We start from the raw sequence: 52,980 nt of genomic DNA on the forward strand, positions 1-52,980 counted from the left end.
CGATGATTCTGTGATGAAATCAGTATATTTAGCCGTTAGAGAGGCCACAAAGAAGTGGTCAATGCCTATCAGGGACTGGGGCATAATTTTAAATCAGCTCCTAATTATTTACAAAGAAAGGGTCAGGCTATAACAATAACCCAACCCAAGCTTAATTTACTTACACACTTCCTGAGACAGTGTCAAATTAATTTTTATCCGATATAGCACATGATAATGTGTTGTATTGGTTTTTTTATTAATTTAATCCCCCACAAAGAAAAAATACGGATCCCTCATTTGATATTCATTCAAGCTGTTGTATGCATTATTTAGCTTAAAGGACTCTTTGTAAATCTGTACTGTGAGATGTGATGAAATTTTCATTGGTTCGGCAGATTGATAGATTCCCATTTTGGGACGAGAAAAGAAACCCGCTTCTATAAACATGGGTACAACACTATAAAGAGCATTCTCAGTAGCTCTATTGCCACCATACACGTCAGATATGGGTTTCTTTATTGTTTGAGTATTCACCATATCTTGTACTGCAAAGAACTTCCCGAAAGTTCTCAATACTTCAAATGAGAACGAAAATGCACTATTTAGTAATGCAATTAAAATTACATCCCTATCCGCTTTCTTTTTGATGATGTTCTTAATCTCTTCTTTATTTGCTAGCAACAGCTCGTTTAATGGGCTTTGAGGTATAATTTTGTTTACAATGCGCAAAGCTTTCTTAAGTCTGTTCTCTCCACTAAAATCAAGTCTCAGTTGCTCTATTATATAATCATTGCTATAACTATCGTTGAGATAACTCTCCAATGCTGCAGCCAAAGTCTCAATAGGGATTCGTTGATTTATATCTATTGATTTATTATTCATGCTTTATTTCTATAAATGGAATTAGTACTTCCAATATGTGTGCTCCTCCATGTGTAACTAATTTATCGTTGGTCGAAAAACTCAAATCACTATTAAAATAAATCGCACCTTCTTGCTCAGTTATCGAATCTTTCAAATCGGGATTATTATCTATAAATTCATCTTTTAACCACCTATCTGAATACTCAAGGTGTCTTTGACTTCTACTTCCCGATTTATTTGTTCCAAGTTTTTCACGACCTTTCAATCCTCTCCATCCTTTTGCTTGAATATTGCCATGATCTGTGGTTAAGAAAATTGTAAACCCAGCTTCTTGAAGCTTCTCTACTTTCTCTACAATACCGCTCTCCTCAATCCATCTTTGTGTGAAGTGCAATAAATCTTTATAATCTGTAGAGTTATGCATTCTTTCATCCAAGTCAGTCAACACAATGGCAAACTTGGTGATATCTCTTAAGTTATCAAAATCTACAGTATTATGGCAATATCTTATCTTGTGACTGCTAACATTTTTACTTTTCCAATACTCTTTCCAGAGTTTATTTTCACTCACCGGACCTTGTCTGTAATCCTTTTCTGGAGCTCCACCTCTAAATATTGCTTGTCGCGAAAGTTGCGTAATAGAAGGAAGCCACGATGATATCACATTTTCTTTTCTATTTGGAGGTAATATTTTGTTCAGTAGTTCGTATTGCCAATAAGCCAAACCATCAATAACTATGAGGGCTATCTTTTCGTGGAGATAATTAAAACTCAAATGGTCTAATATCTTTGAAACAATTTGAGGTTTTTTTACTGCACTCGAGTTTTTGGTTTGTTGAAAAGAGTGTTGTATATAATCTTGAAACATTACATTGACCTTGTTCACAGTAGCAATAAATGGGTCAAACTCGGGGGTATCTATTGTTTCAACTAATCCCTTAGATATAGTTCTGCAAACAACAGCCCAATTTACCGTCTCTTCATTAGTCAGTTTAAGTATCGTTTCATCGAAAAGGTCGAGATCAAATATAGGTTTACTCGGGAAAGATATTTCTTGGCTCTCTGTTTTCTCAATCAATTTTAATGTCTCGGCTCTATTCAACCTCACAAATTGCTTTTGAGCAAATAGTTTGTCCAATAGCTCCAGTTCGAGGTTTACAATAGAAGGAATGTGGTAACCATTGAAATAGTTGTTTAAGCTAAACTCATTTACACGTGCTCTCTTTTCAATATCTTCTAAATAAGCACTATTATCTTTACACAATAATACTAATATTGCACCCTCATCTTTCAACTCAAACTGAATGCGTTGATTAATTTTGCTGCCATTCACAACATCTATTCCTGCAACATGCAATGCGTTTTGCACATCTTCTCTATACAAAAAACCATCATTGTTTTCTGTAAGAAAAACATCACAGTTTTGATGTCTCAAATCATTGGCAATATGTTCTATTAATCCCTTAACCATTTATTCTTATAGTTAATAAGTGCTTTGTTCCAGGAACTATCTTCTGCATAGATTGAAACTCTTTCAACCATTTTTCATGAGATTCTTCTAGTTTACGAAGTTTAGATTTTCTAATATTTTCTATCCCTATTTTATTTATTCTTGATTTCTGAAAAAGATAAGAGTTTACTTTATTCTCTTTTTTCACCTTCATGCTCGCCATTAACTCTGCCTCTAAATTTTGGAACATAATGTATAGTGAATCCTCTAATTGAAACTCAACATTTGTCAGATTATTAGGATACTGTCTGCCATTTATCTTAAAGTTCGATGTCCCACTTATCAATCTATTCCATATATCATTGGCATACACAGCATACTGTTTGCCATTGTCCGCTATAAAAAAACAGTGATACTGCACCTTTCTTTCCAAACTATTCTTTGCACTCACCTCCCACAAACTCCAATAACCGGGAGTCTCCGCTCCATTTTCAGAAATTACTATTGGAGTACCATCTTCACTATTAAATTGTCCGTAGTTATTCAAGATCTCACGAATCCAATCGTGCTGCAATGTGATGTGTTCTAAACCAGGATGGTTTAAAGATACTTCTGAGTCGAAAGTAATACGTTTGGTCTCATTGTTAATTTTCACGTCTGATATGCCTGATAAATCTTTGCTAATAGAACCCCCATTTATTATTGTATATTGCTGTATCAACGACTCTAACCAATATGGTAGTGGACTATGTTTTATATCAGAAGCTTTTTTGTATTCTATTTCCTCCTCTGCAACTAAGGGCATTATCCCTTCAGTACTTTTGTATTTGTTCAGCTTGCTCTTTATTTCGTAAAGCCAACTTTCGCCTGCTCGCTCAAACCGTTCTGGGTCTAAAAGACTTTGCAAGTAAAGGTTGTTCACTTTTTTCATATCTATGGTTGAGTCTAACACATCAGAAGTTTTATCGATACCCAACTGATCGATAATGTTGTTTAGTTTCTCTTCAATCACTTCATACACCCGCAAGTCAACACTATTGTTGGTGAGCATATTGTAAGCATGTACTTCGTGCTTCTGACCAATTCTATCTACCCTACCAATTCGTTGTTCTATCACCATTGGATTCCAGGGCAAGTCGTAGTTTACAACAATATGGCAAAACTGCATATTCAACGATTCGCCAGCTGCATCTGTACCTATCAGTATTTGAGCTTCGTTTTTGAAAAATGTTAAGGCTCTTTTGCGAGTGTCCAAATCTTGACCACCATTTATTTGAGATACTTTATATCCATTCCTCTTAAAGAATTGAAAAAGCATTCTTTGTGTAGTTCTAAATTCAGTGAAGATGAGCACTTTCAAGTTATTGTTGCTGTGCAGTTGTTGCAACTCTTGCATCTTATATAGCAAGGCATCTGCTTTTGCATCTGTTTCAGTATTCATGCAATCTTTGGCTTGGTCTATCAAGTCCGACAAAAGCTCTTCTTCATCCTCTGCCAATCCAATAGGATAACTTTGATGCACATCATCAAAACTAATGTTCCCATTATTTACTTCCTCCACACTGTCCACTTCATCAGCATAAGAAGCTAAGTCTACGTCTTCACCCAACCGCAACCTTTCCAATCTTCCCTCCATAGCCGACAATATTGCAGCAGTGGAGCTACTTACCAACCGTTGAAAAAGCACCATAATCAACCCAGTTGCTTTATTGTTTCCCTTTTTGGCTGTGTTAAATCCTTTGCGAACATATTCTGTTATATCATCATACAGTGCTATTTGCTTCTGATGTTTGTCTTCATCTAAAAACACATCAAAACGATGTGTATGTCTTTTATTAAAAAGTTTATCGCCATTATAATCTACAGCAAATCTTTTTTCTGTACGGATTACATAAGGCTCCAACTCCTCTATATCAGGCAATCCTTCTCCTGCAAATGCATCAGGATCTAACAATTGCAATATTCTTCTGAAATGATCTGCTTTGCCTCGGTGAGGTGTGGCAGTAAGCAACAATACATTGGGAACAGTGTTGCACAACTGTTGTGCCAAAATATAGCGCGACACTGTGGAGGTAGCACCCCCCATTTTATGCGCTTCATCAATTATAACTAAATCAAAATCGGCATCCAACACTGCTTGCATTCTATACTTATTGTATTCATCCACTCGTTCATCCGACCATCCATGGCGCTTTTCTAAAGGTTTCAGCGCATCTGTCGATACAATAATCTGATTGTGTTGTGTCCAAAAATTATACTCCTCATCTGCATTTATGTTAGAGAAAGTGCGGGCCATAGAGGTAATCATTTCAGAGTCGTAGAGATGAAACACCTCGTTGAAGTGATCTTTCAATTCACTTTGCCATTGCATCATTGACGATTTTGGCACAATAGCCAAAGTTCGCTTTATATCGCCTCTTATTTTCAACTCTTTCAGAATCAAACCTGCTTCAATGGTTTTACCCATACCCACTTCATCCGCCAATAGAAAACGATTTTGTGTTGACTGCATCACCTTCTCCAATACCAATATCTGATGGGGCAGCGGAATTAAACTACTCTCATAAGGAGCTAAGATATTTTTACGCGCCACTTCATCCTTTATCTTGGCTGCAATGGAGATAAAGCGCAAGTAAGGAAGAGAGAACTCTGAATTCGATTTCTCTAATTCATCGTAAGGTATTTCATGAAAACTATTATTTTCAACCACACGTATCCACACAACACGTTGTCCGAATAGTTCTTTTTCACCTACAATTTCGCATGCTTTCCCTTTATATTTTAGCATAATATCTTCATTCTTTTAAGAGCTTGTTTTCTTTACTCTCTTTATCTTATACTCTCGAGCTTGCAATATCATAAAACTGCAACAACACCTCATCCTCCATCAACAAATTGTTAGGAATACGATCTCCAACAGTTACAATTGTTTTAAAATCTTTATCTTGATAGCATTGCTTAAACCCTTCACGCAATGCTTCTACTCGCACCTCTTTTATCTTTGTACGTGGATTCTCTATTTCTTTTTTGTAACCCTCAAATAGACGTAACAAACGTCCTTTTCTAAGTTTCTCCAAATCAGCTTCGTTTTCAGGATCGGGTGCATACCATTTACCTGATGCGTCTTTTAGGAAGTTTTCTTCCAAAATAGTAGACAACTCTGGTATCATATCTCCTTTGCGCACTCCTGCCAAAGCTTGCATCCATTGGGGTTGAATGTCTTGATAGGTCAGAGATTTATCTGCCAAAAAACTCTTTAACCACATCACTCCATCTTGTTCTGATGATACAAAAAGAGACATCTGTACAAATTGAGGATTCTCTTTCTTTTTTTTATCATACTCTTGCACTTGCTCATTGGTGAAGAACATGCCATCTCGCTCTATAAATCGTTCACGCAAACCTTGTTGGAACTCACCTGCATCTATAGGAACTGGCAACGTTCTTTGTACATAAAATGCAATGAGTCTATCGAATAGTATTTTGGGACTACGTTCTATAATAGCTGTGGTTGAATTTTCGACCATTAAATGAATAGGTAAGTGGTTTAAATGTTCTTCTATAAAATCCCAGATTGCTACATTTGAGTGAGGGTTTCGCTGGAATTTGTTATCAAATTCTGAAGAAGGTTTATAACATGAGATAATTAAATCTTGCTTAACAGATGTAGAATAACGCATCGATTTTATACCACCATGTATTTTATCTAAAGCAGAAATATTTGCAATTATAAAACCTGAGCTAGTGAGTGATATTTGAATACAATTCCATATTGCAGCACTTGTATTACTAAACTCTACAGTCATCCACTTTCCAGGTTTTAAAATACGGAAAAACTCTTTAAATGCTTTTAGCATCAAGCCTTGGTATTCTAATTTACTTTTATTTTGTGTTTTATTCTCAATTGCCTCTTGGGTATTGTTTGTTTTAACTTTAAGCCATGCTTCAGTAATAAAATTTAATTCTGAATACATTATATTCGCTCCAAAAGGTGGGTCAACAAAAATGTAATCGATTGTTTTTGATTCAATAGATGATATTTGAGTTGTTGATTGACATGAAATTGACTGTGATGATAGTTTTTCATGAGAGTCAAAGAGTTTGTAACTAATTATATCAAAAGGATTTTGCTCTACAACTTCACTTGGAACGTATAAAGTTCCACTTAAAGGACCATTAATTCTTCCATTTGGGTTATGCTTATTAACGATAAACCTATTTAATTTTGTTAGATTTCTTGATATAGAATTAGTTATGTAGAATTTCTCCTCAAGTGATGACTCAGCCCATAAATCAGACAAAACAAGTAAAGTTCTATAGTTATAAAGTTGATAAACCTTAGTTATGTATTTGTTAACTGGATCATTCATTTTATCACCTTTGGGTAAAGAGTCAAGTGGTACAAAATTTTCAACTTCTTGTCTATTAATCTTTTTAATTAAATCAATATCCTCTTGATCAGGTTTTTTAAAATGTCTTTTTCCCTTATATGTATAACAAATTCTATATGGAACTGTCTGTAGCTCTCTAATAACATCCCCTGAAACAGAATCTAATTTTGTGTGAGACTTACGTATTACTTTTCTTCGTTCTATAGCCCCATTACAATTTTGACATCGAGCCTCATTTAAAATCACCCCATCATCAAAATTTACAAACATATCTATAAATTCATGTTCATGATCACAATGTTGACAAAGAATAATTTCATTCCATACTGTGTAAATTATTTCTCCATATTCATTTCCATTATGTTTTGTTCTGAACATCCATGAATGTTTATTCTTTAATAGTTCAAGTTTTTTTTTGAATTTAGATGATTCTTGAAAGACATTATTTAAACTATAAGATATAAAACTGGCAATCGGACTTAAATCTATGCAAATTGCATTTCTTTTACCCCAAGCTGCCTCTTGTTTCTCTTTTTTAATAAGATTAATAAAATCATTATCTGGACTTTCACAAAAGGAAGCAGCAACGCCCGTCATTCCTGTTCCTGCAAATCCATCAAATAGAATATCTCCAGGTTGTGTATAATGCATTATGTAGCGCATAATTGCTGGATGAGGAACTTTTGTATGGTATGAATGTGCCATATAAATAGGATTATTCTTCCCTTCACTAATATCAGCTGCATAAGGTTCTGTAACTTCAAAATCGGGATTTCGCTTCCCTTGCTCTACCAACTCCATTTTCTCTTCCTCCCACTCCTCAATAAAATCATTCAGCCAAGGATTAGGGCAAGCAGTATAGTAAGGTGGGTCAGAGAGCTTTAAAATATCTTCATCTTCTCCAATGGGGAAACCCTCCATCTGTTTCAGCTCAGGTAGTTTTTTGCGGAGTTCTTCTCGAAAATAATTTCTGCGCTCCTCTTCCGTGTTGAAAGTTATACCTAATACAGTGATTTTCTCTTCTTTTATATCTTCGTTTCTAAACATTGTATTCTTATTTCAATATTATTCTAATCTTGTCTCTCTCTTTTCCTCTGGAAATTTGGTTGATATACTCGCGGAAAGCTTCGATAGCTTCGTCGGGAGTTAAGGGTTTGTTGAAAGTAGTTTTCATTCCTTCCATATCCAACTCTAATTTCTCTAATCCCTTGTGCAAATCCATAATAGCATTGCGTATTTGCAAAGCATTTTGTTTGGTGAGTTCTACTTTGCCTGATTTAAAATCTGATAAGAGTGTTTGAGAAGTTTTACTCAACAGATTCATTTTCTGTTGCACCATGGGGTCGTCTAATGTATCTTTCAAGCTATCGGTCCAAAGATGCAACAGGTCATTTATTTCACCCCTTAGTTCTTTGATAGACAAAGTTTTTTTTCCCTCAAATTCTGCAGGATTGAAGTCATGATAAGGAGCAGTTAAAATTAAATCTTTGTTTATCTTTTCATCAGCAGGTTGCAGTTTGTTTATTTTTTCTACCAATTGTGCATACTGACCTGTAGAAAGAAAATCAGCCTGTTGAAGAATATCACATATTTGTTTCTCTTCAGAATCTAAGAGGGCAACTTTTAAAGTATTGTCCGATTCGCTTATTCTGTATTTCAAATACAAACTTAAATACCAATCTGCATATTGCTCTTTAAGTTTGCTGAGCTCTGCTTTGTAGGTATTCATTTTTGCTGTGCTGTTTGTACTAACTACACCAGGCAGTTGATTGATTGCATTGGTAACTTTCGTTTTAAATTCTGTATTGGTAATGTATTGGTTGCATTGTTGCAGATAGCTGATATCCTCATTAAGAGAATTGAGTTGAGCTAATTGCTGCTCAACCTTTGATACTTCATCCTTTATAGGTAGTATTTTGTTTAACTCCTCTTTGCTATATGGGAAGTTTTTAATTCGAGCTTCAGATGTATAATTAGCAATTTTGTCACAAAAACCAGAGAACGCTGAGAAGTCTCTTCTATATTTTAAAGCATCTTCTTGCGATATTATTTCAACACTTCTAAAAGTATACCCATTCCCTACTTTACTTTGTAGGGTAACAGTGCGTTCTGCCCATTTTTTTGCGGCAGATACCAAATGCGTGTAAGTGGATGGATCATTGAGATGATTGCTTAAATCACGACCAAGCAAATAGATAAATAATTGCTTAAGTGCCGCTAAATTCAACCCCTTAGGCTGTTTGATATGTGTAAAAGTAAAGAAGTCTTGATTGACAACATTTCTTAGTTCATTCAGATTAGTTGAATTGATAGATGTACCAGAGTTGAGCGTTATCTCTATTTCACCCAAAGCAGCCAACACAGCCATTACCACAAACTCTAACTCTGCTTCAATTTTATAATCTTTAGAGAGCCATAAGTCTTCACTTCTATCAACAAACTCAATAATTTCGTCGCGATTCAACACCTTGCCTTCCCCTTTCTCTTTAAGCATTTCCATTAGGCTTCTTGCATAAGGAGAGTGACTATAATCGAGAGACCCCGGAACCCACAATCCTAAACCCGAAAGTACACCTTCACCATCTTGGTTGCGTTGCTCAGGATTTGAAACTTTCGATAGGGCTTGTTTAATTAAACGATCGAAGTTGTTTTTTGCAATAGGTGTATTCAATTGAGTAAACTGAGGATAATTGGGTCGTTCGTTTCCGAACCACTCTTCTAATACCATGGATGCCACATTCGAAAATACTTGTTCTATTGACGAACCTGCTCCCAATAACTGATAACCGCTTAATGGAAGTTCTTTTCCTTGGTAATCCACTTTAGTTGTTCTCACATATTGTTGATCGAAAAATGTGCGTGCTTTTTTATTCAACTCGTCAATTTTTTGACGATAATTGGCTTTCTGTGAACTGTCAGATCGTGCTTCCAATGATAGAGCTGCACCATAAAGAGTTACTGCCTCTTTAAACTCATTAGATAAATCATCAAAAATAAAGTAAACTTCATCCTCCTCATGATTCCTTTTTTTGTTATTGGCATCAAAAATGGGCATGAAGTACATATAGAAGTTTTGTAGTGGATGCGTTGTGGATTTCTGGTTTGGATTTCCAAAGAAGATATATCCACTGCGGTAAGTCTTATGAGATTTCCAATCGATGGTATGTTCCCAAATTTTAAATCCTGTGCGATAAGTATCTCCCTCTAATGGTAAATTAACTTCTAGGAACTTAAAGAAATACTCATCTTTTTGATTATCTGTCATTGTTGCAGCATAATCTCTAATTTTCTGATCAAAATTAACCCCTCCTTCAATGCGCAAGTGAAATTCGGCGTTGTCTTTATTTTGATCGAAATATTGGCCCGATGTGGCAGTAATTATTTGCTGAGCTGTTGAATTTACTATATCAATTAAAAAATCTCTGTCGATTGCCAAACTATCTGTAAGGCATAAATCATCTACTAAGTGCTCTGTATTAGTTCCGTTTTGCTTTTGCAAGTCGGCTTGCAACAACTTAATGGCACATCCATTTACTATACGTTGAGCCACATTTTTTTTAGCTGCTCTTCCTCCAGTGAAGTGCGAATTTATTTTATCATCAATAGTTTCTGTTATCTCTTTCACCCTTCTTATGTCAGGATTGGCCATTAAATCTTGACTTCTTTGCATATCTTCCCAATATCTATCATAGGTCAATAAACCAGGATTGTCTGTTGGCACATCCTTCTCTAATATATCAGAGAACTGACTCGATAAGGTTTTTAATATCTCGCGCTGACTCTTTCCAATTCTAATTTTTTCGAAATTTTCGAAGTAGCTGGGATGCACTGGATAAAGCTCTATATAATCTTGTGTGCGAGCGTGCATATCGGTAAAGAAGTGAAGGAAAGGATCTAGGTGTTCTTTTATTAGTTGTTTCTGATGTTCGTTTTTGCTCAAAAGACGATTCTTCACAATAAAAGCAACATCCTCTTTTGTAATCATAATATCCTTGTATCTATCATTTACCTTTTGCAGCATTTCGGCAGCAAACTGAAACTCTGGTGAATGATATATCATCTCTTGCACACCAAACATGAATTTGAATTTGGAGTTATCACAAGCTTGTCCTAATGCTTGTAAAACAGCTAAATCTTGATTAAGCAAATTAGCGTCGCTACGCCCTTTAAGATAAGCCAACATCTCATCGATAACAATAAGGAATCCTTTATCTGGAAACTTCTCTTCAAACTCAGCCATCATCAGCATTATCTTATCGTAATAAGGAAGTGCACCATAGTTTTCAAAAGAAAAGTTGACACTTAATTCACTCAAGTATTTTTCGACACGGAAAGTAATAATCTCCCAAAGACTTTCAGTATTCCCAAGCTCAAATCGCAATACTTTAAACTGTCCTGCAATTTTTCTCAGCTCCTCTTTTGGTTTAGAATCGTTTACCAATTCAACAAGCTCTTCATCTTCTGCAATAAGAGAAACCAACGACATTAAGTGAGACTTACCTGTACCATAATTACCGACAATTTGTAGCCCGAAAGACTCATTGCTATTATTAAAGTCGATATTCCGAACCATCAATGGTATTAAGGTTTCTTTAAAGGCTTTAGAGAAAACGAATGTCTTTATCAGTTGTTTCTGATAATCTATTTCTTTATTTGCTCTGCTAAATTTTATTACCTCGGTAATAGGTTCAAAATTGAGTAATTCTTTGTATTTCATAGTGCTATATGGCTTAAGTTATTTATATTAATTTTTATTCCTCTCTCTTTCGACATAAAGAACAATACATCACTCTCTATCTCGCCCTCCCATTCGATAAGAAGCAGGTTGTTTGTAGAATGACTGTCTATAATTGTTTTAAAGTTTTGTTTTAAATCAGGCTCAAACAAAATACCAAGATTGGCAATTGCTAATGTCTTACCAAAGTTTGGATGGTCAAAAACTGCTTTGTCAAATATCCTATTTATCTCATCATAAGCTTTCATGGGCAACTGTTTTTCATTGTTGAAATTGAACAATGATTGCGATAGAAGCTTGCCCACGTCAATGGGTGTGATATCCAGAAGGCGCTCTTTATAGAAAACAATTTTATTGCGCGAGAATGACCCGATATAGGATAATACAGTCTTTAAAAGAGGTGAATTCATATTGTTTTCATCAGAATTTAGAAATTACATCAAAGTTAACATTTTATTCAATTGGAGATTGAAAAAAAAGGAGTAAATTATACCGCCCAATCATATGATACAGAAGTTCTTGCTTGCACAACTCCTGTTTGAGATTGGTTTTTGGTCTTGCCATTGATTTCTTCCAGCTCCTTTTCTTCAGGCAATGTTAACCTTAACCCATCAACAGCTAATAACCTAAATCCAGTCTATAATTTTTTACTCTAAAGAAAATGAGAGTAATAAATCGAGAAGCGTGTTTGTTTTTAGTCTCTTAAATTGATAATAAAGATTTTCACAAAGAAAAGAAAGAGACAACAGGCATTATTTGTGCCATGATGAGTGAAGTTTCCTCCTTTGATTTATCTGCAGATATTGGTTTAAGTGCATTTGATGCATTTTTCATAGCTGGAAAATAAGCTTATGGGTTAGAGGAAAAGTTTAATCCCTCACAGTTATACTTTTGGATTAACTGAACATTGTAGGAATTCGCAACTTTACAGGACAAGGTTGATACCTCTGACAATAAGGTTTCAACCTCCAGTAAACATCATAGAAATCAAAGTTCTATCAATCATGATATAGTGAGTTTTGATACAAAGATTGCAAATTGAGAATATAAAGTTGATACCTTTCGTAAATAAGGTTGACACCTCTGGAACAAAACATGCATCTAATCCTTATAACCCAGATATTGCTAATGCTCTTTTTAGGAGTGGATATATTGAATCATGGGGAAGAGGAATCAGTAAAATGACCAACTTGTGCTTGGAGGCTGGATTGCCTAAACCTGAATTTGAATATGATTCCACAGGATTGTGGGTGACACTTAGGAAGGATATATTTAATGAGGAGCATTTGCTGGAAAAAGGGCTTAATGAAAGACAGGTGAAAGCTACGATATTTGTAAACGAAAATGGCCGGATAACGAATATGCAGTATCGTGAAATAAATGATTGTTCTCGAACAACTGCAGCACGTGACTTAAAAGAATTGGTTGATAGAGATATTTTAAAAGCTTCTGGTCAAAGAGGTGCGGGATCATTTTATGAATTGATTACTTCTATAAAATAATTGTATAATTGGTATGTAACTGCACAATTGCATTGAACCATAATTGAACCAATTGAACCATAACCAGATAATAAATGAACACAAAAGGCGAAGGTTGAGCAAAAATAACGTAAGGATTGATGAGTAGTGAATACTTAACAGGTGTAAAATAGATTACCATAATCGATCCATACATTAGATTGCTTTACCAAATTCGCAACTTAGTGTATAGGAGAGCAAAGAATGATTGTAGGAATTGCAAGATAATCAGTCACTCATTGTAATTGAATTATATTTACAATCTGATGAAATGCTTCACGACAGATATATTCTTATTGATGACCGATGGAAAATAATTCCTAGTCATGGCTTAGGTATCTGGAACAAAGCTAATTGCAACTTCGATATTGCTGAAACTAATCAATTGTATAGGAGTTGTATGAGGTCTTCGATGACGGTGGTGAAGATGCTAGGGTAATTGTAAATTGTTTTTTTTACCTATTTACGATCAATAGATTTTACTTCGACATTCATTACTTTTACTTTATCGTATGATTCTGGGTCAGAAAACACAAATCGACCTTCCACTAACGGACTATATTTCACCTCTACCTCGTCAGATGTAAAGACATCTGGTGAAGTAGAGAGTTTGTTTGCAGCAGCTTTAAAATCAAACTCCTCAACAGGGAATCTCTCAGAGCTAAACTTCAATACAGCGGCATCGTTATCAATATGCTCTACTTTAGCTGCAGTTGTCTGCCATACTTCATCGTAATAAAAGAGTAAGAACAAGATGTCTTCAGCTTGAAGCGTATCCATTCTCTGCTCCAACAGGGCTTGTTCTTTCTGGCGAATGCTATTACTAGCTGTTCCATAAACAATTGTAAAACTAAAAAAAGCAACCAATAAGATTAAAAGCATCCAAAGCTTCCAAGATCCTTTGATTTCCGACTTACTTTGATCAGCCACTGTTCGCATGGATGGAGTCCAATCATTCTTGCGAATCTCCTCCCCCGAATTTTTCTCATTTTGTTTTAAGTTTATCCATTATACGATTCACGTCTTTGACTTTGTTCTGAACTAAGCCCAAACCCGAGACACCCTTATTGAGCTCCGTAGAAACAGCTAGGAGAGCTTTTTGGGTGAGCTCTACTGATTCTTCAAGAGTCAAGCCTTCAACAGCCAGGCAAGGCCCTATTTCGGGTTCAGCGGGCCTAAACAGATACGCTCCACCAAGGAGTAGTAAAACAGAAGCAGCTACAGCAACCCAAGACCGATATTTAGACAGCATAGACCTACTCTTAACTTGTATAGAAGATTCTTCTGATAGTTTTGAATCCATCCAGTTCTCAAGTTTCTCATTCAAAGAATCCGGAAGACTAGGCTCGTTTTCCATCTTAGACAAAGCTGCAAATAAGGTTTGCTCCTCTTTATATTGCTCAGGTACAACAGATGACTTGATAAAGTAATCCTTTAGCCATCGCTCATCCTCGAGGGTTGAGGTTCCACCATAATAGGCTCCCAATCGCTTATCCAATTCAGTTCTGTCCATAACGTGTAAAATCTTCTTTTAGTTGTTTACGCAATCTTGATAGAATAACTTTGACATTAGTCTGGGTTAATCCCATCTGTTCAGAAATTTGCTTAATACTTAAACCTTTACTGTGCCGACATTCGAATATTTGCTTTTGCACAACGGTCAAATTATTCACCCACTTCGATAAGTACTATAGCCTTTGCCTATCTTCAAACCTCGAACTGTTGAATCAAATTTCTTGAGTAATTCGGGGCTACACTCTTCAAGATTTAATATCACGATACTCTCGATAAATTGCTTGACAAGCTTATCAAAACTTTGCGCATAGATTAAAGGGGTACATAAGAGGAGTAAAAACACTAAGTTTAACTTTTTCATATTTTCTTATTTTAGTTTTTGTATCACAATATAAATTCTAAAGGCCTTCTATTTAAGTAGACGTCTAAACGATGAAAAGGTTACACTTATGCTGATAATAATTTTTCGGAATAACAAATAAGCCCCGATTTCAAAGCGAAATCGGAGCTTGTCTTATACCACCAAGTGGCGAATACTATTTTTATTGGATAGCGAAGATTAAAAGTTAATCATCTTCAATATCTTATCGGATGCTCCAGCATATTGAGAAACATATCCACCAGCCAACTGACTGGTCTCTTTATAGAAATCTCTATCCGCATCGAAACGATTTAGAAGCTGCTCTAGCTCTTCGTAGTTGTCAATGGAGTAAGCTCCTTTGTTATTTATAAGATCACGCGCCTCCATGAATTTTTGATACTTAGGACCAAAGATAACTGGGATTCCATATACAGCAGCCTCGAGTACATTGTGAATACCTACACCAAAACCTCCACCAATATAGGCAACATTGCCATAGCGATAGATTGAAGAGAGTAGCCCAAAGCAATCGATAATCAAGCATCTAGCCTCTAGGATATTCTTTTCGGTAGCCTTAGTATAACGAACGTAGGGCATCTCCAATTTACTAATAATCTCAACCAAGTGATTTTCATCAATCACATGAGGAGCGATAATAAGTTTCATATCGGGACGAGCATTAAAGTATTTGATAAACAAATCTTCATCAGGCGCCCATGAACTTCCTGCTACGAAAGTTGGAGTATCTCCTTTAAACAACTCAACAAGAGGTAAAGGTTTGGCTTGTTCTTTAATCTGAATAACACGATCAAAGCGAGTATCACCAACAACAGTGACACGAGTAATATCAATCTTAGCTAAGAACCGCTTTGAAGCTTCATTCTGAACAAACAGATGGTCAAAATTCTTCAATACCTTACGATACGTTCCACCATACCACTTAAAGAAAATCTGATTTCTTCTAAAGATAGACGAAACACTATATACAGGTATTCTACGGCGATGAAGTTCATCTAAGTAGTTTTTCCAAAATTCATACTTAATAAAGAATGCCATCTTAGGAGAAGCTAAATCTAAAAACTTAGCTACATTCCGAGGCTTGTCAAAGGGTAGATAACAAACAACATCAGCTCCTTTGTAGTTTTTACGGACTTCGTAGCCCGAAGGCGAAAAGAAGGTCAGTAAAATACGATACTCAGGATAAAGGGCTCTAATCTTCTCGATTAAAGGACGCCCCTGCTCAAACTCCCCCAAAGAGGCAGCATGAAACCAGACATAATCCTTATCCTTCTCGATCTGATGACGCAGAAGTTGATAAACCACATGATGACCTCTGACCATCTTCCTTGGCTTCTTACTAAACAAAGCAGCAAGATGAACCAGAAAGCCATATATGTATATTGCAATATTATAAATCATAGATTGTTTTAGCCTAGTACTTCAATGGCTTTATATAAGCGTTGTAGCGTCTCTTCTTTGCCCAAGAACTCAGTAATGTCGAACATATGAGGTCCTTTGCTTGCACCAACAACAGCCAAACGGAAAGCATTCATAACTACACCCACCTTTAGATCATGCTGAGTAATCCAGTCCATAACAACGGCTTCTTGATTAGCAGCAGAAAAGTCGGATAAACCTTCTAATAACGTAGCAAGCTCAGTCATCTCTTTGGCAGAATCTTCTTTCCAACGTTTCTTGGCTGTTTTCTCATCAAACGACTCGGGAGCAACAAAGAAAAAGCTTGCAGCTTCCCATAACTCATCAACAAAAGAGATACGCTCTTTCATCAGTTCAACCACGCGCTCTACTTTATCAAGTGGTGCATTAACACCCTGAGAAATAAGTTTAGGCTCAAATAGTTTTGCCAAATCAGCGTTTGATTTCTTTTGAATATATTGATGGTTAAACCAAATTCCTTTTTTGAAGTCGAACTTAGCACCCGACTTACTACACTTACTCAAATCAAACAACTGAATTAGTTCATCCATTGACAACAATTCTTGATCGTTACCAGGGTTCCATCCCAATAGAGCTAAGAAGTTGATTACCGCTTCGGGTAAATAGCCCGACTCTCTAAATCCCGATGAAACATCACCAGTTTTAGGATCTTTCCACTCAAGTGGAAACACAGGAAAACCCAAACGATCACCATCACGTTTGCTTAATTTTCCATTGCCTTCTGGTTTGAGCAGAAGTGGCAGGTGAGCAAAAGAAGGCATGGTGTCTTCCCAGTCAAAAGCTCTATATAGCAACACATGTAGAGGTGCAGATGGCAGCCACTCTTCACCACGAATCACATGTGTAATCTCCATCAAATGGTCATCCACAATATTGGCTAAGTGATAAGTTGGCAGTTGGTCAGCTGATTTATATAGTACCTTGTCGTCAAGAATAGAGGAGTTAATAATCACCTCACCACGAATCAAATCGTTAACACAAACATCTTCATGTGGCTCTATTTTGAAACGTACGACGTATTGTTCTCCCTTAGCGATAAGTTCTTCCACCTCCTGTTTAGAAAGTGTTAGTGAATTACGCATCTGCTCACGAGTAGAAGCATCGTATTGAAAATTAGCAATATCTGCTCTTTTTTTATCCAGCTCTTCGGGTGTATCAAAAGCGATATAAGCCTTCCCTCTCTCTAGCAGTACATCAACATATTTCTTATAAATATCTCGACGCTCGGACTGACGGTAAGGGCCATATTTTCCACCGAAGCTCACACCTTCATCAAACTCAATGTTTAACCATTTGAACGACTCAAGAATGTATTCTTCAGCACCTGGTACAAATCGGTTAGAATCTGTATCCTCGATACGGAAAACTAGGTCACCGCCATGTTGGCGAGCAAATAGATAATTGTATAAGGCAGTACGAACGCCTCCAATATGCAAAGCACCAGTTGGACTGGGTGCAAAACGAACTCTTACTTTTCTGTCTGACATAATCATTATGTAATATAAAAACGGAGCAAAATTAATCTTTTTTTTCCATACTAGCCTTTTATTTCGTACTTTTCGCAAAATACAAAAGGTGGATGATGGAAAAAGGTAAGAAGAAGATCTCTTGGAGAGATTTAATTTATAAGATATTGATTTTTTTAGGGGCGGTATCTCTAATTGTCTATTTCCTGCCTCGTGACGGGCAGTTCAACTATCAATTTGAACTAAATAAACCTTGGCGATATGGACAACTTATAGCCACATTCGACTTCCCTATTTACAAAGATAAAGCAGTTATCAAGTCGGAAAGGGATAGTGTGTTGGAATATCACTTTCACCCCTACTTTCAAAAAAGCAATACCGTAGCCACCGAAAACCTAGCACGCTTCAAAGAAGACTACGACAAGCATCTCAAAAAAAGACTCCCATCAGCACAATACTTTAACTATATCTATGCCAAGTTAGAGTCGATTTACGAACAAGGCATAATGGAAACCGATCAGATGAAGTCACTTCTAGACGATAGGGTTTCGGCAATCATGATTTCTAAAGATCGATTAGCTAGCGAAAAAGAGGTTACCTCTACTTATACTGTAAAGACAGCCTATGAAGCGCTATTCTTGGGCGACAGTATCAAATATAAAACAGACTTACTCAAAGCTTGCGACTTAAACAACTATCTCGAACCCAACTTAACTTACGAAAAAGAGCGTACGCAAACAGCCAGAGAGGAACTGCTCGACAACCTTTCACTCACAAGAGGAGCTGTGTTGAGTGGGCAAAAGATAATTGATCGAGGTGAGCTTGTGGATCAGAAAGCCTATAATATTCTAGAGTCCTTAAAATTTGAAACTCAGAAAAGAAGTGATTCGGTGAGTCAGAAGCATCAAATCTTAGTGGGGCATATCTTATTAATAGCCATACTGATCGGATGCTTTATGATCTATTTAGAGCTCTTCAAAAAGGATTATTATCAACATAAGCGAAGCCTTTCGCTACTGTTCTTGATCGTTATATTTTATTGTGTAATTACCTCGCTAGTTGAAAACAACTTCTTCAGCGTCTATGCCATACCTTATGCAATGACTCCACTGATTATCACGGTATTTCTAGACTCAAGGACAGCCATCGTCGCACACACCATTACAATACTGATTTGTTCTATTTCAGTCAGCTATCCTCACGAATTCATCCTTTTACAACTTATAGCAGGGATGGTGGGTGTTTATAGCTTACGAGAGCTATCGCAACGCTCTCAGCTAATAAAGAGTGCGGTCATTATCACACTCTCCTATATCTTTGTGTTTATGAGCTTAGAGTTGATTTCAGAAAGCGATGTCACTTCATTCAATCTGAGCATGTACAGCTATTTTGCCGTGAATGGTATATTTTTACTGTTTACTTATCCATTGCTATTTGTGTTGGAAAAGACCTTTGGATTTACCTCTAATGTAACGTTGGTCGAGCTTTCAAATATCAATAACAGTTTACTAAGACGACTATCAGAAGTAGCCCCTGGAACTTTTCAGCACTCTATGCAAATGGCCAATCTAGCATCAGAAGCTGCACTTCATATTGGTGCTAATAGCCAGCTCGTACGTACTGGAGCACTATATCATGATATCGGCAAATCACAAAACCCAGCATTCTTTACAGAAAATCAATCGGGAGGAATCAATCCTCACGATAAGCTATCCTATGAACAAAGTGCAGAGGTTGTAATTAACCACATCCACGATGGGGTGAAGCTGGCCGACAAATACAACCTACCTAAGGCTGTTAAAGACTTTATCGTAACACATCATGGTCTAGGTAAAACGAAGTATTTCCTTATCTCGTGGATGAATGAACATCCAGGTGAGACACCAGATGAAGCTAAGTTTACCTATCCTGGGCCAAACCCATTTTCTAAGGAGACTGCAATTCTAATGATGGCAGATGCCGTGGAGGCAGCTTCACGCAGCTTACCTGAGTATACCGAAGAGAGCATTAGCAATCTAGTAGATAAGTTAATAGATACACAAATGGAAGAGGGCTATTTTAGGGAGTGTCCGATTACTTTTCAGGACATAGAAACCGTTAAAACGGTCTTCAAAGAGAAGCTTAAGATTATCTATCACACAAGAATCAGTTATCCTGAGCTACAGAAATAGATTAAATGCTAGTCAATAGCAATAATAAAGGAGCAATTCAACACGTTGAATCGCTCCTTTATTATTGCTATTTTAAACTTATCTCTACTCTTTCTCTTGAGCTACATGAGCAATTAATCCCTCACAAGCATCTTCGAGCAGATCCATAACCAACTCAAAGCCATCGGCTCCTCCGTAATAAGGATCTGGGATATAAGTTGCCTCTTTCTTCACTAAAAAGTCTACCATCTTATGAATCTTCTTGGTCTCCTCAGTCGACGGAGAAAGCTCTTGTAGTTTAGATATATTACCATCGTCCATGCCAATAATCATATCAAAATCGTAGAAGTCTTCTGTTTTTACCTGACGCGAGCGATGGACTAAATCGAAGCCTCGCATTGCTGCATGTTTGCGCATACGCGGATCGGGCAAATCGCCATTATGATATCCATTTGTGCCTGCCGAATCAATAATAAATTGATCAGTCAGTCCTTTCTTCTGGAGTAAGTCGAGCATAATACCTTCGGCAGAAGGTGAGCGACAAATATTTCCTAAACACACGAATAATATTTTCTTCTTATCTTCTTTCTTCATCTTATTAAGTTATTAGAGTGTATAATAGCTTCAATCAACACAAACATAACTCTTTTTATTGGAGATTAAGAACCGTACTATTAATTCGCAGAACTGAAACCCTTCTTACTTACATTGACTTTGCCAGGCTTGCCAGCATACACAACGTCACCACTGCCAATAACTTTACCACTAATGCTCTTCTTAGCGTAACAACGAATATCACCTGAGCCAGTAATACTTGCATTGACATTGTCCACCTTTAAGCTTTGGGCTTTAATATCGCCACTACCAATAATATTATACTCTGCTTGAAGCACTTCGCCTCCATCAATTTCAAGATCACCGCTGCCTTTAATTTGTGCTTTTAAAGAAGTGGAGACTATGTTTTTTAATTCAATATCGCCACTGCCATTAATGGCTAGATTTAGCTTTTGAGTATTGACTTGACCGACCTTAAGATCACCACTACCATTAACAATCATAGAAACTGAAGATCCCCATTCCATTTTGTTTTGAAGGATGATGTCACCACTTCCACTAACTGCTAATTGGTCTAGACTAGGAACTTCAACAAAAAACTGAACGTAATAATCTCTTCTGGTCTTAAAGCTTGCGCCCTTCTTAGTTCTAATCACTAGATTCGATCCATCAACATAGACTTCTAGCTTATCTATCAACTCTTGTGGCCCCTCCGCTTTCACTACGGCAGACTTTCCGTGAGTTACAAACACCTTGGTCGGACCTTGCAGATTTATTCCAGTAAAACTCTTTAGAGAATATTCCTTCTTAACATTTGATGCAAACCCTGTGGCAATAGCAATGACTAAAGTGGCACAGAACATAATAGCTCTTTTCATATTGAATAATTTTAGCTTGAGATTAAACTACCTATTGTTTAACTACTCAGTTTAAGCTTGTAAAGTATCTTATTTTCTGTTATTAATCAAACGATTGAGAGTTATTTTGTGAGATTAAATCAAAGGGTTGTTATGCTAGCCCGACTTACTCGTAACATATAAATAACTTACGCGTTTTACATTGGGTCAACGTCGTAGTAAACAATAAGTGATTTGAAGTTTTTATCGCGAATCATATTGTTTTTAATCTTAAGTAACACCTCTTTAACTTGAGGCATAGAGATGTTACGCTCTATCTTTAACACAATCTTGCGGATATAGAGAAGTTGAATTCGACCAACAGGTGGTTTGTCTGGCCCCAATACACGCGCACCAAAAGCTCCACGTAAGGCTGTAGCCATATGCTGAGCCATAAAGTCGAGCTTCTTTTCGTCACGGTGTTTGAGATAAACATAAATTAGTCTGTAAAAAGGAGGGTAATGAAAAAGTTGGCGCTCTTCGAGTTGACTTGCCACCATCTCTTCGTATCGGTTATTGATTACTTGAGGGATAATGGGGTGATCCATGCTTCGAGTTTGTAAAACCACTCTACCCTGTTTGCCTCTACGCCCTGCTCTGCCTGCTACCTGAGCCATAAGCTGATAAGAACGTTCGTAGGCTCTAAAGTCGGGATAATTGAGCATGGTGTCGGCATTCAAGATACCTACCACACTCACATGGTCAAAGTCGAGTCCTTTGGATACCATCTGCGTACCGATAAGAATATTGGTTTTACCCTCTTCAAAGTCGGCAATAATGCGCTCAAAGCTCGTACGTGTTCGAGTAGTGTCTAAATCCATTCGAGCAACCGAAGCATCGGGAAATAACTCTTTAATCTCAGCCTCAACCTTTTCGGTTCCAAAACCTTTAAATGTCAGGTCAACACCCTCACAAGCTGGGCAGACCGTAGGCAACTGATAAGTATAGCCACAATAATGACAGGTAAGCTCATTTAGCCGTTTATGGTAAGTCAAGCTTACATCGCAATTGGTACATTTGGGCACCCAACCACAGGTATTACACTCTACCATAGGCGCAAAACCACGTCGATTTTGGAAAAGGATAATCTGCTCTTTTTTGTCGAGAGTCTCACGCATCAGGCTAAGCAAGAGAGGTGAAAACTGACCTTTCATGATCTTCTTACGTTTTAAATCGTAAACATCGACAGGTAAAATCTCGGGGAGTTTAATCTCTTTATAACGTTCGGTTAGCTGAACGAGATTATATTTCTGCGTTTGGCAGTTATACCAAGTCTCAACCGAAGGTGTTGCTGTACCCAGCAAAACACGTGCATCGTAAAGATGTGCAAGAACAATGGCAGCATCACGAGCATGGTAGCGAGGTGCAGGGTCATACTGTTTATAAGTCGATTCGTGCTCTTCGTCAACAATAATAAGCCCTAGGCGTTGAAAAGGCAAAAAGATAGAGGAGCGAACACCCAAAATAATTTGGTAAGGCTCATCACTCAATTGCTTTTTCCAAATCTCTACACGCTCAGCATCGGTAAATTTGGAATGATAAACTCCCAACTTGTCACCAAAGACACGCTTTAATCGAGAAGTAATTTGAGTAGTCAAGGCTATCTCGGGAAGTAGATAAAGTACCTGCTTACCATTATTGATTGCCTCTTGAATCAAGTGAATGTATACTTCTGTCTTTCCACTTGAGGTCACACCTTGAAGCAGACAAACAGGTTTGTCTGCCAGTGCAGCTTGAATTTCTTGCAAAGCCTGATTCTGGACTCTACTTAAGGAGTGTAAATCATCGATATCGGCTAAACCACCACCCAAACGACCAATCTCTATTTCATACTCTTCGAACACCCCTTTGTCAACTAACCCCTTAAGGCTAGATCCAGAAGCATTGGCCTGTTCTAATAGTCGAAACCGAGTAACCTCTTTGGGATCACCCTGAGCGAAGAAACGAGAAAGATCAATATACTTTATCAATAAGTCAAGCTGCTTTGGAGCATTACCCAACTGATCGAATAGCGGTTCTATCGCCTCGTTGGTCTGATAAGTAGAGGTCAGACGAACCCGAGTCTCTAGGCGTGGCTTGTAGTTGTTCTTTAGTTCTTCACGCAACATAAGGGCACCACGCTCTAGCAACTTGTTTACAATGGGAAGAATATTCTCAATACCACTATCCTTAATTAACTTAGTAACACTCTGAATAGGATCTTCGGAAAGCAAATCTAAAAGTTTGGTCTCACGATCAGTCAAATCGGGAGTTCCGATATAGTCAAGATTCAGCTCTACAATGGTCTCGCTAGCAAGTTTTAAACCAGAAGGCAAAGCTGCTTTATAGACATCACCTAGAGCGGCTAAATAATAAGACGATAACCAATTCCAAAACTTAAGTTGCTCTGCAAGCAAAATAGGAGTGTCGTCGAGAATCGAAAAAATGGGCTTTACCGTATAACCGACAGGAGCATTGGTATGGAGTTTAACAACAATAGCTGTGTAGTATTTTTTTTTACCAAAAGGCACAATAACACGGACACCTATTTTTAGGTGCTCAACATCAGCCTCATTAAAGCTATAGGTAAACAAACCAGGAATGGGCAAGGGCAAGACAACATCAACAAACTGTTTCATACGTTAAAAACAAAAATACGATATTTTGAGTGAAACAATCCACAATTAACAAGGATTCGCAATTTACAAAGTTTATAACAGCTCCTCTTTGTAATAAACAGGAAAACGATGTATATTCATACTCAAATAGTAAACGAATTTAATTTTCCGAAATCAAAACACATTATCTATTTGTTACATAAAGACTTAATCAATATTAATAGAGTATGACCCAAAGTTCACGTCAGATACAAACTCAAGTTCAAAAGCAGGTTCAAACCTTATCACCCCAACAAATTATGGTGGTAAAGCTACTTGAACTACCTACGCTGGAGTTCGAAGAGCGCATACATGCGGAATTACTCGAAAATCCCGCTTTAGAGGAGGGGGTTGAGTCAAGTGCTGAAGATGACAGTCTGGATAATAATTCTGAAGAAGAAGCAGAGTATGATTCGCTTGACGATTATTTAACAGAAGACGACATCCCCGATTATAAACTAAGAGAAAACAATTATAGCAAAGAAAACCAAGCCGAAGAGATTCCTTTTTCGGACACTACCTCTTTTTATGAGATTCTTTTGGAGCAACTCCGAGAGCGAGAACTCACAGAAAAGCAGGTAGCCATTGGTAAATACCTTATTGGCTCGTTAGATGATGACGGACTAATTCGAAAAACTCTTGACAGCATAGACGATGAACTCGCCATCTATATGGGCATTGAGACCTCTGTTGAAGAGATTGAGCAAGTGCTCAAAATCATCCAAGAATTTGATCCTCCTGGGGTAGGCAGTAGAGATTTGCAAGAGTGTTTGCTGATCCAACTAGATCGTCAGAAAGAGCAAACACCCACAAGTCAAATCGAGCGAAGAATTCTTAGTGAATGCTACGAGGAGTTTACCCGCAAGCACTGGGATAAAATCGCACAAAAGCTCGAAGTCACCGAAGATGAAGTAAAAGCTGCAATTGATGAAATCATCAAACTCAACCCACGTCCAGGTGCATCACTAGGTGAGTCGATCGGAAAAAATCTACAACAGATTATTCCCGACTTTATCGTTGAGAGCTTTGATGGAGCAATCACTGTTTCGCTAAACAACAAGAATGTACCCGAGCTCAGACTCAGTAGGGAGTTTACAACCCTAGTTGAAGAGCACACCAAAAATAAAAAGAATCAGAGCAAGGAGTCTAAAGACGCCATGTTCTTCTTAAAACAAAAAATGGATTCGGCACAAGGCTTTATCGATGCAATCAAGCAGAGGCAAAACACACTTATGTCGACCATGAAAGCAATTGTAGAATTACAGCGCGACTTTTTTATCTACGGTGATGAGTCAAAACTCAAACCGATGATTCTAAAAGATGTAGCCGACATCACAGGACTAGATATATCGACTATCTCAAGGGTTACAAACAGTAAATATGTCCAAACCAATTTTGGTGTATTCTCATTAAAACACTTTTTTGGAGACAGCTTTACTACCGAAGATGGTGAGGAGATGTCTATCCGAGAGGTGAAAAGAATTTTATTGGAGTGCATCGACAAAGAAGATAATAAAAGCCCCTATACCGATGAGGAGCTTTCAAACCTTCTTAAAGAAAAGGGATACCCCATTGCTCGCCGTACGGTAGCAAAATACAGGCAACAGCTCAATATACCTGTTGCTCGATTAAGAAAATGAAAACAATTAGCAATAAATACCTGATTAATGGAGCGAAGATACTTTCACGAATCTTCACTCCATTCTCTGTGCCTTTTTTATCGTTTATTGTGCTGTTTTTATTTACGCATTTGAGCTTGACATTTCCTACAAAGGAGATGTTTTACATTCTCGACATCATATTCCGATTCACTATCATCTTACCAGTGATTAGTATATTCTTTCTACATAAAATTAATCACATCTCTTTTATGGAGCAGCACCCGCTGGAAAGAATTATTGGTAGTTTCATGATTAGTACCTTTTGCTACCTCTTTACTTTCATCGTTCTTATGGAATTGCGAACCCCACTAGTGACTAACTATATTGTCTCATCAATCATTGTTTTGACCGTATTTGTATTAGTTCCTAGAAAATGGAAAGAGGATACTACAGCCGAGGGGCTGATTACAAGTAATTGTGGAATCCTCACTGAGCTAAATCAGAGAGAACAACGTTTTATGCCACTTTTGCTTACCATTATTTCATATACTTTCTGTACATTTATCATGTTGAAAAGAGGGCTTCCTTGGTACTTAAATGGGATCATTTTGGCCTCTTTGATGATTTTAATTATATTACTAATCATTAACGCTCGTTGGAGAGTAAGCGAGCATATGGCTGCCATAGGGGGGGTATTGGCTGGTATTATCGCCTTTAGTGATCTGTTTCTATATAACCCCATCAAATGGATTTGTGCATTTGTATTAATTGCTGGAGCTCTTGGCACAGCACGAATAATTTTAAAGCATAATAATCTGGGAGAAATTTTTGCAGGATTTATAATTGGACTATCTTGTACAATGATCGCACTAAATGACACGTGCAATCACATTATTTCGACAGTATTAAAATATATTATTTAGCATATTAACTTTTAAACTAATTAATTATGAAATTTCCTGAAGAGTTAAAGTATTCAAGTGAGCACGAGTGGGTTCGTAGAGAAGGTGATGTTGTTTATATCGGAATTACCGATTATGCACAAGATCAACTCGGTGATATAGTATATGTTGACATACCAACTGTAGGTGAAACTTTAGATGCTAATGAGATTTTTGGAACTATTGAAGTAGTGAAAACAGTTTCGGACCTATTCTTACCTGTTTCGGGTGAAATCATTGAGCAAAATGAAGCGATTGAAGACAATCCAGAACTTGTTAATGAAGACCCATACGGTGAGGGTTGGCTTATTAAAGTGAAACCCACCAATGAAGAAGATTTTAATGCCTTGCTTGATGCAAAAGCATATAGAGAGATTATTAATAAATAGACATTTATATAATACGGAAAAAGGGTGCAGCTTTTCGTAGATGAGAGGCTGCACTTTTATTTTTAAATTTCAAATAACAAGTTAAAATTATGATACCATTAGTAAGTATAATTATGGGAAGTACATCGGATCTTCCTGTTATGGAGAAAGCAGCTAAGTTTCTGAATGACTTACGTATCCCATTCGAAATTAATGCGCTTTCGGCTCATCGTACACCTGAAGCAGTGGAAAGCTTTGCTAAAAATGCAAAGAGCAAAGGCATAAAAGTTATTATTGCTGCTGCAGGTATGGCAGCACATCTTCCGGGTGTAATTGCAGCCTCAACAACACTTCCTGTTATTGGTGTTCCAATTAAATCGACCTTAGACGGTATGGATGCGTTACTAGCAATTGCACAAATGCCTCCTGGTATCCCTGTGGCAACTGTAGCAATCAATGGAGCACTCAATGCTGCAATTCTTGCAGTACAGATGCTTGCACTATCTGATAGCGATATTGACAGCCGACTAAAACTTTACAAAGATGGTTTGAAGCTTAAGATTGAGAAAGCTAACGAAGACCTACAAGCCATTAAACTCGAATATAAATGTAACTAAATGAATCTATTTAATTACTCCCGAAGAAAAAGCTCCGAAGTTGAAATTGGAGACAAACCCTTGGGAAAAGAGAACCCCATCCGCATCCAATCTATGACCAACACCTCCACTCAAGATGTGGATCAGAGTGTTAGTCAAGTTAAACGGATTGTCGATGCGGGGGCTGATTATGTAAGACTCACCACACAGGGTCTAAAAGAGGTAGAAAGCCTCAAAAAGATTAGTGCTGAGCTCAAAGCTATGGGCTATAGTACCCCACTAGTAGCCGACGTACATTTTAACCCGAAAGTGGCAGATGTTGCAGCGACTATTGTTGAGAAGGTCCGAATTAACCCAGGCAATTATGTAGATCCTGCACGTACATTTAAATCCTTAAGCTATACCGATCAAGAGTATGAGACAGAATTAGATCGGATCAGAAAACGCCTCACAGATTTTATCAACATCTGCAAAGAGAATCGTACGGCTATTCGTATTGGGGTGAACCACGGTTCGCTCTCCGACCGAATAATGTCGCACTACGGTGATACTCCGGCAGGCATGGTAGAGTCGTGCATGGAGTTTTTGAGAATCTGCAAGGCCGAAAACTTCGACAATGTGGTAATCTCAATCAAGGCTTCGAACACGGTAGTTATGGTGCAAACCGTTAGACTGCTAGTTCGTGAGCTCGAAAGAGAGAATATGTCATTCCCTTTACATCTTGGGGTTACTGAGGCTGGTGAAGGAGAAGATGGCAGAATAAAATCGGCACTGGGTATTGGTACTTTACTTGCCGACGGCTACGGTGATACCATCCGTGTATCGCTTAGCGAAGCTCCCGAAAGAGAGATTGCCGTTGCTCAAAAGCTGGTAGATCATATCTTAACACGACAAAACCATAGCCTCATTAAAGCAGAGGTTGCAACCGAGTTTAACTATTTTGAGCCTAGCCGTCGCAAGACCCATGAGGTAAAAAATATCGGCGGACATCTGGTTCCTGTTGTGATTTCGGATAGGTTAGATGGAAGCTTTGTAACTGATAAAAATTTCATACCCGACTACCTATTTGTAGGCGATAAACTGCCTAAAGTTAGAGAAAGTTCGGCCTATATACTCGATGCTTTACATTGGCAAGGGGATAAGAACAGCTATCCAGCCTTCACTACAAGCCAGATTAAGTTACTGATTGAGACAGAAGTAGACCTCAAATTCTTATTTATAAGTTTACCTGAGCTTACAGAGGATATAATCTCCATGCTTAAAAAACAACCTGAGGTAGTGCTTATCGGAAATTCTAGCCACCAAAACCGACTCGGAGAGCAACGTGCATTAGCGCATAAGCTCACGGAGCAGGGAATAACTAACCCACTAATTTGGCACGAGACTTATAAGGAAGATGATTTAGAGAATATACAAATCAAGTCGGCAGCCGACTTGGGGCCACTTATTCTTGATGGCTTCTGTGATGGTATTTTTTTACAGAATCAAGGTGTTCTTACACACGCCCAAATCGACTCAACTGCATTTAGTGTTTTACAAGCAGGACGCGTACGCACATCCAAAACAGAGTTTATCTCTTGCCCAGGCTGTGGAAGAACGCTATTTAACCTTGAAAGCACAATTGCAAAGGTTAAAGCGGCGACTAAGCATCTTAAAGGGTTGAAAATTGGAATTATGGGTTGCATAGTCAATGGACCTGGCGAAATGGCGGACTCCGATTATGGCTATGTGGGAGCAGCGCGAGGAAAAGTTAGTCTATACAAAAAGAAAGAGTGTATAGAGAAAAACATTCCTGAAGAGCATGCAGTCGAACGACTAATCCAACTAATCAAAGATAACGGCGATTATGTAGAGGATACTGAAGAGTAAATTCTTATTAAATACAGACTATGACAAAGTGGTTGTGGATAGGCTTCTGCCTTCACAACTACTTTTTTATTAGACTAAATCTATCTTGCTCCGACTTGCTTGGCCACACGCTGAATAAGGAAGATACAGATAATAGCAGCAATAGAAACTATAATTCCAACCTTATCAAAATGCTCCAAAGGACTTCCCTCTCCTTTTTGAACAATGATCAACCCTGATACCATCGCACCTAACCCATTTGAAAGTTGTTGAAAAGATGAGCAAAGACTCATATAACCTCCGCGATCATCAACACTAGGCATAGCCGTATTTAAGGCCATAGTAGGAATCAATCGACCATTTATCCCCGTAAGCATGACAATATTAATAAGGATTACCACCCACAAGGGCTGAGGAGAGAGTGTAGTAAAGACCATAGTCATCACAACAGTTACTAGTGCACCTACCAAGAAAACCGTACGCTTAGGGAATATATCGCTCAACCTACCAATATAAATCATAATAAAAACACTTGCTATTCCTGATGCCATATAAAGGTAAATCAGGTCATTCTGAACGATGTGAATATTATTAATCAAGAAGGTTGGGCTGAAGGGCATAATCATTGCACTACCTAGCGAAACGAGCATCACTAAGGCAAAACCTGCAAAATATTTTTTATTAGTGAGTATTTTCCAAAGGTGAACTAGTGGCTTTTCGTTTTGAGTCGCTTGACTGAGATGGGTCTTTATGGGTTGCATTTTGAACAAGATGACAAATCCTAGAATAACACCCATTGCACCAATCGACAAGAATATATCATTCCAAACCCAGTGTTCGATAACAAATATACCAAAAGGGATTCCTACAATCTGGCTAACCGAAAAAGCCATTTGAATAAAACCCATAACCCGACCACGCTGGCTTAAAGCAAAGATATCAGCAACTATCGATAGTACGATCGAACCAATAACACCACCAAACACACCTGTAAGTGTACGAGCGACTAGCAATAAATGGTAATCGGTAGAAAAGCCACAGAGGAAAGTACCAATTAGAAAACCAGTATAAAAGAATAGTAAAAACTTCTTGCGATCGAATTTATCGGCAATAGAGGCTGAAAAGAAACCCGAAACACAGGCTCCAAAGGCATACCCTGAAATCAAGAATCCAAACTGAGAGGTATCTATATGCAAATCACGCATCATTGTGTCACCCAATGGAGAAACTACAGCATACCCAAAAACAACAGTAAACTGCAACAGAGTCAGTATACCGATGAGAAAAACTTGATAAGGAGTAAACTTCTGATTCTTTAAAGAGATTGCTTCAGGGTTGGCCATAGCACATTATTTATTATTTAGATAAGCCACAGTCGTTTCATCATTCAAGCAGACCTGAGCTAGATTTATTCTATAAACGGATTTTGGGTTAACTTGTTGATTAAAAGTACAGCTTAGTTTGCTATTAAGAGTCAAATTTTAATCAATGCACCCAGTTGTGTGCAAAAAAAAGAAGGAGTGATTTACTAGTAAATCACTCCTTCTTTTTTGTATTGAAACTATATGATTAATAGTTAGTTTTTTCAACTTCAAAGTATGCTTGTGGATGAAGACAAGCAGGGCATAATGCTGGAGCTGCTTCACCAACGTGAATGTAGCCACAGTTACGGCATTGCCATACAACTTCACCTTCTTTAGCAAATACAGCAGTATTTTCGATATTGCTGATAAATTTACGGTAACGATCTTCGTGTGCTTTCTCAGCAATACTGATCATACGGTACATTTTAGCAATTGCAGGAAAACCTTCTTGTTCAGCAACGTCAGCAAAATGAGGGTAGTCGTGTGACCACTCTTGGTGTTCACCCATTGCAGCTTCGTTTAAGTTTTCTAAAGTAGTGCTAATAACACCAGCTGGGTAAGAAGCAGTAATTTCAACCTCTCCACCTTCCAAAAATTTGAACATTCTTTTAGCGTGCTCTTTCTCTTGATTAGCTGTTTCTGTAAAGATATCAGCAATTTGTTCGTAACCCTCTTTTTTTGCAACACTTGCAAAATAGGTATAACGCATACGAGCTTGAGACTCACCAGCAAAAGATGTCAATAAGTTTTTTTCTGTTTGAGTTCCTTTTACACTTTTAGCCATAATTCTTCTTGTTTAAATTGGTTATAAATAATACTTTTATTAAATAGCCTTACACACAAGCAAACTTATAAAAAACTCTCTAGTAATCCAACAAACTCAAAGATTTGTTTCTCAATTTACTAAGCCCTAGGGCTTATTTATAATCCTTACAAAAAACATTTATCTTCATCTTATTTTATGTAATTTTGCAAAGCAAACACAATCTTCTCATTCATTTAAATTAAATTACAATGTTTGAATTTAAACCCAAATTATTCACTACACTAAAAGACTATTCCAAACAGACATTCTCGGCCGACCTAATGGCGGGTGTAATTGTGGGTATAGTAGCACTTCCTTTAGCGATAGCGTTCGGTATAGCAAGTGGCGTATCTCCAGAGAAGGGGATCATTACAGCTATTATTGCTGGTTTTATTGTCTCCATCTTCGGCGGAAGCAAAGTTCAAATTGGAGGCCCAACGGGAGCATTTATTGTTATTATCTATGGCATTATTCAGGAGTACGGTACCAGTGGGTTAATCGTAGCAACCTTAATGGCTGGGGTGATGTTAATTGCCATGGGAGTCTTTAAACTAGGAACGATCATTAAGTTCATTCCCTATCCTATTATTGTAGGTTTTACAAGTGGTATTGCGGTGACTATTTTCACCACTCAAATTGGGGATGCTCTAGGCCTAAACTTTAACGGTGAAGTTATGCCTGGAGATTTCGTTAGTAAATGGATACTCTATTTTAAGAGCCTCCCAACACTAGACATTTGGAATACACTCATCACCGCTGGTAGCTTGGCTATAATTATAGTAACACCTCGCTTCTCTAAAAAGATTCCTGGTTCACTATTGGCGATAATCATTATGACGGTCCTAGGCTGGCTCTTTAAGGAATATCTAGGAGCAAGTAGTATATCAACAATTGGAGATCGTTACACCATCAATGCGGCACTTCCAGCAATGGAAATTCCAACACTGAGTTGGGCTGCATTTCGAAACTTACTACCCGTAGCAGCAGTTATCGCTATTCTAGGGGCAATAGAGTCTCTACTCTCAGCAACTGTAGCCGATGGAGTAACAGGTGATAAGCACGATTCAAACACTGAACTCATAGCACAAGGTATTGCCAATGTAGTTACTCCTTTGTTTGGTGGTATCCCTGCTACAGGAGCAATAGCTAGAACAATGACCAACATCAATAACGGAGGTAAAACACCAGTTGCAGGGATTATCCATGCTATAGTACTGCTCTTAATACTATTGTTTTTGATGCCCTTAGCTCAGTACATTCCTATGGCCTGTCTTGCTGGAGTGCTGATTATTGTATCCTACAACATGAGTGAGTGGAGAACATTCAAAGCACTACTTAAGAATCCTAAAGCCGATGTCGCAGTTTTACTTGCAACATTCCTACTCACCGTGATTTTCGACCTTGTTGTTGCGATTCAAGTGGGACTATTATTAGCAGCACTACTGTTTATGAAACGTGTAGCCGAAACAACTACCGTATCAGTAAACAAAGAGAAAATTAAGCTTACCGAAGATTATGGACCCGACTACCAAACAGATGACGATATTAGTATTCCTAAAGATGTAGAGGTTTATGAGATTGAAGGTCCATTTTTCTTTGGAATTGCTAACCGATTCGAGGAGCTTATGATTACACTTAAAGACAAACCGCAGGTTCGCATATTTAGAATGAGAAAGGTACCATTCATTGATTCTACAGGTATTAAGAACCTAAAAACACTATGCTTAACTTCACACAAACAAGGCATAAAAATTGTACTTTCTGGTGTCACACCTTCGGTATATAGAACACTTGAGATGGCTGATTTCAAGGTTGTTGTAGGCGATGAGAACATCTGCCCCAATATCTACGAGGCAATTAAAAGAGCTGAAGATATTATTCAAAGTTCTAAGCAAGAAATTTGAGAATGACTACATACCATTCTTAAATAATAAATCAGGCGATAATTAGTTTTAATTATCGCCTGATTTATTATCGGTTGCATCGATTACATACAAAAAATAGCTGTATCTAAAACTTGGATACAGCTATAAATACATATTACAAGATTAAACTAGGCCTTAAATGCCTCACTAATATCTTTAGCAATTGCAGCGAGCTCTTCTTGCGATAATTTTAATTTAGGATTAGAAAGAATCATATCGGACTCTTTAGTTATAGGGATAAGATGAATATGGGCATGGGGAACTTCAAGTCCCACGACAGCAACACCTACACGCTTACAAGGTATGACCTTCTCGATTGCTTTAGCTACACGTTTTGCGAAAATGTGCATCGCTGCCAATTCATCATCATCTAAATCAAAAACATAATCAACTTCACGCTTGGGCACAACCAAAGTATGCCCTTTGGAAAGCGGGTAGATATCCAAAAAAGCATAGAACTGATCATTCTCAGCTACTCTATAGCTAGGAATATCACCTTTAATAATCTGAGTAAAAATAGTTGCCATTATAAGGTTAATAAGGTTAGGGTTATTAAATTGTTATTTCAACAACTTCTAGGGTAATCATACCTTGAGGAACTTTAATTTCAGAAACATCACCAACTTTCTTACCAAGCAAACCTTGCGCTATGGGTGTGTTCACAGAAATCTTTCCTTTCTTAAGGTCAGCTTCCGACTCAGAGACTATCGTATAAGTCATCTTTGCGTTGTTCTTTACGTTTTTAAGGACAACTGTGTTCAATATTTGAACGGAGTCCGTACTGAGTTTTGACTCATCAATAATACGTGCATCAGCAATAATCATCTTCAGGTTGTTGATTTTCATCTCCAACATACCTTGAGCTTCTTTAGCTGCATCGTACTCCGCATTTTCAGATAAATCGCCTTTATCTCTAGCTTCACCTATTTGACGTGAAATTTCTGGTCGTTGAACTGTTTCCAATTCTCTGAGCTCTTCTACTAATTGGTTGTAACCACTTTCTGACATGTATGCCATATTCAATCCTCCTAAATAATCTAAGTTATACTTATTAAAATAAACAAAAAAGAATTCCAACATAATCAAATGTTGGAACCCTCCATTATATCTTGTTCTGATGTTCTAAAATACTCCTTCTTGAAGTCTTATGCAAAGATAAAGCAATAAATTTATTGAATCAAAGAATTAAAGGAGCTAAAAAGCCCATGATTAAGATTCAATAAAATTAAGACATTATAATAACGGTTTAAGTGCAGCCTCGATATCTGAAAGCTGTTCTCCTCTTGCCACCAATTCGTTATTCCTATTAATTAAGAAATAGGTTGGTACTTTTTTAACATCGTAAGTTGATGCGTATTTTGAGTAAATACCATTTCCGTCTCTGACACATACCCAAGGGAGATTATCAACAGATGTCTTCCAGAAATGTTCATCAGCATCAAGCGATACCTGATAAACCTCTAAACCTTTATCTGCATATTTCTGATAAAGCTCACGAACCGAGAACACGTGAGATGCCGAAACAGGGCTTTGATATACAATAAAGTCAAGCAATACGACTTTACCTTTTAGATCACTCAACTTCTGCACCTTACCATGCAAGTCACGCAATTCAATATCGATAAGGCCAGTATAGCTTATTTTATCTTCAGGAATCTCAATAGACTTCTCTCCTGTTTTGCGTGTGTTTCGCATCCCTTTTATAACAATATTATAGAGGTTTTTTGAACGATCTGCATGGGGATAGTACTCATTCAAACTCGTAGCGACAGAAGCAAAACACCGTAAGTCCTCTTTGCTGTTTAATGGATCAAAAAGCATAAAGCCATTAATCTTAGGAAACAAAGCATAGTAGGCAGCACTTGTATTGGGTGCACTGAAGATATAGTTCTTTTGAATATCATCCTTATAAGTTTCAAATAGCTTTGTGAGATTTTCTTGCAGAACTTTGTTGGATATTTCACCCTTACGCGACTTGTCAAGCAGCGAGTTTACCTGCCCCTGAAGCTCCATCTGTTTTAGGCTAATCTCTTTAATCTTTTGAGCATTTTCTGAACCTTCCACTTCATACTGAGTAGCGAAGTTAGGTAAGCTAGCTGAAAACTTCAAGGTTTCAGTAGAATCAATAGAGAAGTGGATTACCTTATTGTTAATACGTAAACGATAAAACTCAGGTGACTCTGGTTTTAAAGCTTCAAAAGAGAAGGCTCCATTAGAGCTCAGCTTCACTGAATCTAATACTACTAGACCTTGAAGTTGAGAGGCTTCAAGATAGAGAACCTCATCGTTAGCATTGGCAACCTTACCTTCTACATGGAATTTCTCATTGGATGAGCAGGCAGATAAAAGCAACACCAAAGCAAATGTAAACAGTGCTGATATTTTTTTCATAATTTAGTGAGTGTGTACATCAATTTTACAAATATACATCTTTTCATTCTTTTCTATGCGTAATTGAACGGTCAACAAGAATAAAATTTAGAGACTCCAAAATACAATATTTTAACTCATTCACACCATATTAGAATGTTTTATTGTATATCTTTGCATGAATTTGAAGAAAAGAAATAGATAAAACAATTTTTATGATTAACCCAATTGTTAAAACGATCGAGCTAGGTGATGGAAGAACAATCACGCTCGAGACGGGAAAGTTGGCAAAACAGGCAGATGGTGCTGTAATGTTACGCATGGGTAACACCATGATGTTAGCTACTGTTTGTGCCGCTAAAGATGCAGTTCCCGGAACAGATTTTATGCCACTTCAGGTAGAGTATAAAGAAAAATTCTCTGCTTTTGGACGCTTTCCTGGTGGTTTCACAAGAAGAGAAGGTAGAGCCTCTGATTCTGAAATCCTTACTTGCCGCTTAGTTGACCGCGCTCTACGTCCCCTATTCCCAGACGACTACCACGCTGATGTATTTGTAAACATTACGCTTTATTCAGCTGATGGTGTTGATATGCCAGATGCACTTGCTGGACTTGCTGCCTCAGCAGCTTTAGCAGTGTCTGATATACCTTTCAATGGCCCTATCTCTGAAGCACGTGTTGCACGTGTGAATGGAGAGTTTGTGGTTAACCCAACATTCCAACAACTTGAACAAGCCGACATGGACGTTATGGTAGCTGCTACCTATGAAAACATCATGATGGTTGAAGGTGAAATGGATGAGGTTTCAGAAGCCGAATTGTTAGAAGCAATGAAAGTTGCTCACGAAGCAATTAAAGTACATTGCAAAGTTCAAATGGAACTAGCAGAAGCTGTTGGCTCAACTGTAAAACGCACATATTGCCACGAAGAAAACGACGAAGAACTTCGTCAACTTGTTCACGATGCTTGTTACGACAAAGCATATGCTGTAGCAGCTTCAAGCAACAACAACAAACACGAGAGAGGTGATGCTTTTGAGGCTATTAAAGCTGAATTCAAAGCTCAATACGACGAAGAAAAGCTTTCTGAGAAAGAAGGTTTGATCAATAAATATTACCACGATGTAGAGAAAGAAGCTATGCGTCGTTGTATTTTAGATGAAGGAAAACGTCTTGACGGACGTGAAACAAGCCAAATTCGTCCTATCTGGAGCGAAGTTGATTGTCTTCCTGGACCTCACGGTTCATCTATCTTCACTAGAGGTGAGACTCAAGCACTTTGTACTGTTACATTAGGTACAAAATCGGACGAAAAAATCATCGATGATGTACTTTTCCACGGTAAAGAACGCTTCTTACTTCATTATAACTTCCCTCCATTCTCAACAGGTGACGCAAGAGCACAAAGAGGTGTAGGACGTAGAGAGATTGGTCACGGTAACCTTGCTCACAGAGCACTTAAAGGTATGATCCCTGACAACTACCCATACGTTATTCGTTTGATCTCTGATATCCTTGAATCAAACGGTTCGTCTTCAATGGCAACAGTTTGTGGTGGTACTCTAGCGCTTATGGACACAGGTGTGCCTATTAAGAAGCCAGTATCGGGTATCGCTATGGGATTAATCAAAAACACAGGTGAAGATAAATTTGCTGTACTTTCTGATATTCTTGGAGACGAAGATCACTTAGGTGATATGGACTTCAAGGTAACAGGTACAAAAGATGGTATCACAGCTACTCAAATGGATATTAAAGTAGATGGTTTGTCATTCGACATTCTAGAAGCTGCTTTAAGACAAGCTAGAGAAGGCCGTTTACACATCCTAGGCAAGATGGTTGAAACTATGGATGCTCCTCGTGAGGATCTTAAAGACCACTCTCCACGAATTGAAAGCATCCGAATTCCTAAAGAATTCATTGGTGCAATCATTGGCCCTGGTGGTAAAATCATTCAAAGCATGCAAGAAGAAACTGGCGCTACTATCTCTATCGAAGAAGTTGATGGTGAAGGTCGCGTAGAAATATCTGGTACAAACAAAAAATGTATTGATGACGCAGTTTCTATAATCAAAGGTATTGTATCTGTACCAGAAGTTGGTGAAGTATACAAAGGTAAAATCCGCTCAATCATGCCTTATGGAGCTTTCGTTGAATTCCTTCCAGGAAAAGACGGACTTCTTCATATCTCTGAAATCGCATGGGAAAGACTTGAAAAAGTTGAAGATGCAGGTTTGCACGAGAATGATACGATCGATGTTAAGCTAATTGACGTAGACAAGAAAACTGGTAAGTTTAAACTTTCACGTAAAGTACTTCTAGAGCGTCCAGAAAAGGACTAGTCAACTCAAATTGATATATAAAGATAAAGCCTCACTTTTAGTTAAGTGAGGCTTTATTATTTTGTGATATTGCTTAGGCTATAATACCTAGTCTATTCGTATTCGATAATAGGCAATTCACCAGTCAAAGCACCATAAGCATTAAGTGCCAAAGCCTCCAACTCGTCTTCACCAGGATAAACATGAATAGGTGCGATAAACTCAATCTTGGGGCATAGTCGCTCAATTACATAATCGGAATGTGATAACCCACCCGTAAGCAATATAGCATCAACACGACCATTTAATACTGTTGAAGCACCACCAATGGCTTTGGCTACATTATAGATCATCGCCTCACAGATGAGCTGGGCTTTCTTATCTCCCGCTTCAATCATAAGTTCAATCTCAATCATATCTGTAGAGCCTAAATGGGCTGCCAAGCCTGCTTGTCCAGATATTCTTTTTTTTAGGTCTTCACGGGTATATTGCCCACTAAAACAAAGATCCACAAGCTGACCTGCGGGCAATGTTCCAGCACGTTCAGGAGAAAAAGGACCTTCACCATTGAGTGTATTGTTCACATCGACTACACGGCCCAACTTATGGGTACCGACAGAAATTCCACCTCCCAAATGACAAACAATGAGATTGAGCTCTTCATACTTTCGGCTTTGTTCTTTGGCAAAGCGACGAGCAATAGCCTTTTGATTAAGTGCATGAAAAATAGATATACGAGGTAATAAAGGAGAACCCGAAATTCGAGCCACATCATCCAACTCATCGACCACACCTGGATCAGCAATAAATGCTTTACAGCCGGGAATACTTTGAGCAAGTTCGGATGCTATTAGACATCCCAAATTACAAGCATGAGTCCGCTTTGCATTAATTGTGTCCCGAAGCATTGCCTGGTTTATGGTATATACTCCCCCACAGATTGGTTTTACCAACCCTCCTCTACCAATTACAGCATCAAACTGAAAAGGAATATTATTTTGCTTTAACTCCTCAAGCACTAAGGTTTTTCGAAAATGATATTGGTCTGTAACTCGCTCAAACTTGGCTAGACTAGAGATCTCGTGGGGTATCTTTTTCACTAGAATTGGGGTAGTATCATCGTACACAGCCATCTTTGTTGATGTCGAGCCTGGATTTATTGCTAAAATTCTCATAAAGTTATATTTGATCTAATGAGTCAGGCAAGCTAAAGCTATACTATTGTATTTAGTTTGAGCTGAATCACTACGTGATGTAATAATTATAGGGCAATCTGTACCCATTAACAGACCTGCCATTTCGGCTTGGCCAAATAGAGTTACACTCTTATAGAAGACATTAGCCGACTCAATACTTGCAAAGAGAAGAGCATCCGCCTGCCCATTCAAGGGGGATTCAATTCCTTTTATTGCAGCAGCTTCGGAGCTACATGCTGTAAATAAATCCAATGGCCCATCGAGTACTACCTTACCAAAAGCTCCAGTTTTGGACTCTTGAACAAGTTGCTCACATTCCAGACTATAGGGGAATTTAGAGTCAACCTTTTCGGTAAAGTGCACTAACGCAACGCGAGGAACTTCTAAACCAAACTTATGACAAGTATTTACCATATAACCAAGCATTGCCCTTCTTTGTTCAAGCGTTGGGTAGGGAATTACAGCCGCATCCATAAAAAAAAGCAAATGCTCATAAGTCGGTATTTCAGCTAACGAAAGATGAGTCAAAACACGCCCACTGGGTAGCAGACCTGTATGCTTGTTTAACACCACACGCAGTAGATTATCGGTGTTAATTATTCCCTTCATTAAGATGTCAGCTTTACCCTGATGAATTAGCTCTACAGCCTGCTTAGCTGCCTGATCAGCATCTGATATGTCAATAAACTGTACCGAATCGGGAAATTCGGAGAATATAGGGTACGATTCTACCTCACTTTTTGGACCCACCATGATGACCTCAATAAAACCTTCACGGATGGCAGCTGAAATTGCTTCTTGCGAGTGCGAATCGACACCGCAAATTAGGGCTACCCGTTTTTTTATTTTACTAGCCTTAAGACAATCAACCACCATCTTAAAGTTTTTCATAATATCCATAATTTTAGCTATGTTTTAAACAAATATCTAAAAAATAGACGAATTAACCTTTACGATTACGATATTTCTCTTTGCTATAGTAACTTGCATAGGAGTATCCGAAAATGATACTTTGTAATTTAAGCGATGTAATAGAGGGTTAATCAAGCCCTAAGAACGTTTCACTGAATTAAGCATGAGTCAAATATTACCAACTCCACTACAAGTAGGAGACAAAGTACTAATCATATCCCCGGCAGGTAAAATTGATAAATTACTACTCAAGGGGCTCAAAGATCGTCTTCTAAAGTGGGGGCTATTCCCTATCGTTGGGAAGCATGCTGCAGCCAAATCAAGCTCATTTGCAGGAACAATAAAACAACGATTAGCCGATTTACAATACGGCTTAGACAACTCCCTAATAAAAGCTATATTTTGTAGTAGAGGGGGGTATGGCTGCATACAACTCATAGATAAATTAAACTTTACGAAATTCAAGAAAAGCCCCAAGTGGCTAGTTGGGTTTAGTGATATCACTGTGCTACACTCATTATTCTTAACCCAAGGCTATGCATCCTTACATGCACCTATGGCTAGGCATTTAACGGTTGAGCCCAAAGACGATATAGCTGCTGCACTGATGCAGAAGGTACTATTTGGCAGCCCACTAAACTACCTCTTCAAAGCACATAAACACAATAAAGAAGGAGTTGCTCGAGCAGTTTTAAAAGGTGGAAATCTCTCCATACTTGAGAGCTTGAATAAAACACCGCTTGAAACAACCCCCGAAGGAACTATTTTATACCTAGAGGATGTCAACGTAAGTCCAAACACTGTACAACGCATGTTCTATCAACTTAAGCTTAGCGGAACACTGGAAAAACTCTCGGGTCTAATTATCGGCCAGTTCACCGACAACTTCAGCAGTTCAAATATTAGTAAAGAGGTGTATAAAGCCATATATCCAATCATTAATGAATTATCATGCCCCGTATGTTTTGATTTCCCCATTGGCCATGCAACACAGAACTACCCCTTAATAAATGGAGCAACTGCTGAACTACGAGTAAGCAAGAACACAGTAGAACTGATTTTTGAAGCATAAAATTCATCTATTTGAATGAAATTAAGTAAATTTGAGCATCTTCAAAAATGTAAGTATGAATAAAATAAGTAAAACCTTTATCATAGGACTACTTCCTATGGCACTTCTAGCCTGCGGTAATAGCAACAAGAAAGCCAATAGTGAAGCAGCTGATTCAAATGCTTTAGGGGCAGAAAAAGAGATTCAAGTGGAAATTCCTGCTTTTGATGCCGATAGCGCATACCATTATATTGACAAGCAAGTGAGTTTTGGACCTCGAGTACCAAATACTAAAGCTCATCAAGCTTGTGCCGATTATTTAACATCTCAACTCGAAGCGTTTGGAGCTGTAGTGTTTCGTCAAGATTTCGATGCTATAGCCTACGATGGCACGATTCTCAAATCAAGTAATATCATTGGAGCGTATAATCCCGAATCTAAACGCAGAATAGCGTTATTTGCACATTGGGATACTCGACCTTGGGCAGACAACGATCCAAACCCCAAAAACCACCATAATCCAGTACTTGGAGCCAACGATGGTGGAAGTGGTGTAGGTGTTCTGCTCGAAGTGGCTCGCCAGATCAATATCAAACAACCTGCATTAGGAATAGATATTATCCTTTTTGACGCCGAAGACTACGGCTCACCAACCTTTTACAAAGGAGTGCAACGTGAAGATCATTGGTGTCTAGGCTCACAATATTGGAGTAGAGTGCCACATGTACCCAACTATACAGCTCGTTTCGGAATCTTGCTCGACATGGTCGGTGGTAAAGATGCTACATTCTACCAAGAGGGTTATTCTCTCTACTTTGCGAAGAAACTAACCAAAAAGGTTTGGAATAAAGCCCACCAATTGGGTTACAATAAATATTTCATTGACCAAGAAGGAGGTACCATTGTTGATGACCACCTGTTTGTGAACAAAATCACCAACATAAAGACCATCGATATTATCCCTTACTTCCCTAATAATGAACAATCAAGTTTTGGAGATGTTTGGCATACTGTAAATGACGACATGGAGCATATCAGTAAAGAAACACTCAAAGCAGTAGGGCAAACTGTTCTAGCTGTTATTTATGAAGAAAAATAAAAAGACTATGACAATAGAAGAATTGCAAGAAGAAGTTATAGAAGAATTTAGTGACTTTGACGATTGGATGGATCGCTACCAACTCCTAATCGACCTAGGAAATGATGTTCCACCTTTGGACCCAAAGTATAAGACAGAACAAAACCTTATTCAGGGATGTCAAAGCCGAGTATGGTTACAAGCCGACTTAGTGGACGGTAACATCATTTATCAAGCCGAGAGCGATGCTTTAATCGTAAAGGGAATTGTAGCACTATTAATGCGTGTACTCTCGGGACATACCCCCGATGAAATACTTAATGCCAACTTACATTTTATAGATGATATCGGCCTTAAAGAACATTTATCGCCTACCCGCAGCAACGGATTACTTGCTATGGTTAAACAGATGAGAATCTATGCATTGGCCTTCAAAGCAAAACAAGAATCAGCACAATAAAACTAAAAGAGCAATGAATTAAATTTTTCATTGCTCTTTTTGATTATATCAATTCCTCATTTTTTTGTTTGAGATGTCTTGACCGCAGCGACAGTTTTTTTGCTAAAAGAACAAAGACAAGGAGCAAAAATAGAGCAATATAAATGCCCCAAGGATGATTCAGTGAAAACAACTGGTCTTCGATGAAGTCGATATTTTCACCCTTTTCTTGACTCAAGTAAAGTGCAAGAACAAAGTATCCATTATTAAAGATATGAAGTAGGGTTGAAGGTACAATACTTCCCGACTGATAGTAGAGCCAACCAAACACAAGGCCCAACAAGGTCGCACCTAAAATCTGCACAGGCTCACCGTGCAAAGAGCCAAAGACAAGTGATGAAATTAGCACAGCTATAATCGGCTTGGTTTGTTCAGAAATAGCCTCAATCATAACTCGTCTAAAGATAAGCTCTTCAACAATAGGCACAAGAATTACCACACCAAATATTCCAATAAAACCCGAATCCAAAATAAACTTGCTTTTCTGAAGTAAATCTGCTTGAGAATCGACCAGTGCAGATAGCACAAAGCTATTTAAAACTATACCCAAAAAACCTAGAAAAATAAGTCCAATGCAGAAGAGCAAAGGTAAAGATCGGATCCGATCGGGAATTCCACGAATGGGTCTCCAAAAATAGAGGGCTATTAAGATAATTATCGAACTAATTAAGGTCGTATACCCCAATAGGATTCCGTTACTCAGCACTACATCAGGTTCGGACCCAAATATAGCCTCATAGCCAACACGAAATAAAACAATGACTATAAACTTAATAGCAACAAACAAAACAAGAGCTAAAATAGCTTTTCCCCAACCTTTCATGTAGCCTAGTATTTTATCCTATAAAGAAATCAATTATCATAACACGACCAAACAAAACAGGCTTATTAGTCAGCCTGAGACAGCTTCTCAACAGCCAAACAATCAATATGAAGTTGCTCTACTAGCGCATCAAGAGATGCAAATTTAACCTCATCACGGAGTCGCTTTTTAAATAATAATGTCATCTGCTGATCGTAAATATCACCTTTAAACCCTAATATATTAACTTCAATACTGCGCATGGCAAAGTCATCTACAGTGGGGCGGTTACCTATATTAAGCATACCCCAGTATAACTTATCGTCCCTATCAAGAATCACTTGAACAGCATAAACACCATCTTTAGGGACAATCTTCTCACTGTGATCGACACGAATATTTGCAGTAGGGAAACCTATTGTACGACCCAGTTGTTTGCCCTTTATTACAGTTCCTCTTAAGCTATAAGAATAACCTAGTATAGGCTCCACAAGCTCAATTTCACCTTGCTGAATATAATTACGAATAAGAGAAGAACTCACATCTACCGAATCGGCAGGCAAAGCTTCAGCCTGAACAATATCTATTCCCAACTCACGCCCATAACGACAATAATCCTCAAAACCTTCAGAGCGGTTATAACCAAAGCGATGATCGTATCCGATGATTAAGACTTTAACATTAAACTTATCAAGCAGAATTTGCTCCATAAATTCCTTAGCCGTAAGTTTTGATAAACCTAGAGTAAACTCCACCAAAAAGCAATAGTCAATTTCAGTATGCCTAAGCAGGTTTAGTTTTTCGTCAATAGGGGCCAGCAAAGGAATTTTTCTTTCAGGAAAAATAACCTCAGTAGGCGAAACAGGAAATGTTAGCAAGGCAGACTTCAACCCTCTTTGTATAGCCACACGCTTAACTTGGTCTATTAAATAGATATGACCACGGTGGACACCATCAAAGAAACCAATACTTGCCACACATGGCTGGGGCAAAACAGTTGATTGATTATCTATAATTAGCATAAATAGTTATTCAATATTAAATAAGAAACTCCAATCCTCGTTGAGTTTGGGTGTATATGTAAGCATCCCAAGTTTTTCAGCAGCATCGGTATTTTCTTTTTTGTCATCTATGAAAAAAGTTTCAGCAGCATCAATATTAGCATCACTCAAAACAAACTCAAAGACACTTTCCTCAGGTTTGCATTTCTGTAAACGAAAAGAGAGGTACTCGTGTTCGAAAAAATCTTCATGGGTAAAGCCTTTGTACCGAAAGAGATTTTCCAATGCCCATTCCCAATGAATCGTATTTGTATTGCTAAGCAGATAAACAATAAGATGTGACCTAAGTTCAAGAAGCAAATCGAGTTTATATTCAGGAATATCAATTAGCATGGCATTCCAAGCAGAATCAATTTGTTGATCGCTGGCTTCACTGAGAATAGGATAAAGCAGACGCAAACGATCTCTAAACTCAATATCACTAATTGCACCACATTCAAATTGGTGGTAAATAGTCATAAAATCGGGGTTAGAGAACATCTCTTCTGCCCCAGAAACTCCTAAGGCTTTAAAATATTGAACCGTTCTATTCAAATCGGTATTAATTAAAACACCACCTAAGTCAAAAACAACATTACGTATGCTACTATTTACCATGCTTACTTTTTATTTTTCAGTCGACCAATAAGTCGTACACCTTCACCAATCCACAAGATTAGCGATGTAATTCCTATGATTTGAAACCATGAAGAGGCAGTTAAAGGTACGCAGCGAAATACTGCACCACCATACTCAACAATAAACCATTGTCCAACTGCTATTAGCAAAGCTACAAATAAAAAGGTACTTGACGAGAGTAAGCCCTTAAATGTTGATGCGGTAGTTCCCAACACCCGCATGTTAAAAAGGTTCCAAAATTGCAAAAAGACAAAGAAAGTAAAGAAGTAAGTCAGGTCATAGGTTGTTAAACCGCCCGGCTGAACCTTAAAGTAATAGAGCATCCCCAATAAAACAATCAAGAAAGATAGACCCACACCAAGAATAACACCAGCCATAGACTTAGTAATGATAAAGTCGGAAGGCTTACGAGGCTTATCCTCCATTACACTTTTACTAGGTGGTATGGAGGCCAAAGCTAAAGCCGCAAAAGTATCCATGATTAAGTTGACCCAAAGCATCTGCGTGATGGTTAAAGGCAATTCGGAACCCGTAAAGCCACCAAACAATACAATCAAGAGAGCTAGCAGGTTTATAGTGAGCTGAAACACAATAAAGCGTTGGATATTTTTGTAAAGCGAACGTCCCCACATAACTGCCGTCCCGATACTATTAAAAGAGTCGTCAAGCAAAGTTATATCACTGGCTTCTTTGGCCACCGCAGTACCTGAGCCCATAGACAGACCCACTTGGGCAAAATTAAGGGCAGGAGCATCGTTAGTCCCATCACCCGTTACAGCAACAACTTTATCGTTTTCTTGAAGTAAACGCACAAGACGTTGTTTATCTGATGGTCGTGCACGCGACATGATTTTCAAATCTAATACAAGTTTACGAGCCTCATCTTCAGATAACTTCTCAAAATCGGGACCTGTTATACTCGCTGAATCAGATGTGTCATCTTTCCATAGACCAATCTGACGACCAATTTCACGGGCGGTCACTAGTGTATCTCCCGTAACCATTTTAATATCAATTCCTGCCGACTGGCAAGCAGCTACTGCTGCAGGCACTTCGGGACGAACAGGGTCCATAATGCCTACATAGGCAAGTAGATCCATATTGCTATAAAGTGATAGGTCTTTAAGGTCTAAGGAAACATTACTGGGAAGCTCCAAAACAGCAAAAGCCAACGTTCGCATGGCCTTCGACTGAAGATCAATAAGCTGCTTTTCAGCCTTTGCTCTGTCTTGAGCATCAATATTACAATAGGCTAAAACTACTTCGGGTGCCCCTTTTATAAAGAGTAAATTCTTGTCGTTTTCACCCTTAGCCAGCGTTGCCATAAACTTTCTTTCGGTCGAGAATGGAAGCTGATCTACTATTTGGTGTGTTGAGCGAAGCTCAGCATAATCTTGCCCCTGCTCTTCGAGCCAATGCAAAAGTGCAACCTCAGTAGGGTTACCAATACCTTGCGAACTACCATCCTCATGTGATAGATATGCAGTTGAGTTAAGTGCCATATTTTTAAACACCAATCTTTTATCCGCTTCAAAATCGGGCATAAAGGTTGATGAAGAGACTCTCATCTTATTCTGGGTTAATGTTCCTGTTTTATCTGTACAAATCGTAGTAATAGCCCCCATCGTTTCGCAAGCATGCATCTTACGCACTAAGTTGTTAGTGCGGAGCATTCGCTTCATGTTAAGCGCCAAACTCAGCGTGACACTCATGGGTAATCCTTCGGGAACAGCCACAACCAATAAGGTCACAGCAACCATAAAGTATTTGAGAATAATCTCAAATACCTTGAGGTATTGATCCCAGCCAATTAAGTTTTGAGTCTGGAAAAAGAAGTAGAGATCGCGAGCCGTAAAGATTACAAACACAGCAGCTGAAATGGTGAAACCAATTTTACCAATCAGCTTAGCAAGCTTAGTAAGTTGTTGTTTTAATGGTGTCTCTATTTCACTTTTTTCGTTGGTGAGTTCTGCCACCCTGCCAATCTCAGTATCATCACCAATCTTATCAACCACAAAAGCACCATGCCCATCAAGCACCATAGTACCTCGCAATACACGATTGGATGGATAAGTAGCCTCCTCTTCAAAATGAGCCTCATCGGTGAACTTGTAGATCAAAAGCTCACCAGTTAGAGACGATTCGTTAATCTGCAAGGAGACAGCCTCTAGCAAATAACCATCGGCAGGAACCTCCTCGCCTTGCTCAAGCAATACCACATCACCAATTACAATATCCTTGCGCTCAACTTGTTGAACACGACCATCACGAACAACCTTAACCAAGACCTCCTCGCCAACAGCGTTAAGGATCTCAAACTTACGGTTGGCATCGTATTCAAAATAGAAACCAATAGTAGTTGCCAATACAACAGCAGCAAGGATACCGATTGTTTCGATATAATCGTTATGGATATAGGATATGATAAGAGAGAAGAAAGCCGCAACAAGAAGAATCTGAATAATTGGATCTTTGAATTTATCCAAATAGAGTTGCCATAAAGAGACTTTTTTAGGGGGAGTTAAGAGATTATTTCCAAACTTTTGTCTATTTTGGTTTACCTCATCCGAGGTTAGACCCTGCTTAAGCAAGTGTTCTGCTTCGTTCATAACTGGCAAATAAAATGTTTTGTGATAGACAAAAATACAATTTATCTTTAGCATAAGAACTATACCTAATCATAATATTAGTATATTTGAATAGGCAAAAACTGCATTTATAAATGTTTTTAATGATATTACTAAATTTCACAGAACATAAATGCCGTTACATTGTTAGAATCAATATAAGTATTACAAATTAATTTGACAGATTATGAAAAAGTACATTTGCGTAGTGTGTGATTATATTTATGATCCAGCTGAAGGCGATCCAGATTCAGGCATCGAGCCAGGAACAGCTTTTGAAGACATTCCAGAAGATTGGGTTTGCCCATTATGTGGAGTTGGAAAAGAAGATTTTGAACCACACGAAGACTAAAACACAAAAAAGCCCTTTATCATACAGATAAAGGGCTTTTTTGTGTAGTAGAGAAATATAACTATGTTTGTTTATATTAATCTCTTATCTCTCAAATCACCACTGGCTTCAACTACATTAACTACATAGTCGCCAAGTTTTTCGCACTCGCCCACTAAGTCCATATAGTAAACTCCCGTCTGGTAATCGTACTCTTTGTTGTTAACATCGAGTATGTTTTGATTCTTTAATTGATTACGGTAGTTGTTAATCTCAGTTTCGATGTTGTACGATTTGTTGATGTCAGCACTTGTATAATGATCGTCTTTCTCAAGAACAATAATCATCTGAGTTATAGCATCGTTAACAAGCTTCATCATGAAATGTATATGCTGGTATTGCTTATCGGTGAACTCAGTACCAGCCTGACGTTTGCGATTAATGGTTCTAGACAAATTGTAGCAGCTATCACCAATACTCTCAATCTCAGTCACCTCACGCAACATTGTACGGATTCTAAGCTTACTTTCGGAACTCAATCGACCCTCCGAAACCTGATTCAGGTAATTGGCAATCTCTAGCTCCATGTTGTCGCTAATATTTTCATACTTTTCAATTCGGCTATAGAGTATATTGAAATCCTCGTCTTTTTCGGTATGCAAGAGTTCCCTGACCATACCATACATGCGATGGATTCGCTCAGCAAAAAGATGAATCTCTTTGTGCGCCTGAAGTATAGAAAGTTCTGCTGTCGATAACATACCACCCGTAATAAAGCGTAGTCTTGGCTCGTCTTTGTCGTCCTCTTTGGGGCGAATAAAGAAGCAAACCGTCTTCTCAATAAGTTTCACAAACCAGATTAACACCAAGACATTGCAGATATTGAACATGGTATGGAAGGCCGATAGACGATAAGAAGTCAAAGTCACATTGCTAATAGATGATGAAGTCAAGTGGTCAACCACCCAATCTACAACTCCCATAAATGGATAAAACAGAGCTAACCCCCAAATCACACCAAAAATATTGAATACGAGATGGGCTAAAGCGGCTCGCTTAGCCTGTGTATTGGCAGTAAAAGCGGCAAGATTCGCCGTAATGGTTGTACCAATATTTTCACCTAACACTAGTGCAGCACCAAGCTCAACACTAATCCAACCATTGGTACACATAATCAATGTTATGGCCATTGTGGCCGAAGAAGACTGAACAATTACGGTAAGAATACTACCAATTATTAAGAATAATATAATAGAAAAGAATCCCATGTCTGTATAGCTCTGTACGAACGCTAACATTTCGGGATTCTGTGACAAATCGGGGGAGTTTGTTTTCAAGCTCGTAAGCCCCATAAATAAGAATGAAAAACCAAAAAGAAACTCTCCTACATATTTCTTGTTTCCTTTGTTTGAGAAGATCAGAGGGAGTGCAACAGCCAATATAGGTAATGAGAAAGCACTCATGTCGACACTAAACCCTCCAATAGAAATCAGCCAGGCGGTGACGGTGGTTCCAATATTGGCACCCATAATCACACTAATCGACTCAGTTAAGCTCAGAAGCCCAGCGTTAACGAAACTTACTACCATTACAGTAGTTGCTGATGAAGACTGAATAAGAGCTGTTATCAATACTCCCGTTAACATTCCTGTTACACGGTTGGTTGTCATAGCTGTTAAGATACTTCTCAGTCGATCTCCAGCAAATTTTTGTAACCCTTCACTCATTATCTTCATCCCATATAGGAATAATCCCAGGGAACCAATGAGTTGTAATAAATCCTTAAATGAATAATCCATCTACTATTTCAATTGATGATTTTTGCTATTCAAGCAATATTTCTCTACTTTGGCTTACATAACATCTAAAATCAGAGCATATGAAGCAATTGGTGCAAATATATTGTAAAAATAACAATATCTATAAAGAATTCCCGATAGGTTCTTCACTTTTGGATATTTATAGGGGTTTTAAATTAGATTTCAAGTATCCTGTAGTAAGCGCAAAGGTAAATAACCGAATTGAGGGGCTCAGATATAGGGCTTACAATAATAAGGATATTGACTTCTTAGACGCAACCAACTCATCTGCTATGCGAACCTACGTTCGCTCACTCTCTTTTGTTTTGTATAAAGCTATTACCGAATTATTTCCCGAGGGAAAACTTTTTGTAGAACACCCTGTTTCGAAGGGATATTTCTGCAATATAGAGATTGGTAGAGAGGTTCAGATTGATGATATCGCTTTGATAAAAGTCCGAATGCAGGAAATTATAGATCAGGATCTCCCTTTTTATCGAAAAGAGGTAAGAACCACGGATGCTATTGCACTTTTCGAAGAAGAGGGAATGCACGATAAGGTAAAACTCCTAAAAACTTCGGGAGCAATCTATACCTACTATTACGAACTGGGAGGTACAAAGGATTATTACTATGGAAGTTTACTACCGAGCACAGGTGCATTAAAGGTTTTTGACCTAATCAAATACTACGACGGGGTATTACTAAGAATTCCCAATAGAGATAACCCCTTTGAGATTGCAGAACTTACTAAGCAAGAAAAGATGTTTAGTGTATTCAAAGAATACTTAAGTTGGCAACGTATTATGGGTGTACGCACCGTAGGTGATATGAATATCGCTTCGAAAAACGGACATACCACCGACCTGATAAATGTAGCCGAAGCACTGCAAGAGAAAAAAATAGCTCAGATTGCCGATGAAATTCATTGTAGAGGTAAAAAAGGCAAGCCCGTGCGCGCAGTTTTGATTTCTGGTCCTTCGTCATCAGGTAAGACTACATTTAGCAAGCGACTTTCTATCCAACTTATGACTAACGGTTTAAAGCCAGTAGCCATTTCGCTCGACAATTATTTTGTAGAAAGAGACGAAACCCCAAAAGATGAGAATGGAGATTTCGACTACGAATCTCTATATGCCTTAGACCTTGAGCTGTTCGACCAACATCTTCAAGCCCTAATTAGAGGCGAGAAGGTAGAACTTCCCTCTTTCAATTTCCAAACAGGAAAGAAAGAGTATAAAGGAGATACCCTACAGCTCAAAGAGAACATGATTCTGATTCTTGAGGGAATCCATGCACTTAACCCGAGCTTGACCGAGCATATCAAACGAGAAGACAAATATATGGTTTATGTTTCGGCACTGACTACCATCTCTCTTGACGACCACAACTGGATACCCACCACTGATAATCGTCTGCTTAGACGTATTGTTCGTGATTATAATTACAGAGGCTATTCAGCAGAAGAGACCATATCGAGATGGAAAAGTGTTAGAGCAGGAGAAGATAAATGGATTTTCCCCTACCAAGAGAATGCAGATGCCATGTTTAATTCAGCACTTATCTTCGAATTGGCCGTAATCCGTCGCTATGCTGAACCCATACTTATGTGTGTGCCACAAAGTGACCCTGCCTACTCGGAAGCATATAGGTTGTTGAAGTTCTTGAACTTCTTCTACCCTATCCAAGATAAACAAATCCCCCCTACCTCACTACTTCGTGAGTTCCTAGGAGGAAGTAGCTTCGAATATTAACATCTAGCTAAGCAACTAAAAACGACTTACTCGTTTAGGGTCTCCCACTAGGGAGTCTGTCCTAAACGAGTAAGTCGTTTCATTTATATATTATATTTTTATTATGAAAAAAGAGTGGATCTTCAAATTTAGCATCTATATTTTATTGATAATTGCAAACGTGATTATTTTGTTTTCAGGATTGCAAAATCCTAATTTTGGTCTAACAATAGGTGTCATAATAATAAGTTTGACTTTATTTACAATAGGTCGAATTAAAGAATTGAATTCATGGGATTTATATTTATCGTATATCCTCTGCATTATAGCAATTGTCTTTAATTTGTTTCAATTGGTTTAGAAAGAAAAGACTTCTACCTCAAACGATGATCTTTCTGACAAAAACAGGAATGTAATGATCTCTGTGGGTTATATGTTTTAAGCGGACACCCTTTCATAAAGTGTGTAAGTTAAAACAATCGGCCCAGGTAACAACTTTACCTGGGCCGTTGTTTTATAATAAAAAACTTAGACATGTATGTAAGCAGAAGATTTAATCCCCGATGAGTTCTTTAAACAGTTCAAAATAGGTGAATAACTAAACAACTTCCTTAGTCCATTCAAAAGCGAGGTATAGAGAAAATACTAGAGGGTGAGCTGGATGCTCATTTAGATTATGATAAGCATGGTAGAGGGACGAGAAAACGTTATTATATCTCTTTATGCCAAAGGGATGAGTNTTTCAGATATAGAAGAGCAAATTAGAGAAGTCTATGATTTTGATGTTTCCTCAGCCACGATTTCTCGTATCACAGATGCTGTTACTGCTGATATTNTAGCTTGGCAAAATAGACCCTTAGAGCCCGTATATCTTATCGTTTGGATGGATGGCATTGTTTTTAAAGTCAGAGAGGGCTCTAAAGTGATTAATAAAACCATTTATATTNCTGTGGGATTAAGACGAGATGGGCTTAAAGAAGTACTGGGTCTTTGGCTGGGTAAAAATGAGTCCTCAGCCTTTTGGATGAGTGTTTTAACTGATTTAAAGGCTCGTGGTACAGAAGATATCTTAATTACTGCAACGGATAATTTAAATGGCTTTACAGAAACTATTCGTACGGTTTTCCCTGAATCTAAGACACAGATTTGTATCGT

The 52,980-nt window shown here is 38.1% G+C and carries 42 protein-coding genes and 1 pseudogene; 16 read left to right on the top strand and 27 right to left on the bottom strand.

What is annotated here, in order from left to right; all coding sequences use genetic code 11:
- Positions 1 to 243: 243 nt before the first annotated feature.
- The 6 genes from B091_RS0107365 to B091_RS0107390 are packed head-to-tail and all read right to left on the bottom strand — an operon-like array spanning position 244 to position 11,832.
- Positions 244 to 864, bottom strand: coding sequence for a hypothetical protein (locus tag B091_RS0107365; RefSeq protein WP_018109368.1), 621 nt, complete (start codon positions 862 to 864; stop codon positions 244 to 246).
- Positions 857 to 2,317, bottom strand: coding sequence for a PglZ domain-containing protein (locus B091_RS0107370; protein ID WP_018109369.1), 1,461 nt, complete (start codon positions 2,315 to 2,317; stop codon positions 857 to 859). Before B091_RS0107370 ends, B091_RS0107365 begins: the two co-directional genes overlap by 8 nt.
- Positions 2,310 to 5,084, bottom strand: a complete 2,775-nt coding sequence (locus tag B091_RS0107375) for a DEAD/DEAH box helicase (protein ID WP_018109370.1) — start codon at positions 5,082 to 5,084, stop codon at positions 2,310 to 2,312. The genes B091_RS0107370 and B091_RS0107375 overlap by 8 nt, the downstream gene beginning before the upstream one ends.
- Positions 5,085 to 5,130: 46 nt before the next feature.
- The gene (locus tag B091_RS0107380) at positions 5,131 to 7,734 is read right to left on the bottom strand and encodes a DNA methyltransferase (protein ID WP_018109371.1); all 2,604 of its coding nucleotides are present in this window, start codon (positions 7,732 to 7,734) and stop codon (positions 5,131 to 5,133) included.
- A gap of 7 nt (positions 7,735 to 7,741) precedes the next feature.
- Positions 7,742 to 11,404 carry a DUF6079 family protein gene (locus tag B091_RS0107385; protein WP_018109372.1) on the bottom strand — a complete coding sequence of 1,221 codons (3,663 nt, stop codon included), beginning with the start codon at positions 11,402 to 11,404 and terminating at the stop codon, positions 7,742 to 7,744.
- Positions 11,401 to 11,832, bottom strand: a complete 432-nt coding sequence (locus B091_RS0107390) for a hypothetical protein (protein WP_018109373.1) — start codon at positions 11,830 to 11,832, stop codon at positions 11,401 to 11,403. The genes B091_RS0107385 and B091_RS0107390 overlap by 4 nt, the downstream gene beginning before the upstream one ends.
- A 609-nt stretch (positions 11,833 to 12,441) precedes the next feature.
- Here B091_RS0107390 and B091_RS0107395 point away from each other — a divergent pair.
- Both B091_RS0107395 and B091_RS12485 read left to right on the top strand, forming a co-directional pair.
- Complete coding sequence (locus tag B091_RS0107395; RefSeq protein ID WP_155888287.1) at positions 12,442 to 12,924, top strand: ATP-binding protein; 483 nt, start codon at positions 12,442 to 12,444, stop codon at positions 12,922 to 12,924.
- Positions 12,925 to 13,159: 235 nt separating this feature from the next.
- A complete protein-coding gene (locus B091_RS12485) occupies positions 13,160 to 13,381 on the top strand; it encodes an MIT C-terminal domain-containing protein (RefSeq protein WP_081605817.1) in 222 nt (73 codons plus the stop codon).
- 20 nt (positions 13,382 to 13,401) lie between these two features.
- On the opposite strand, the gene B091_RS0107405 is transcribed toward B091_RS12485, so the two are convergent.
- The 6 genes from B091_RS0107405 to gltX all read right to left on the bottom strand — a co-directional run bounded on the left by B091_RS0107405 (position 13,402) and on the right by gltX (position 17,763).
- The gene (locus B091_RS0107405; RefSeq protein ID WP_018109377.1) at positions 13,402 to 13,881 is read right to left on the bottom strand and encodes a hypothetical protein; all 480 of its coding nucleotides are present in this window, start codon (positions 13,879 to 13,881) and stop codon (positions 13,402 to 13,404) included.
- A 46-nt stretch (positions 13,882 to 13,927) separates the two neighbouring features.
- A complete protein-coding gene (locus B091_RS0107410) occupies positions 13,928 to 14,455 on the bottom strand; it encodes a hypothetical protein (RefSeq protein WP_018109378.1) in 528 nt (175 codons plus the stop codon).
- Positions 14,442 to 14,615, bottom strand: coding sequence for an RNA polymerase sigma factor (locus B091_RS12990; RefSeq protein WP_081605818.1), 174 nt, complete (start codon positions 14,613 to 14,615; stop codon positions 14,442 to 14,444). The genes B091_RS0107410 and B091_RS12990 overlap by 14 nt, the downstream gene beginning before the upstream one ends.
- The gene (locus tag B091_RS0107415; RefSeq protein ID WP_018109379.1) at positions 14,612 to 14,818 is read right to left on the bottom strand and encodes a hypothetical protein; all 207 of its coding nucleotides are present in this window, start codon (positions 14,816 to 14,818) and stop codon (positions 14,612 to 14,614) included. Before B091_RS0107415 ends, B091_RS12990 begins: the two co-directional genes overlap by 4 nt.
- A 198-nt stretch (positions 14,819 to 15,016) precedes the next feature.
- Positions 15,017 to 16,237 (bottom strand): 3-deoxy-D-manno-octulosonic acid transferase, encoded by a 1,221-nt coding sequence (locus tag B091_RS0107420; protein ID WP_018109380.1) that lies wholly within the window; start codon positions 16,235 to 16,237, stop codon positions 15,017 to 15,019.
- 8 nt (positions 16,238 to 16,245) lie between these two features.
- Positions 16,246 to 17,763 (bottom strand): glutamate--tRNA ligase, encoded by a 1,518-nt coding sequence (gene gltX, locus B091_RS0107425; RefSeq protein WP_018109381.1) that lies wholly within the window; start codon positions 17,761 to 17,763, stop codon positions 16,246 to 16,248.
- A 95-nt stretch (positions 17,764 to 17,858) separates the two neighbouring features.
- On the opposite strand from gltX, the gene B091_RS0107430 reads away from it, so the two are divergent.
- Positions 17,859 to 19,913 carry an HD family phosphohydrolase gene (locus tag B091_RS0107430; RefSeq protein WP_018109382.1) on the top strand — a complete coding sequence of 685 codons (2,055 nt, stop codon included), beginning with the start codon at positions 17,859 to 17,861 and terminating at the stop codon, positions 19,911 to 19,913.
- A gap of 84 nt (positions 19,914 to 19,997) precedes the next feature.
- Here B091_RS0107430 and B091_RS0107435 read toward each other — a convergent pair whose 3' ends face one another.
- From B091_RS0107435 to priA, 3 genes are all read right to left on the bottom strand, one after another.
- Complete coding sequence (locus B091_RS0107435) at positions 19,998 to 20,486, bottom strand: low molecular weight protein-tyrosine-phosphatase (protein WP_018109383.1); 489 nt, start codon at positions 20,484 to 20,486, stop codon at positions 19,998 to 20,000.
- An 80-nt stretch (positions 20,487 to 20,566) separates the two neighbouring features.
- The gene (locus B091_RS0107440; RefSeq protein WP_018109384.1) at positions 20,567 to 21,325 is read right to left on the bottom strand and encodes a head GIN domain-containing protein; all 759 of its coding nucleotides are present in this window, start codon (positions 21,323 to 21,325) and stop codon (positions 20,567 to 20,569) included.
- A gap of 176 nt (positions 21,326 to 21,501) precedes the next feature.
- Entirely contained in the window at positions 21,502 to 23,961 is a 2,460-nt protein-coding gene (priA, locus tag B091_RS0107445; protein ID WP_018109385.1) for a replication restart helicase PriA, read from the bottom strand.
- A gap of 206 nt (positions 23,962 to 24,167) precedes the next feature.
- Here priA and rpoN point away from each other — a divergent pair, with 206 nt between their 5' ends.
- The 5 genes from rpoN (at position 24,168) to B091_RS0107470 (ending at position 29,354) form a co-directional block, all read left to right on the top strand.
- Positions 24,168 to 25,619 carry an RNA polymerase factor sigma-54 gene (gene rpoN / locus B091_RS0107450; protein ID WP_018109386.1) on the top strand — a complete coding sequence of 484 codons (1,452 nt, stop codon included), beginning with the start codon at positions 24,168 to 24,170 and terminating at the stop codon, positions 25,617 to 25,619.
- Positions 25,616 to 26,503, top strand: coding sequence for a hypothetical protein (locus B091_RS11920; protein WP_051552744.1), 888 nt, complete (start codon positions 25,616 to 25,618; stop codon positions 26,501 to 26,503). The genes rpoN and B091_RS11920 overlap by 4 nt, the downstream gene beginning before the upstream one ends.
- Positions 26,504 to 26,529: 26 nt before the next feature.
- Positions 26,530 to 26,910, top strand: a complete 381-nt coding sequence (gene gcvH / locus B091_RS0107460; protein ID WP_018109388.1) for a glycine cleavage system protein GcvH — start codon at positions 26,530 to 26,532, stop codon at positions 26,908 to 26,910.
- 89 nt (positions 26,911 to 26,999) lie between these two features.
- A complete protein-coding gene (purE, locus tag B091_RS0107465; protein WP_025069422.1) occupies positions 27,000 to 27,506 on the top strand; it encodes a 5-(carboxyamino)imidazole ribonucleotide mutase in 507 nt (168 codons plus the stop codon).
- Positions 27,507 to 29,354, top strand: a complete 1,848-nt coding sequence (locus tag B091_RS0107470; protein ID WP_018109390.1) for a 4-hydroxy-3-methylbut-2-en-1-yl diphosphate synthase — start codon at positions 27,507 to 27,509, stop codon at positions 29,352 to 29,354. It abuts the gene before it with no gap.
- A gap of 80 nt (positions 29,355 to 29,434) precedes the next feature.
- On the opposite strand, the gene B091_RS0107475 is transcribed toward B091_RS0107470, so the two are convergent.
- The gene (locus B091_RS0107475) at positions 29,435 to 30,676 is read right to left on the bottom strand and encodes an MFS transporter (RefSeq protein WP_018109391.1); all 1,242 of its coding nucleotides are present in this window, start codon (positions 30,674 to 30,676) and stop codon (positions 29,435 to 29,437) included.
- Between the two features lie 226 nt (positions 30,677 to 30,902).
- Complete coding sequence (gene rbr / locus B091_RS0107480) at positions 30,903 to 31,481, bottom strand: rubrerythrin (RefSeq protein WP_018109392.1); 579 nt, start codon at positions 31,479 to 31,481, stop codon at positions 30,903 to 30,905.
- 224 nt (positions 31,482 to 31,705) lie between these two features.
- Between rbr and B091_RS0107485 the strand changes: the two genes are divergently transcribed.
- Positions 31,706 to 33,406 (top strand): SulP family inorganic anion transporter, encoded by a 1,701-nt coding sequence (locus B091_RS0107485; RefSeq protein ID WP_025069421.1) that lies wholly within the window; start codon positions 31,706 to 31,708, stop codon positions 33,404 to 33,406.
- A 149-nt stretch (positions 33,407 to 33,555) separates the two neighbouring features.
- On the opposite strand, the gene B091_RS0107490 is transcribed toward B091_RS0107485, so the two are convergent.
- From B091_RS0107490 to B091_RS0107500, 3 genes are all read right to left on the bottom strand, one after another.
- The gene (locus B091_RS0107490) at positions 33,556 to 33,954 is read right to left on the bottom strand and encodes an HIT family protein (RefSeq protein ID WP_018109394.1); all 399 of its coding nucleotides are present in this window, start codon (positions 33,952 to 33,954) and stop codon (positions 33,556 to 33,558) included.
- Between the two features lie 25 nt (positions 33,955 to 33,979).
- A complete protein-coding gene (gene greA, locus B091_RS0107495; RefSeq protein WP_025069420.1) occupies positions 33,980 to 34,444 on the bottom strand; it encodes a transcription elongation factor GreA in 465 nt (154 codons plus the stop codon).
- A 216-nt stretch (positions 34,445 to 34,660) separates the two neighbouring features.
- Positions 34,661 to 35,818 carry a TlpA disulfide reductase family protein gene (locus B091_RS0107500; RefSeq protein ID WP_018109396.1) on the bottom strand — a complete coding sequence of 386 codons (1,158 nt, stop codon included), beginning with the start codon at positions 35,816 to 35,818 and terminating at the stop codon, positions 34,661 to 34,663.
- Between the two features lie 194 nt (positions 35,819 to 36,012).
- Here B091_RS0107500 and pnp point away from each other — a divergent pair, with 194 nt between their 5' ends.
- On the top strand, positions 36,013 to 38,139 hold the full coding sequence (gene pnp / locus B091_RS0107505; protein ID WP_018109397.1) for a polyribonucleotide nucleotidyltransferase: 2,127 nt from the start codon (positions 36,013 to 36,015) through the stop codon (positions 38,137 to 38,139).
- A gap of 92 nt (positions 38,140 to 38,231) precedes the next feature.
- Here the strand turns inward: pnp and buk are convergent, their stop codons facing one another.
- Positions 38,232 to 39,293, bottom strand: coding sequence for a butyrate kinase (gene buk, locus B091_RS0107510; RefSeq protein WP_025069419.1), 1,062 nt, complete (start codon positions 39,291 to 39,293; stop codon positions 38,232 to 38,234).
- Positions 39,294 to 39,308: 15 nt separating this feature from the next.
- A complete protein-coding gene (locus B091_RS0107515) occupies positions 39,309 to 40,214 on the bottom strand; it encodes a phosphate acyltransferase (protein ID WP_018109399.1) in 906 nt (301 codons plus the stop codon).
- Between the two features lie 175 nt (positions 40,215 to 40,389).
- Between B091_RS0107515 and B091_RS0107520 the strand changes: the two genes are divergently transcribed.
- From B091_RS0107520 to B091_RS0107530, 3 genes are read left to right on the top strand one after another with little or no spacing between them, the layout of a single operon-like run.
- Complete coding sequence (locus B091_RS0107520) at positions 40,390 to 41,298, top strand: S66 peptidase family protein (protein WP_018109400.1); 909 nt, start codon at positions 40,390 to 40,392, stop codon at positions 41,296 to 41,298.
- Between the two features lie 55 nt (positions 41,299 to 41,353).
- Positions 41,354 to 42,376: a M20 family metallopeptidase gene (locus tag B091_RS0107525; RefSeq protein ID WP_018109401.1), complete on the top strand. Its 1,023-nt coding sequence runs from the start codon at positions 41,354 to 41,356 to the stop codon at positions 42,374 to 42,376.
- Between the two features lie 7 nt (positions 42,377 to 42,383).
- Entirely contained in the window at positions 42,384 to 42,815 is a 432-nt protein-coding gene (locus B091_RS0107530; protein WP_025069418.1) for a SufE family protein, read from the top strand.
- Between the two features lie 43 nt (positions 42,816 to 42,858).
- Here the strand turns inward: B091_RS0107530 and B091_RS0107535 are convergent, their stop codons facing one another.
- The 4 genes from B091_RS0107535 to B091_RS0107550 form a co-directional block, all read right to left on the bottom strand.
- The gene (locus tag B091_RS0107535; RefSeq protein WP_018109403.1) at positions 42,859 to 43,677 is read right to left on the bottom strand and encodes a CPBP family intramembrane glutamic endopeptidase; all 819 of its coding nucleotides are present in this window, start codon (positions 43,675 to 43,677) and stop codon (positions 42,859 to 42,861) included.
- A gap of 65 nt (positions 43,678 to 43,742) precedes the next feature.
- Positions 43,743 to 44,678, bottom strand: coding sequence for a riboflavin biosynthesis protein RibF (gene ribF / locus B091_RS0107540; RefSeq protein ID WP_018109404.1), 936 nt, complete (start codon positions 44,676 to 44,678; stop codon positions 43,743 to 43,745).
- Positions 44,679 to 44,684: 6 nt separating this feature from the next.
- The gene (locus B091_RS0107545; RefSeq protein ID WP_018109405.1) at positions 44,685 to 45,314 is read right to left on the bottom strand and encodes an HAD family hydrolase; all 630 of its coding nucleotides are present in this window, start codon (positions 45,312 to 45,314) and stop codon (positions 44,685 to 44,687) included.
- 2 nt (positions 45,315 to 45,316) lie between these two features.
- Positions 45,317 to 47,944, bottom strand: a complete 2,628-nt coding sequence (locus B091_RS0107550) for a calcium-translocating P-type ATPase, PMCA-type (RefSeq protein WP_018109406.1) — start codon at positions 47,942 to 47,944, stop codon at positions 45,317 to 45,319.
- Positions 47,945 to 48,149: 205 nt separating this feature from the next.
- Here B091_RS0107550 and rd point away from each other — a divergent pair, with 205 nt between their 5' ends.
- A complete protein-coding gene (gene rd, locus B091_RS0107555; protein ID WP_018109407.1) occupies positions 48,150 to 48,314 on the top strand; it encodes a rubredoxin in 165 nt (54 codons plus the stop codon).
- Between the two features lie 71 nt (positions 48,315 to 48,385).
- Here the strand turns inward: rd and B091_RS0107560 are convergent, their stop codons facing one another.
- Complete coding sequence (locus tag B091_RS0107560; RefSeq protein WP_018109408.1) at positions 48,386 to 50,092, bottom strand: Na/Pi cotransporter family protein; 1,707 nt, start codon at positions 50,090 to 50,092, stop codon at positions 48,386 to 48,388.
- Between the two features lie 80 nt (positions 50,093 to 50,172).
- Here B091_RS0107560 and B091_RS0107565 point away from each other — a divergent pair, with 80 nt between their 5' ends.
- On the top strand, positions 50,173 to 51,846 hold the full coding sequence (locus B091_RS0107565; protein WP_018109409.1) for a nucleoside kinase: 1,674 nt from the start codon (positions 50,173 to 50,175) through the stop codon (positions 51,844 to 51,846).
- A gap of 535 nt (positions 51,847 to 52,381) precedes the next feature.
- Positions 52,382 to 52,980 (top strand): annotated as a pseudogene (locus B091_RS11925) (IS256 family transposase); the annotation flags it as partial.

The sequence above is a fragment of the Bacteroides propionicifaciens DSM 19291 = JCM 14649 genome, assembly GCF_000375405.1.
Lineage (GTDB): Bacteria > Bacteroidota > Bacteroidia > Bacteroidales > Bacteroidaceae > Bacteroides_E > Bacteroides_E propionicifaciens.

Bases quoted from the DNA above. Each gene is read 5' to 3' on its own strand.
- B091_RS0107365 (WP_018109368.1), bottom strand. From the start codon at position 864: ATGAATAATAAATCAATAGATATAAATCAACGAATCCCTATTGAGACT.
- B091_RS0107370 (WP_018109369.1), bottom strand. From the start codon at position 2,317: ATGGTTAAGGGATTAATAGAACATATTGCCAATGATTTGAGACATCAA.
- B091_RS0107375 (WP_018109370.1), bottom strand. From the start codon at position 5,084: ATGCTAAAATATAAAGGGAAAGCATGCGAAATTGTAGGTGAAAAAGAA.
- B091_RS0107380 (WP_018109371.1), bottom strand. From the start codon at position 7,734: ATGTTTAGAAACGAAGATATAAAAGAAGAGAAAATCACTGTATTAGGT.
- B091_RS0107385 (WP_018109372.1), bottom strand. From the start codon at position 11,404: ATGAAATACAAAGAATTACTCAATTTTGAACCTATTACCGAGGTAATA.
- B091_RS0107390 (WP_018109373.1), bottom strand. From the start codon at position 11,832: ATGAATTCACCTCTTTTAAAGACTGTATTATCCTATATCGGGTCATTC.
- B091_RS0107405 (WP_018109377.1), bottom strand. From the start codon at position 13,881: ATGCGAACAGTGGCTGATCAAAGTAAGTCGGAAATCAAAGGATCTTGG.
- B091_RS0107410 (WP_018109378.1), bottom strand. From the start codon at position 14,455: ATGGACAGAACTGAATTGGATAAGCGATTGGGAGCCTATTATGGTGGA.
- B091_RS0107415 (WP_018109379.1), bottom strand. From the start codon at position 14,818: ATGAAAAAGTTAAACTTAGTGTTTTTACTCCTCTTATGTACCCCTTTA.
- B091_RS0107420 (WP_018109380.1), bottom strand. From the start codon at position 16,237: ATGATTTATAATATTGCAATATACATATATGGCTTTCTGGTTCATCTT.
- gltX (WP_018109381.1), bottom strand. From the start codon at position 17,763: ATGTCAGACAGAAAAGTAAGAGTTCGTTTTGCACCCAGTCCAACTGGT.
- B091_RS0107430 (WP_018109382.1), top strand. From the start codon at position 17,859: ATGGAAAAAGGTAAGAAGAAGATCTCTTGGAGAGATTTAATTTATAAG.
- B091_RS0107435 (WP_018109383.1), bottom strand. From the start codon at position 20,486: ATGAAGAAAGAAGATAAGAAGAAAATATTATTCGTGTGTTTAGGAAAT.
- B091_RS0107440 (WP_018109384.1), bottom strand. From the start codon at position 21,325: ATGAAAAGAGCTATTATGTTCTGTGCCACTTTAGTCATTGCTATTGCC.
- priA (WP_018109385.1), bottom strand. From the start codon at position 23,961: ATGAAACAGTTTGTTGATGTTGTCTTGCCCTTGCCCATTCCTGGTTTG.
- rpoN (WP_018109386.1), top strand. From the start codon at position 24,168: ATGACCCAAAGTTCACGTCAGATACAAACTCAAGTTCAAAAGCAGGTT.
- B091_RS11920 (WP_051552744.1), top strand. From the start codon at position 25,616: ATGAAAACAATTAGCAATAAATACCTGATTAATGGAGCGAAGATACTT.
- gcvH (WP_018109388.1), top strand. From the start codon at position 26,530: ATGAAATTTCCTGAAGAGTTAAAGTATTCAAGTGAGCACGAGTGGGTT.
- purE (WP_025069422.1), top strand. From the start codon at position 27,000: ATGATACCATTAGTAAGTATAATTATGGGAAGTACATCGGATCTTCCT.
- B091_RS0107470 (WP_018109390.1), top strand. From the start codon at position 27,507: ATGAATCTATTTAATTACTCCCGAAGAAAAAGCTCCGAAGTTGAAATT.
- B091_RS0107475 (WP_018109391.1), bottom strand. From the start codon at position 30,676: ATGGCCAACCCTGAAGCAATCTCTTTAAAGAATCAGAAGTTTACTCCT.
- rbr (WP_018109392.1), bottom strand. From the start codon at position 31,481: ATGGCTAAAAGTGTAAAAGGAACTCAAACAGAAAAAAACTTATTGACA.
- B091_RS0107490 (WP_018109394.1), bottom strand. From the start codon at position 33,954: ATGGCAACTATTTTTACTCAGATTATTAAAGGTGATATTCCTAGCTAT.
- greA (WP_025069420.1), bottom strand. From the start codon at position 34,444: ATGGCATACATGTCAGAAAGTGGTTACAACCAATTAGTAGAAGAGCTC.
- B091_RS0107500 (WP_018109396.1), bottom strand. From the start codon at position 35,818: ATGAAAAAAATATCAGCACTGTTTACATTTGCTTTGGTGTTGCTTTTA.
- pnp (WP_018109397.1), top strand. From the start codon at position 36,013: ATGATTAACCCAATTGTTAAAACGATCGAGCTAGGTGATGGAAGAACA.
- buk (WP_025069419.1), bottom strand. From the start codon at position 39,293: ATGAGAATTTTAGCAATAAATCCAGGCTCGACATCAACAAAGATGGCT.
- B091_RS0107515 (WP_018109399.1), bottom strand. From the start codon at position 40,214: ATGGATATTATGAAAAACTTTAAGATGGTGGTTGATTGTCTTAAGGCT.
- B091_RS0107520 (WP_018109400.1), top strand. From the start codon at position 40,390: ATGAGTCAAATATTACCAACTCCACTACAAGTAGGAGACAAAGTACTA.
- B091_RS0107525 (WP_018109401.1), top strand. From the start codon at position 41,354: ATGAATAAAATAAGTAAAACCTTTATCATAGGACTACTTCCTATGGCA.
- B091_RS0107530 (WP_025069418.1), top strand. From the start codon at position 42,384: ATGACAATAGAAGAATTGCAAGAAGAAGTTATAGAAGAATTTAGTGAC.
- B091_RS0107535 (WP_018109403.1), bottom strand. From the start codon at position 43,677: ATGAAAGGTTGGGGAAAAGCTATTTTAGCTCTTGTTTTGTTTGTTGCT.
- ribF (WP_018109404.1), bottom strand. From the start codon at position 44,678: ATGCTAATTATAGATAATCAATCAACTGTTTTGCCCCAGCCATGTGTG.
- B091_RS0107545 (WP_018109405.1), bottom strand. From the start codon at position 45,314: ATGGTAAATAGTAGCATACGTAATGTTGTTTTTGACTTAGGTGGTGTT.
- B091_RS0107550 (WP_018109406.1), bottom strand. From the start codon at position 47,944: ATGAACGAAGCAGAACACTTGCTTAAGCAGGGTCTAACCTCGGATGAG.
- rd (WP_018109407.1), top strand. From the start codon at position 48,150: ATGAAAAAGTACATTTGCGTAGTGTGTGATTATATTTATGATCCAGCT.
- B091_RS0107560 (WP_018109408.1), bottom strand. From the start codon at position 50,092: ATGGATTATTCATTTAAGGATTTATTACAACTCATTGGTTCCCTGGGA.
- B091_RS0107565 (WP_018109409.1), top strand. From the start codon at position 50,173: ATGAAGCAATTGGTGCAAATATATTGTAAAAATAACAATATCTATAAA.